The sequence below is a fragment of the Pseudoalteromonas sp. SR41-8 genome, from assembly GCF_014163915.1.
Lineage (GTDB): Bacteria > Pseudomonadota > Gammaproteobacteria > Enterobacterales > Alteromonadaceae > Pseudoalteromonas > Pseudoalteromonas rhizosphaerae.
The window spans coordinates 1-49,231 of the sequence record NZ_JACJEE010000034.1; the positions used below are offsets into that span (position 1 = coordinate 1).

Consider the following 49,231-nt stretch of genomic DNA (forward strand, 5'->3'; position numbering starts at 1 on the left):
GCAAATCCTCTTTTTATATTTTACGTAAAATCGAAGTAACCGATTGAATCAAAATAGGAACTCGGCTATGGTTAATGCATCAATAAAAATAAATTAAAAACGAGTTATTCTACAGCCTCGTTATGCGTCAGCGTTACCCATAAGGATTCCAGCTATGACTTTAGACTTTTTTTCTGATCTAGTAGATGAGCTTCAAAGGCTACTTAAAGATGCCGACCTTGCCGTTCCAACATTTGAACAGTTACGCTTACAAGATAAGCGAAGTGAAGAAATAAAAAGTAAAATTAAAGATTACGACTTACATAATTTATTACTCCATTGCTTTACAGTGTACTCAAGAAGAATCCCTGTCATTAAATGGAATGTTCATACTTCAAGTGAGCTAGAGGGGCGGAGTGAAATAAATGAGATCATTAATAAACTCGAAAATGGTGTGGACGTCAATCGCTTATTAAGTAATAAAGTAAGGAAATTAAATCAAGTAAAAAATGCAGACTTGCTAAAATCTGAGTGGGGAATTTATCATTTACACTTCCGTGAAGAGCGAAGTGAAGAATTGTTATTTATCTATTTAAGTGAGGGCAATGCATACCTACTTGATATATTGAAACACGAGAAAGCAGATGGTTCCGTTGTAACGTGGACTAACACCGACTTAATTCAAACAATTCATGATAACTGGCCTCATGTGATTAAGCCTTTTATTTACAAGACTAACTCAACTGCACCAATTTTATCTACAGAGCAAAGAAGAGCTTTGCGTAAAAATGCTGGAAATACTAATGTAGTCCTACATGATGGAACAGAATATATGCCTATAGGTTTTGGGTTCTCATCGAGCAAGCATCCGACTTCGGCCGTTATTCAATCAGACCATTTACTATTTAAAGTTAGGAACCTTCAAGCTACTGTTAAAGAAAACTACCAGAGTATTAAACAAGCTTTGGTCGAACATACAACTGAACCTGTTATAAAACTGAAAATTGATGATAATTTTCAACCATTTGTAGTTGAGTCTAAAAAGCATATTTTACTAAAGTTAGAGCCTAGCGAAGAAAACGCATAACAAGCGCTTTAAGCGGGCGTTATATTTCACTCAAAGTATGGATGCTATGAATAAGTTTATGAGCACAAATAGGTATTTAAAACTTTCGTTTTTATATTTATTAGTTTCCTTTTTAATTTGGCTAGCCCTAGATGTTATTTATATCCTTGGCTGTCAAAATCCAGATAGTTGGACTTTGAAATTTGATGTAATACTTCCAATTATTGGCTTGGTTGGTTTTTTTATTATCACTTGGAAACATCAAAGTAAAAATGGATTCATGTGGCGCTTATTTAACTCTGTTGCAGCAACAACTATCTATGGTATTTTAATTTCCATTTTGGTAATTCTTGCTGGTATACAAATTCACATTGCTCTTGGTGGTAGACTGTGAAATATAACAAGCTAATAAATAAAAAACCAAATGGGGTCAAATCTTGACTTCAGACATCAAACTCATGTGGCAACCTTATAAGCTGCTTTTAAAATGCTGGTAGCTTATAAGCTAATTAATTTCTAAGTTAAATTTAAAATAAAAGGATTTTTTATGAAAGGTATTAAACGTATTTGGTTTTGGTTTACGCTAGTTGTGTGCCCATTTTTAATTATTTTAGGTGTAGCTACCTTTGCACAGTTGTTAGGGCAGTACATGTATTCTCAGCAATTTAGTTTCTCGTCACTATCTAGTTTTCAAATTGCGCTTATAGGTGGTGGGATTTGTGCGTTTTCTGTATTTTTAAGCACATTAAAAGAAGCAAAAATACGCTTTTTTGCAAAATGAGTTAGTTAATAGGGAAAAGTGAGGTTGTTGGTGGGCTCGCAAAGGTTTGCTTGGTTTTTCTGTCTCTGATAAAACGATTGTAAAATTAACAGTAATTAAATGGACGACTCAAGGATGAACAAAGGATTATTAAAATCGTGGAATGACGATAAAGGCTTTGGCTTTATTAAATCAAGCACACTGCAACACGATACCTTTATACACATATCGTCACTCAAACATATGAGCCGAAAACCTAAAGTGGGTGACATTATCTATTTTGAGGTTGCAACTGAGCCTAACGGTAAAACCAAAGCAGTAAATTGCCGTATTGAGGGCGTATTAGCACAACCACAAATAAAGGCTTCAACAAGGCCGATTAAAATAAGCAAAACGTCACGTAAAAACTCACCGTTAATGAAACTTATAACGCTTGGTATTATTTTTAGTATTGGTTTTAGTGTGTATAAAACTGGTTTTTTAAATACCAAGCAAACACCAGTCGTGACTAATGCTAACTTAGAGTCATTTATGCCCGCTAGTTCAAACTCAATTACTAAAACACCACCAACATTTCGTTGTGATGGCCGCCAACACTGTAGCCAAATGACTTCCTATGCAGAGGCATTATTTTTTATTCAACATTGCCCGAATACCAAAATGGACGGGGATAAAGATGGCGAGCCCTGTGAACGGCAGTTTGGGAATAGGTAGTTTTTCGATAAACCAAAAATTTGGTTGAAGCCTGTTAGGTGGAATACGATTTTTGATAATACAGCTATAAATAGCTGGTGGAATAAAGGCACGATAAGGTGCTTTAAGTTAAGCTATATTGAATTAACTGTTAAACACCATGGAGGATGTTATGTTTAAAATAATAATTGGTTGTGCTGTTATATTTTCGTTTGTTTGTATGTTACTCGCCGCCGCACCTTTTACGCCTGCGATATCAGGATCATTTATTATGCTGTTGTTTGCAGGAGCTATTGGTTACAAGGGCTACCTGCAATCAAGTTTGATATTGTTGTTAATTAATACGCTGGCGGTTATTGGTAGCCCAGCTACTGACATAGACAACACCGATGCATTACTGTTTTTACCGATATTATTTTCAATATCATTTGGCGGTGTTTTATTAGGCTTAAGAAAGTTAACTTTAAAACACGTTTTGTAGACGAATGGCTTGCTGAGGTTTGAAGTAAAGCGTTTGTTATTAACCTATAAGGTGTAGCAGCGCTTTGCTCCCTTTGTGAAAAAAGCCTTTAAAGAGCTATTTGCACAAAGAAAAATGAAAGAGGAGCAAACGAGAAGAAAAATAGCCTTTCACATTGTTTGTTTTCTCTAACAGCAAAGCGTCTGTTATTTCTCCTTATGAATAAAGCTCTTATGTTTAAACCTAATATGGTATCAAATAGTTGTTTCAAACTTAGAATCAAAGCGCTTCAAAAATGGCTGCAATGCCTTGCCCACCGCCAATACACATTGTTACTAGCCCATATTTGCCATTAATTCGTTTAAGTTCATACAAGCATTTAGTTGATAAAATTGCGCCTGTTGCGCCAACAGGGTGGCCTAAGGCAATAGCACCGCCATTCGGGTTTACCTTATGCGCTGGGAAATTTAACTCGTTGGCAACGCACAGAGCTTGTACTGCAAAGGCTTCGTTAGACTCAATTACATCCATATCATCAATGGTTAAGCCTGTTTTTTCAAATACCTGCTGTACTGCAGGAATTGGGCCGATGCCCATTAACGAGGGATCAACGCCCGCTCTGGCATAACCTATTAATCGACCGAGAGGTTTTAAGCCTTGCTCATTCGCTTTTTGCTCAGACATGAGTACCAACATGGCTGCGCCATCGTTTATACCGGATGAGCTTGCTGCGGTAACGGTTCCATCTTTTTTAAAGTAGGGCTTTAATGTAACGAGCTTCTCGGTTGTGGTATCGGCTCGCACGTGTTCGTCAGTATCAAAAATATGGCTGCCACTTTTTGATTTGATTTCAATAGGGAGTATTTGCTGTTTAAAATGGCCTGCAGTAATCGCTTTTGCTGCTTTGTGATGACTTTGAGCTGCGTAAGCGTCTTGCTGCTCGCGGCTAATAGTGTATTTATCTGCAATGTTTTCAGCGGTTATTCCCATTGGGTTATTATCCCATGGGTCTTGTAATGTGGAGGTGAGTTCATCTTGCATGATGCTATTACCCATTTTTTGTCCCCAGCGATTACTTTCGAGGGTATAAGCTGAGCTACTCATGCTTTCAGCTCCGCCAGCAAGGGCTGCATCTACATCACCTAATTGAATTTGTTGTGCGGCTTGTATAATGGCTTCAAGGCCAGAGCCACATAATCGGTTGAGAGTTACTGCGTGACTACTAATAGGTAACCCCGCATCTAGCCCAATGACTCTTGAAAGGTATGCGTCTTTAGGGCCGTTATGAATTACTTTACCAACTACAGTTGAGCCAACTTGGTTGGGTGATAGCTTGGCTCTGGCTAGTGCTTCTTTCGCACATAGAGTGCCTAGCTCGGCGGGCGTGAAATGTTTAAGGCTACCACCAAAGCTGCCGATAGCGGTACGAACTGCGCTTAATATAACTACGCTATTGTTATTAAGTTTTGTCATTATTTTCTCTTCTTATTTTTAAACTTTATTCGCTTTGTTATAAATGAAGCTACTTAAGAACCAAAGGGATCTAAATTTTAGGTAATTCATCAAAACACAATTAAGCAATAAACAAAAGTAACAGCCGTATCCTGTTTGTTAATAAAGCCTATCAATTTATTTGAACATATAGATAAGTAATATGGCTTTTTCTAGATTTTGAAATAATTTATTTAGTTGGGCTCTCATTTTAACGATAACCCAATGTTTAATTTATAAATAATAAATAAGTAAGACACTCACCTTAATTTTTGCATTTTACAAAGCTAAATATTAAGTTTTAATTAGTGTGAAAAATAATCATGGTGCCGCTACAAAGTATTATCACTGTATTTCACGTTGTGTTCGCCGAGCATTTTTATGTGGTGAAGACTGCTTTACAGGAAAGTTTTATGAACATCGCAGAGGGGGGAAAGGCAAGTTACTTGCTTTAGTCGCAAAGACATTTTGTATTTATGTATGTGCTTACGCCGTAATGAATAACCAGCAAAATGTAGCAACGTTAACAACAGCGAAAAACTACTGGCCAGTACTTATACCCAGCTAAAACGTCAAATATTGCCCCAAGGCAAGGGTTTGCATGTCAGTAATTTTGGATTTGTAGAATAAAAGCTTCCCAAGATAATTGTAAATGTAATTTTGAATGAGTTTTAGGCGGTAAATTGATTTGATCTGAACTTATTTGATGCTATTTTTAGGTGTTTTTAAAATGGGGGTGTCATTTTTACTTGTTACACCGCTTCGCGGCATCAAAATTGTCGTAAAACTCAGCGTTAGTTCTCAAGGATGAAAATTTTGAAAATAATTATAGTTTGCATTTTACTCGTATTGTTCGTGTTCTATTGGATTCGTCCACTGGCTAACCCTGACATTACAGAATATTATCCTCCAATCATATATTCTGATGAGACCTATTTTTCAATTACGATCCCTGTGGAAATTGATTTAAAGGATGGTAAGCGATCATTCACAGAGTTGTTTAATGCCTACGGTTTTAGCGGCAATGGCCCATCTATAGAGCAAGTTGTGAGAGCAAATACACATTTTGCATCTGTTCAATTTGATAGCGAAGGTGATGCATTTGTTATGTATACGTCAAATGAAGAGCAGTATTTGTCGGTTTTAAATGAACTACGCTGTATGGAAGAAATTGCCTGTTTAAAAAAGTGGGTTAAAACCGCGCGATGGGTGTTGATTAAAGAGTGAGAGCAAATCGGATAGCCGGAGGTCTCTAACATCAAGCCCCAGACCGCTCATCATGCGCTTTTTATTAACAGCAAGTGCAATGGGCGGCTCATCTCCCCTCATGAATATTGATCCAAATATCTCTCAATGACACTAAACCTTGTGACGCTAAATAGTCATTGCCTAGCGCAATGTTAATGCCTTTTGTTTTTGAGTTTTGACAAGAGCTTTCGCTTCCAAGCGCCTACTTTTGGTACTGGTGATACCACACTATATGGATATGGCGAGTCGATCACTAACCTTCAACTTGATTAAACTGCGTATCTAATTAGTGCGTACTATTTTTATAAAAACACCACTGTCGCCTGTAACACATTATTACTAAACGGGGGATCTTGTGTTCTAAACCCACGGTTAGTCGATAAGCGTTGGAAGACTGCAAGTAAGTTACATCGACAGAATGAAGCTCAAAAAGACAGCTCAATAGGGCTATGACAGCTTTTTATTTAAGAAATGGTAAAAGGTTAGGCTGTATTGAGCCTGTTTGCTTGTAAGTAAACTGTGCAATATTACAGTTTAAAATGCATGAATAAATTGACCTTACACGGAAAAACGAAAGTAATGCTTTCATTGCATTATGCGGCAACTTTATTGTCTTGCTCATAATATAGAAAAGCTACTTGCTTAAAACGTCAACCAAACAAAAAGCTGCGCATTGCAATAATGCACTTTTTAGTGTGTTTGTTATTTAGGTTTTTTATCATGAGTTGTTTATTTGCATGATAAATTGAGAGCATGTTAGGGGACACAGTAAAATTACCAGATAAAAATCATGTTTAGTCTGAGATTATTAAAAGTGGGTGTCTATTTTATTGTTATGGTGGGTATTGCTAGTGGTTAATACTAGTCGTGTTAAGTTACTGACCATTTATAGCGACAGATAAATACAGTGATAACAAGGCAGGAATTTTGACATGTAGTTGTTCTCGGCAATTGCTCCTGCATTGCTCTACCTCCTGCATCCATGCAGTCGTACATAAAAAATCACTAACGCAGTCAGCACTTTATTTAGCCCGCTAGAATGGTTAAATATTTAAGTCGATTGGTATAAGGTATGGCTGAGTTATTCTCTTCACCCCCACCACTTTATGGTCGAATTAACGCGTTACGTTAATTTTCAATTTACCCCACAAAAAAAGCCAGCGATGCTGGCTTTTTTTGTGGGGTAAATTTGATAATGATAAACAGGAAAGTTATGAATTACCTGAACCTTGGGTAAGGGATTTATTATCCTAAGTTCAGATTAATTACAGCCTTTTTGAATTGGTTGTGTTGTGACATTTACGACGAAGTCATTGTAGTCTCTGTCGTTTTGATCTTCCCAATATTGCTTAGTACCACTGGCTTTATAGGCTGTTTTAAGATTGTTTGCATTACCGTTCACGGAAAGTACGTAAACGATTGAATCACTGGCTTTAACGTCGTAATAACCTGATGCTCCATGCTCATCTAACAATTTAATATATTGGTTATTAACCTTAATACCCCAATCATTATTATAACCAGAATTTTCAGAGATAAAAGAGTAACTGATCCGTGTGTAATTCTCGGCAATACACTGAGCATCATCATTTAAGATAGACGCTGGTAGAGAACTTGAACCAGTTACATTAAGCTGAGCAACGGCATTGACGGTAAAGGTTTTAGTTTCACTATAGTCATCGTTATCAATTGTTGGGATTGTAAATGAAGCAGTTGTTTCACCTGCCGCAATAGTAATGACTTGATCAGAGAAACTGTAGTCGCTACTTGTTGCTGTTCCTGCTGAAGTCGATACATAAATATCACTATCTTGTTCATAACTATTGCTTAGCTCTAGTTTATAAGATAATGCGCTACCTTCGTCTACTGAATCAACAATCGGTACAATAGTAAAGCTTGGAATATCTGACACGGTGCAAACTGGTGCATCGTAGCATGCAACTGATTCGTTAAAATTAGTTGCTAAATCATTTAAACGTACTGGAAAATCTGCAACATGGCAGGTATTACCAGTGTTTTTATTTACTTTGTACAACTCAGATTTATTAGAATGGCCTAGATCAGTTAAAATAGTTCGGCTTAATACAATATCACCTTGCTGGTTAAGTGCAGCGCCTGTGACAGTCGTTAAGTTGTGATCAGATAATTTTGTTGCCGTAAGTTCCTGCACATTCACAGTATATAAACTTGTACTGGTGACTAAGATTAATTCACCATTTTTAAATACCATGTCACCACGCCAGATACCTTGGTCATTTTCAAGGCCTGTAATATTTCCAAGTAAAGTTGTTTCGCTAGTTTCAGGATCAATCGCGTATAGCTTATCTTTATATGATCCAAGTAAGCGATTATTCTGTTGGTCATACACTAAACGATACATGTTACTTGTTCTGCCAACTTCAACATGTTCGTTTGTATCTAAATCAACATAGGCCAATTTGATGTACTTAAACTTACTGCCACTAATAGGTAGAGATTTGAGCTCTGTTGAATTAAAACCTAAGTGCTCAACATCTACTTGATATTCAATAGGGCGAGGTGCTGAGATGTAATACAAGCGATTTGTTTCCGGAATATGAGCAAGCGCTGAAGAGCTGTATTTAGCTCTAGAATGTGCTTGAGTTTGTTGTGTATATTCGTCTAGTTTAAATATAATACCGGTGTCACCGCGTCCAGCATTAATACCATAAAGTTGACCGTTACATTGGTTTGCATGCGCAACTTGCAAAGATGAAAGGATAGCAACAGACAGGGTTGTAATTTTTAGTGTTGTTTTCATTTAGAGTAGGCCTTTTAACGAGGATCCATTGTTACAGCTATAGTTAGTCTGAGGTAATTACAATTTGGTTTATAGCTGCCTATCCTTGTTCCCAAAATTGTATTGCTTAATTCCTATAAGCCGAGCGCATCCGTTATTAACCTCAAAGTATTGTACAATTATCCTAATGGTTGATTACAAAAGCAACATATCTTAACGAACGGTTGGCATTTATACACGAAATGCTGGCTAAATTGAGGTGTTTTATAATACTAAAGGCTTTATTTTGTATCTTTAACGGGGAATTTTAATTTGTGGCTATTTTTGTTCACGAGCAAGCTGGTTAGGTAATAACTGTTCAATGATTTCACGTGCAGGTAACGTATAACGCACACCATCAAACATAACCGATGTAAATTCATTAATGCTAGTAATACCTGTAAGGGTCCAACCTTCACCGCGCTTTGGGCAATAAACTGTGGTTGTAGGTTGTATTACTTTAAATTCGTCATTCATAATTAGCTCAGTTATTAACTTGTATGGTAGGTATATTAAGGGAATAATAGCGGGCTTTAAAGCCGTAATTTAATTTTATTTATGAACAATGAGTTTGCACTAAGTCGAATCACATTAAAGCCAATTAAGCATAGGGACTGTAGCGCGTTGTGGGCTATTTTGTCTGAGCCGTTAGTTGCTCAGTTTAATGACTATGCAGTGCCACTTACGCGTGATGACGTAAAACAACTGATCCAAGATGATATTACTGGCATGTATGAAGGAAATACGCTGCGCTTTGGAATGTACTTATTAAATACGTCGACCTTGATTGGCTGCATTGGTTTATATGATATTGAAGAAGATACTGCTTGGTTAGGTTTTGAGTTGTCTCCAAATTATTGGGGGAATGGGTATATGTCTGAAGCATTAGCATTCTTGCTAACAAATATAAAAGCCGTTGTTAAGCTGTTAGGCAATGAGTTGAACATTACTAATTTAAAGGCTAAAGTGGCGGTAGAAAACACCCAAAGCCAGCAATTACTTCGCCGTTTTAAATTCACTCATGTAGCGAGTGAACAATGGGTGTATCAACTGTAATTCATACTTTGTTACATAACGGTAGTTTAATTAAAAATACAGAAAGGGTATTGTTTTTAAAACAATCTTTACCTGAAAGCTATGCTGCTATAAAAAAAACTAAATCGCACTGCAATCATAATTCTATTGATTATAGCCGCCTTCATTGCATGCACTATTGTCATTTATAAATACAACGCGCATTACACGTCAAATTTTAAAGACATCACAATTTATTCGCAGGTATTGGATGAAAATAGGAAAGTGTTTATGCGTTTACCTAGCAATTTTGAGCCAAATAAACGCTACTCCTTGATCATTAGAACCGACGGTAACTTTAATTTTACGCAGTGGGATTCAGTGATGGCTGAGCTACCAGCGCAGCAGGATACAATTTTGGTATCGATCCCCAATCAATTTTGGACCTTTACTAGAAATCGTGATTTAGTCCCACCGTATGCACGCCAAGATGTGAATACCCAAGCAAGACCACCAAGTGAAAATTCACCGGAACTGTTCGGTAAAGCAGATCAATTTTTGGCTTTTATTGAAGGTGAGTTATTACCGTATTTAGAATCACATTATAAGCTAGATAATAATCGTGTTTTGTCGGGTTATTCAGCAGGAGGGAGTTTTGTTTTATACACTATGAGCACAAAACCTTGGTTGTTTAACGGTTATTTTGCATTTAGTCCGGCTGCTTGGTACGACGACATGACAGTTGTAAAAGAGTTTGCTCGATTCTTATCGCAACGAAGCCTCAATACAGACGATAACATACCGCTGTCGCTCTATATAACAGTAGGAAGCGCCGAGCATCCTTTAATGTTAAGTGCCTTTGCTGGTCTTAATAATAGCCTTAACATATGCTAATGATATTATTTGGAATAGCAGAATTAATGAAGGTTTAGAGCACTTGGAAAACCCGGTGGTTAGTGTTAAGCAGGTACTCGATTTCTATAATTCATCAATAAACTAATATGCTTAACTAAAGAATAAGACAGTAAGAAATCTGCGTAATAAACAACAAAAGAACACATCATACTATATTTGTTAATTAAGATAACTCTGCATAAAAGTTATTTTTAACTAAAAGCTATCAAGAAGAATTATGAGCTTGATAAATCAAAGTTAGTAATTCGATTAAACGTATCACAAGAGTTATGCTTATTTGGCTATGGAGGGATCTTCATTGATACAACGATTTACTAATAGGGCAGTTACAGAGTTCTTAAAGTAATCAGGTTCAGGTCAAATAAAAATGCACTTAACCACATAGAAAAGCGCTATTACTTTAAGTTAAGCTTTTAACTTAAGCAGAGGGTAAGTTAAAAGCTTAAATTTAATGCCCAAAGTGAAACACACCATGAAATAAGTTGTCGCTAAAGAATAGATATTTTGCTGGTGAGTTGGCGTAGCATTTTTTCAGGTTCTGGCGCAGGTTCATTTAACCCTGAAATAATGGTCATAAAATAACAATCTAACATCACATTTGCTTTTATATCGTCAAACTCTTGCTGTTCATCGAACAGCCGTTTTTTAAACTCACTCATTTGCTGTTCAAAAAAATCGGCTTGCCAAATCATATCGCTTATCAATATTTTACTAAATTCAATGTTATTACAATAAAATTCAAATAACGGTAGGGCATAGTGACGTAACTTAAGCCTTGGTGCATGTTGGCGATCAGTTAAACTAGCCTGATGAATGATCGTATCTATTTGTTGCTGCATTCCTGCTTTTAGTAAGTCGATTTTATTTTCGAAATGACTAAACACTGTACCAACGGCCACATTAGCCGCTTTTGCGATTTCTCGTGTAGATGTATGAGCATAACCTTGCTCTAAGAATAACAGCCAAGCCGAGGTAAGAATTTTATTATAGGTTTGCGTTTTTTTATTCATTGTATATCAATTGATTATATTTAACTTGTGATAGTAAAGATGAAGTTACTTGAAAAAGTGACTGTGCTCAATTATATTTATGAGCGCGCTCATTTAAGCAAGGAACTTATATGAACTTTATCAAACAAGTTATTGGTTACGGACTATTTATCCCATTTATTATTTTTTATTCTTACATGCTAGGACCATTACTTAAAGCAATTTTATTACCGGGGGGAATTTTAATGTTATGGATAATTTTAGGACCTAAGGAAGGTTATTTGGCTTTGACAAAAGCGTTTGCAACTAAAGGTAAAGCAAAAAAGTGTGATCGCAGCGGGTGGTTGATATTAGCAAAACAGGCTGATTAAATAATCAGCCTGTAAGTGTTCTAGTTATAATGTGTAATGAAAACCAAATGCAATGCCATCATCTTCTGATAGACCCATTTGATATTCTTGCTCTTTATCGGCACTTGAAAAATCACTAAAGTCTTTACGTGCTTCAATATAAAAAATCGTATCTTCGTCGAATAGATAGTGAAAGCCAAGTACTGTAAATTGACGTTTAAAGTTGTCATTAGGATCGGCGTTAAAATTTGGCTGGATCACGTAATCTGTTCCAGCATCATAGAGGTTATATGCAATGAAGGTACGAATGTCATTATCAAACTTATAAGATAATAATGACTCTACCCCAATCGCGTCTTTGATCAGACGGCCTAAGTTATCGGTATCATGATTTTCATTTTTGTTGATATTTGCGGCAAAATAAAGGCCATCATTGTTGAAATTACCCCAAGTAACACCTGCGCCATAAATAAAATCATTAACAGACTGAATACGTCCTGCTGCGTAATTTACGGTTAGTTCACCTCGGTTAAACCCGGCAGTAAGTTTTAAGTCGTCGCTTACAGAATAGGTAACGGCTGCCCCATAGGTTGAATTAAATTCTACTTGTTGAGCAAGATCACTGCCACTTTCCCACAATGTCTGGCAAGCAGCTTCTGAAATGGCTTCAATATCGCAGGTATAAAAATCATTATTTTTAAATTGCACTTGAGTTGCAATACTAAAATCACCAAACGTATTACGATACTGCAATAACTTATCACCGCGCCCGGTGCCATTAATTGCACCATCGTCTTTGTTGTAGGTGTAAACACCGGCTGCATTACCATCCCAAACTAGGCTATAGTTAGTACTATAAACTACGTCGTACCAAGCCCCCCATTGTTTACCTATTGTCACTTGGCCATATTTTTCATGCGCTATACCTATATAACCAAGTCGGTTATATAAAAATTCATCTTGAATAGATTCAAAGCGGTTGTTATAGATGATATCGCTACTGCCAACAGGGTTTACACCCCATTCTAATAAGGCTAAAGCTGACCACTGATCTTTTAGTTTGCGGCTAAAATCAAAGCTAATCCGTGATGCACCATTAACTATTTCAGTTTGCCCTTGTGTGTGGATTATTCTGGCGTCAATAAAACCACCGATGGTTAAATTGTTTTTTCCGTCATCATAAACTTCAACAGCGTTTACGCTCGGTGCCATCAAAGCGCTTGCGATAATGACCCCAATTAATTTTCTATTCATTTGATATTGCCTTGTGTGCTATCTATCATTGTCCTTTGGTCGCGCAGACTAACAAAGCTAAATTAATGGCTAAAGTGAAAAAATATCATTAAAAAATGATAGAGGAAATTTGAATTGTTAATTTCTGTACCTTTTTTGTCCGGCGACAAAATGCGAGCACAATAAATTGATCCAAATTAGCTTATTTTAATGCGTTGCAGCTATAGCTCACAAAGCTAATAATTCATGGAAAAATAGGCCTATTTGGTTTACACTCCAGCCAATTTTATTTCTTTGATTTTCCCCGTTGGAGGGTAGCGCTATCATCAGTACAGCTAACATCACCATGCAATTTGGTGCTAAACCGTTATTTGAGAATATTTCAGCTAAATTTGGCGAAGGTAACCGTTATGGTTTAATTGGCGCAAATGGCTGTGGTAAATCAACATTTATGAAAATCTTAAGTGGGGAATTGGAACCGTCAGCTGGTAATGTAAGTACTGATCCAAATGAACGTGTTGCTAAACTAAACCAAGACCAGTTCGCTTACGAAGAATATTCAGTTATTGATACTGTAATAATGGGCCACAAAGAGCTGTGGGCGATTAAACAAGAGCGTGATCGTATCTATAGCTTGCCTGAAATGAGTGAAGAGGATGGCATGAAGGTTGCCGATCTTGAAACTGAGTTTGCTGAAATGGATGGCTATTCTGCAGAATCTAAAGCCGGCGAGCTACTAATGGGCGTAGGTATTGCAACTGATCAGCATTACGGTCCGATGTCAGAGATTGCTCCTGGTTTTAAACTGCGAGTGCTTCTTGCGCAAGTGTTATTTTCAGATCCAGATATCATGCTACTCGATGAGCCAACTAATAACTTGGATATTTATACTATCAAGTGGCTTGAAGATGTACTGAATCAACGTGATTGCACAATGATCATCATTTCCCATGACCGTCATTTCTTAAACTCTGTATGTACGCATATGGCTGATATTGACTATGGTGAATTGCGTATTTACCCAGGTAACTATGACGAATATATGTTTGCAGCAACGCAAGCTCGTGAACGCTTATTAAGTGAAAATGCCAAGAAGAAAAATCAAATTGCCGAGCTACAACAGTTTGTTTCGCGCTTTTCAGCTAATGCATCTAAAGCAAAGCAAGCAACATCTCGTGCCAAGCGAATTGACAAGATTCAATTAGATGAAGTTAAAGCATCGTCACGTCAAACACCGTTCATTCGTTTTGAGCAAGAAAAACAGTTATTCCGTAATGCCCTTGAATTAACAAACTTAGGCCAAGGTTTTGACGATATGCTGTTCACTGGCCTTGAAGGCTTAGTTGAAGTAGGCGAGCGTATCGCTATCATCGGTGAAAATGGGGTTGGTAAAACAACACTGTTAAATACTTTAGCAGGTCGTTTGGCACCGAAGCAAGGCGAGTTTAAATGGTCTGAAAACCACAATATCGGTTATTATGCGCAAGATCATGCTGATGAATTTGCCACCGATATGAACTTATTCCAGTGGATGGAGCAATGGCAGCAAGAAGGCGATGATGAACAAGTTGTTCGCAGTTTCTTAGGCCGTATGTTGTTCTCACAAAATGATATTAAAAAGTCTGTAAAAGTAATATCTGGTGGTGAGCAAGGCCGCATGTTATTTGGTAAGATTATGATGCATAAACCAAATATCCTATTAATGGATGAGCCAACGAACCACATGGATATGGAGTCAATAGAAGCATTAAACCTTGCGCTAGAAGCATATGAAGGTACGTTGATGTTTGTATCTCACGACCGTCAATTTGTATCCTCAGTTGCAACCCGTATTTGGGAAATCAAAGACGGCAAAATAATTGATTTCAGAGGTACTTACTCTGAATATTTAGCCAGTAAAGAAGGCTAAAGCTCAATTTACATACTGATCAAAAAGCCATGCTAGTCATGGCTTTTTTGTTACTCGATATTCGCAATTTAACAATTAATACGTGTATAATGACCGCCTTTAATGCGGACATAAGTCCGCTATAGGTATTAAAACCATTACTGAGGAGTATTTATGACTGTTGGCATTATTATGGGTTCCAAGTCAGATTGGCCAACTATGGAACATGCGGCGATCATGCTAGATAAATTTGGCATCGCTTACGAAACTAAAGTTGTATCGGCTCATCGTACTCCTCAACTACTCGCTGATTACGCAAGTTCAGCAGCAGAACGTGGTATTAAAGTAATTATTGCCGGTGCCGGTGGTGCAGCGCATTTACCAGGTATGGCCGCTGCTTTCACATCGTTACCAGTATTAGGTGTGCCGGTTAAGTCTAAAACGTTAAATGGCATTGATTCATTGCTGTCGATTTGCCAAATGCCAAAAGGTGTTGCAGTAGGTACATTAGCAATTGGTGAAGCTGGTGCTGCAAATGCAGGATTATTAGCTGCACAGATTTTAGGTTGTCAGCAACCGGAGATATTTGCCAAAGTTGAAGCGTTCCGTAAAGAACAAACCGAAACTATTTTAGCTAACCCAAATCCAGCAGAGTAATATGACTATTTTAATTTTAGGAGCCGGCCAATTAGCACGTATGATGTGTTTAGCTGGTGCGCCATTGAATTTAAATGTGGTTGCGTATGATGTTGGTAGTAAAAAAATTGTTCACCCATTAACTGGGCAAATCTATACTACAACGTTAGAGCAAGCAATTGTAGACGCTCATGCGATCACCGCTGAGTTTGAGCATATTCCTGATGATGTGCTAACGCTATGCTGTGCAAGCAAGAAGTTTTATCCGGGTAAAGCCGCGATTAAAACGGGTGGCGATCGCGCCCTAGAAAAAGCATTACTAAGTAAAACCGCAGTTAAGTGCGCACCATATCAGTTGATCACTGAAAAAGCCCATTTAGAACAAGCCGTTGCTAGCTTGGGTAAGCCATTAGTTATCAAAACCTGTCAAGCCGGTTACGATGGGAAAGGCCAGTGGCGTTTAAAATCAGATGATCAAATTGAGCAGATATGGTCACAAATGGCTGATTTTATTGCCTCCGGTACTGAATCCTCGCCACACACTATTATTGCCGAACAAATGATCCCATTTGATCGTGAAGTATCAATCATTGGTGTTCGCGATAAAAGTGGTAATACCGCTATTTACCCACTTACTGAAAACCAGCATACCAATGGTGTTTTAACCTTATCTATCGCCGGTAAAGAAAAATCTGTGATTCAACAACAAGCTGAAGATGCATTTAATAAATTGGCTAATGAGCTTGATTACGTTGGTGTATTGGCGATTGAGTTTTTCGATGTGGCAGGGCAGTTATTGGTCAATGAAATTGCTCCTCGGGTTCATAATTCTGGTCATTGGACCCAACAAGGCGCGCATTGCAGTCAATTTGAAAATCATATGCGTGCAGTCTCTGGGCTGCCATTAGGTAGCACACAATTGCAGCGTGTTACGGCAATGGTGAATGTGCTCGGACAAGCCGCGATTCCTCAGCAAGTACTAAGCATTGCTGAGGTTACGAGTCATTGGTATGGTAAAACAGCAAAGCCTGGTCGTAAAATGGGCCATATTAATGTATCTGCTGCGAACCTTCATGAGTTAGGTGAACGCTTAGCACAATTGTCGGAGTATCTTCCGGAGGAAGATTATCCCGGCGTATTAGCGGCCAGCACCGCGTTGATTTTAAATTAACTAAAAAAGCCGAGTTTATCTCGGCTTTTTACTTGAGGAATGGTTTTATGATTAGCGCTAAATACAGAACCGTGGTATTCGCTTTTTTCATGGCATTATTTATGTCTGGTTTTATGTCATTGGTAATTTCAATTTTTAATGTTGGTTTAATTGATAACATAGTTTCTATTTGGCTAGCGGCGTGGGCTTTTGCATTTTGTGTCGCATTTCCTACCGTAATTCTTGTAGCGCCAGTTGTGCATAAGCTCACTACAAAGATTGTGCGCTCGTAACGAAGGGATTATTTTGTCTGTGTCTGATCGGATTAAAAAGCCTCTATACTTGCTTTTTTTTGGCCTGTGTATCACCCCTTGGATTGGTGGTGGTAGTGCCCTAATTTGTGGCGCGATGTTTGCTATTTTGCTCGGTAATCCATTTGCAGAGCTATCCCAAAAGGCGAGTAAATGGATGCTCAAAGCCGCGGTGGTTGGCTTAGGTTTTGCTGTTGATTTTAATCAGGTGATTGAAGTTGGTCGCAGTTCGCTGGTACTGACCATAGTCAGTATTACAGCGATCATTGGTCTTGGTGAAATTTTAACGCAAGTCTTTAAATTAAATCGTAACACAGGTGTATTAATATCATTCGGTACGGCCATTTGTGGAGGCAGTGCGATTGCAGCGATGGCGCCTGTAATTAAAGCTAAAGATCACGAAGTAGCGGTTGCACTTGGTGTAGTGTTTTTATTAAACGGTGTCGGTTTGCTACTATTTCCAACCATTGGTCATTACTTTAGTTTAAGCCAACACCAATTTGGTTTATGGGCAGCGTTAGCTATTCATGATACAAGCAGTGTAGTAGGGGCCTCAGCAGCTTATGGAGCTGTGGCACTAAGTATTGCTACAACAGTTAAGCTCACACGTGCGATGTGGATCATTCCCTACACTACGATTGCAGGTGTCTTTTGGCGCTCAGAAGAAAAGGCCAGCATTCCTTTATTTATTGTTGGTTTTTTAGCTGCTGCATTGATCAATACGTATTTGCCTCAATTTACGGATCTCTGGCAGCTGATCAACACCGTAGCAAAACAACTATTGGTAATGACTTTATTCTTAATTGGCAGTGGCTTATCACTGGCTGTATTAAAACAAGCAGGACTAAAGCCCTTTATAATGGCAATTATTTTATGGATAGTCGTAAGTAGTGTCATTTTGTTATTAATTTTAGATGGATATATCGTATGAAGAAGCAGTTTTCTATCGCCACATTAGCGTGCCTATTAATCAGTGGTTTTTCTAACTCAGCATTGGCCGCATCATCTTTACGTGTAGCCACGTTTAATGTGAGCATGGATGCAACAAATTATGCTGAAAATGATAAGGACGTTGATCCTAATGGCCTGGTAAATGCGTTACAAACAAATCATCCACAAATCAAAAATATTGCCGAGATCATTCAACGTATTCGCCCTGACATTTTATTATTAAATGAATTTGATTATGTCAGCAAAGCGCAAGGCATTGATTATTTTAAAACGCACTACCTTGCTAAAAGCCAAAATAAACAGCCCGCTATAGATTATCCGTACAGCTATGTTGGCCCAGTAAACACAGGTTTGAAAACGCCATTTGATCTAGATAATGACGGCCAAGCAACTGGTATTAAAGGGGATGCATTTGGTTTTGGCTTTTTTGAAGGCCATTATGGTATGGCCGTCTTATCTCGCTACCCAATTGATTTTGATAAAATTCGTACCTTACAAACCTTTAAATACAAAGATATGCCAAATGCTAAAATGCCAATTGATCCAACTACAGGTGAAAATTGGTATAACAACGAAGAATGGCAAGCTTTGAGGCTCAGCTCAAAATCGTTTTGGGATATTCCGGTTACTGTAAAAGGTAAAACGCTGCACGTTATTGCATCGCACCCAACGCCTCCTGTATTTGATGGTGCTGAAGATAGAAACGGCTTACGTAATCATGATGAAGTACGTTTGATTAAAGATTATATCGCCAGCGCAGATTACCTCTATGACGATCATGGTGTCAAAGGCGGGTTAGCTGAAAAATCACGGTTTATTATAGTCGGAGATTTAAATGCGGCTCCTGAAGGAGATAAAAAACGCCCAGATACAACGGATCAACTTTTAAAAAACTCATTAATAAATAGTCAATTTACACCAACTAGTAAGGGCGCTAAAACCACTTACAGTGAAAAATATGCTGCGGCTTACACAGCTTACTGGCAAGCTCGTGCAGATTATGTTTTGCCTTCAACTTATGGCATTGAAGTCCATGACGGTGGGGTATTTTGGCCAACTAAAAGTAGCGAGTTATACCGGTTAATTAAAGATCGTAATGCATCGTCAGATCATCGCATGGTGTGGTTAGATATTTCTATAAAGTAACTTGGTTATTAAACAGCAAAGTTTGGCTGTTTGTCTGAAATAATTGCTATTACATAGGCGCTTCTGCTTAAATTAGGGGAATTACAATAACCTTACAGAAGCCCTATGATTTTTAAATCTTCTACTCAAAAAACCTTAATTGCACTTGCCGTAACATCCAGCGTTATGTTGTCAGGTTGTCAATCAACCGCATCTACCCCTAAAGAGCAACCACAATCAACTGTTGCCAGCGTTGTTGTAACACCTGCAGATACAGGTAGCAGCGCAATCACACTTGAGCAAGCAATGGCTCATCCTGATTGGTTAGGCCGCCAAGCAGAGCGTGCGTTTTGGGCTGCTGATTCAAAAACAGTTGTCTATGCGCAAAAACAACAAGGTAATGAGCTTCGAGACTTATTTACACAAGCTGTTGATAGCCAAGCGGCAAGCCAAGTAGCGTTAAATAAGTTGCATACATTAGGGGCTGGTGATGCTGTTTATTCAGTGGATCGTACACAGCAAGCCTATGTATTTGAAGGTAATATATTTGTAAAGAACATCAATACAGGTGCAATTACACAAATTACTCACGACAGTGCTAAACAATCTAAACCACAATTTTTAACTGATGGTAATTTAGCTTATCGTCAAGGAAACACTTTTTATAAAGTAGATTTGGCAACAGGACTGCAAGCTGAGCTTGTAAATCTTCATTTGAGCGATGCACCAAAAGGAGTTACAGAGCCTGAAACTTACATCGCTAAAGAACAGCATAAACTGATTGATTACATTGCGCTGACTCATAAAAATAAAAAAGATAAACAAGCGCGCAAAGAGCAACTCAACCAGCAAAATAGTTCAATTGCCGATGCTCAGTTTTACTTAGGTAAAGGCAATGAGTTAGCCGATGTGCAGTTATCACCAAATGGTAAAGCATTAATTGCTGTTGTCACTGAGGCCAAACCTTGGCGAGATGAAGCCGACATCATGCCAAACTATATTGCTGATGATGCACGGGTAAAAGCTGAAAAAGTACGTCGTCGTGTTGCTGATGAAAAACCACAAACCTCGCAAGTTATCTACATAGATTTAACTGAGCAAACGCAAACAGCACTCGCATTTGATACCTTACCTGGTTTTGATGAAGATGTATTAGCGGCAGTTAAAAAAGAAAACTATGCCCGTGACGGCAAAACATATGAATCTAAAAAAGAACTTCGTGCTATCAACCTAATGATGGATTGGGGATGGGATCAAAGTGCTATCGTCTGGAACAAAGCCGGCACGCAAGTCGCGATTATGCTTGAAGCATGGGATAACAAAGACCGTTGGTTAGCTACTGTCGATGCTGAAAATTCCAAACTTGTTTCACAACACCGTTTACACGATGATGCATGGGTTAACTATGCTTATAACGATTTTGGCTGGTTAAATAATTCAGATACCTTGTATTATTTATCTGAAGAAACTGGCTATAGCCACCTATATAAAAAATCACTCAATGGTAAAGCAACACAACTTACCAAAGGTCAGTTTGTCGTATCGAACCTCACACTAACAGATGACGACAGTGCAATTTATTACAAAGCCAATGTTGAGCATCCTGGTCTATATGAAATCTACCGCGTTGATCCACAAACGGCAAAATCAGAGCAAGTAACCAACTTAGACGGTATGACCGACTATAAATTAAGCCCTGATCAAAGCAAATTATTGTTAACACATTCCAAAATCATGGCTCCACCAGAGTTATATGTTGCTGATGCAAAAGCGAATACAACTGCAACGCAGCTAACTCATACAGTATCGAGTGAATTTTTAGCAAAACAATTAATTGCGCCTAAAATTGTTGCGGTACCGTCAAGTCATACTGAACAACCGGTATACGCTAAAGTATATTACCCAGCAGACTATGTAGAAGGTGAGAGCGGCAAAAACCGCAAAGCGATCATTTTTAACCATGGTGCAGGTTATCTACAAAACTCACACATGGGTTGGTCAGGTTACTTCCGCGAATTTATGTTTCATTCATTACTAGCCTCTGAAGGTTATGTAGTGATGGACATGGATTATCGCGCATCAAAAGGTTATGGACGTGATTGGCGTACGGCGATTTACCGTCAAATGGGTACCCCAGAAATTGAAGATTTAGCCGATGGTGTTAAATGGATGGCTGAAAATGCCAATGTTGATACCGGTGCTGTGGGTACATATGGCGGCTCTTATGGTGGCTTTATGACCTTTATGGCGTTATTTACTCAGCCTGATTTATTTCAAGCCGGGGCTGCGCTTCGTCCAGTTACCGATTGGGCACACTATAATGGTCCATACACATCAAACATTTTAAATCACCCAGATGTTGATCCAATTGCGTATGAAAAAAGTTCGCCTATATATTATGCGCAGGGACTTAAAAACCGCTTATTGATCAACGCCCCTATGGTTGATAATAATGTGTTTTTCCAAGACTCAGTACGCTTAGTACAGCGTTTAATTGAGCTTGAAAAAGAAAACTTTGAAACGGCTATATTTCCAGTCGAACCACATGGTTTTGTACAGCCTTCTAGTTGGTTAGATGAATACCGTCGTATTCATAAACTATTTAAAGAAAGTTTATAAGCACTAAATTTTTAGACAACGCCAAGCTTATGCTTGGCGTTTTTTTATATAATTTATCAGCAATGGCGTTGCGAGTACTATTCCGCCAATTGCACCTATTAAGTGAGCATCAACAGCAACCCGAGAGGCAATTAATTTACTCACTTCAGCACTGGGGCCATGAAATTGTTCATAAGCAATTTTAAGCCAAATACCGATAAACAATAAACCGCCGCTTTTCATGCCAACTTCAATATCTTTGATTGCCCCCCACACAATTACACCATGCAGTAGTGCACTCAATCCGGTGTAAATGTGAATGTCAGGACAAAAAAAGTAAACCCCAATACCGCACCAAGCAGCCAAAAATAAGGTGTGCAATGCATATTGCGTCGGTTTTGTATGCTCAGCATGTAACGCCCATATCAGTACGATACCGGCACAATTTAATGCTAAGTGCGCCCAGTTAGCATGCACATATTGGCTCGTGATCAAACGCCATACTTGGCCTTGGTCAATGAGCTGGCGATTAAACTCTAAAACATCATTTAAATTAAACGCTGCAAATAGGGCGCTTAATGCCATTAAACACAGCGGGGGTAAAATATATCGGGGTTGAAGTGGTAAATTGACCATTTTATTCTTATTTTTACAGCAAAATTTTGCATATTGTGCCCGTTTAACTTTAAGATGCCAAACATCTCAATGCAATTAAGGTCTTTTTATGTTTTTACCTTTTAAAACCAGCGTCGTCTTTAGTTTAACTCTTCTCACTTTACCTGTTTTAGCCACTCAAACACCACGAGAAGTACGCGAGCCAGAAGCCGCTACAGGCCATCAACTTAAGCAACATGTAACTGGTCAGCAGTATATGGTTGCTGCGGCAAACCCCTATGCTGCTAAAGCAGGACAAACCATACTCGCTAAGGGCGGCAGTGCAGTCGATGCTGCCATTGCAACGCAATTAGTCTTGACCTTGGTCGAGCCGCAATCATCAGGAATTGGTGGTGGGACTTTTATGCTGCATTTTGACAAAGGTCATAATAAGCTAACCAGCTTTGATGGCCGCGAAACAGCTCCAAGTAATGCTGACGAAACATTGTTTTTAGATGAAAAAGGTAACGCGGCACCTTGGATTGAAGCAGTGGTTGGCGGCCGTTCAGTGGGTGTACCTGGTTTATTGCATGCCTTTGCTAAAGCGCATCAACAATATGGCAAACTTGCATGGGCGGAACTGTTTAAACCGGCCATAGAACTTGCTGAACAAGGATTTGTAGTATCACCGCGTTTACATGCTTTGTTAGCCAAACAAATAAACCCTGGGGTGACAACACTTCCAGTGATCCGTGATTATTTTTTTCCAGATGGTAAACCGCTTGCTGTTGGCACTGTTAAAACGAACCAACCACTTGCTGAAGTTTACAAAAAAATCGCCAGTAAAGGCATTGATGCTTTTTATAAAGGCGATAACGCTAAGCAAATGGTTGCTGCGGTCACTCATTCTATTGTGGCACCAGGTACTTTAGCATTAACCGATTTAGCTAATTATCAAAGTAAACAACGTGACGCAGTTTGCACCCCGTACCACAGTTATAAAGTATGTTCCATGGCACCACCGAGCAGTGGCGGAGTCGCGGTGTTACAAATTCTCGCTTTGCTTGAAGATAAGAACATGGGTCAATTTAAAGCTAATTCTGCACAAGCCCTGCATTATTTTAGCCAAGCATCGCGACTCGCTTTTGCGGATCGTAATGTGTATATGGGCGACCCCGATTTTGCAGATATTCCTACTAATGAGCTACTCGATAAACGCTATATCGAGCAACGGACAAAATTAATAAGTGAGCGAGACGAAAAAGCCTATGCAGGGCAACCTCGTCCATTACTGAGTTACGCACAAGATGATGCGTATGAATTGCCATCTACTACTCATGTATCTATTGTTGACAGTGAAGGGAACGCGGTATCAATGACCAGCTCAATAGAAATGGCGTTTGGTTCAACGGTTATGGTGAACGGTTATATATTAAACAACCAATTAACCGACTTTGCCTTGTCGCCGCGCAAAAACGGCAAATTATTAGCCAACCGCGTTGAAGCAGGTAAACGCCCGCGCAGCTCAATGTCACCGGTGATGGTGTTTAATAACGATGGCAGTTTACGCTTAGTGGTCGGCTCACCTGGCGGTAGCCGAATTATCGACTATGTCGCGCAAGTAGTTATTGGCGTATTAGATTGGCAACTAACTGCTCAACAAGCCATTGACTTACCAAGAATTACTAATCGTAATAATTATACAAGTGTTGAAAAAGGCACCGCTATAGAGGCGATTATTCCTGATTTACAAAAACGTGGTCATACAGTAAAAGTCGTCGATTTAAACTCTGGCTTGCATGCGGTTGAAGTCGTCAATGGCACTTTATTTGGTGCCGCAGATCCTCGCCGCGAAGGGATCGCTTTAAGTGAGCAAAGTATTGTTCTTAAAGAGCACGAAATGCCAGTGAATAAGCCTTAATTGACATCGTGATTTAATGTACAATCTACTTTTACGTGTGTGTTAAGCGCACACGTCTTATTTTCTCCTAATGGTCTGACAAGATTGAATATCATTGCTTTTTAATATTCAACAGTAATAATGACAGATCGTAACTTAAAGACTTCGTTAAGCTTGGACTTATGACTACAAATACTGACCCAAATTATCTTTATATTCATCACTCAGGCCCAGGTCTGATCGAAACGCCACTCTTAAATAAAGGCAGTGCATTTACTCAAAAAGAGCGTGAAAGTTTCAACCTTGCGGGATTACTGCCTCCTCGCTATGAAACGATTGAAGAGCAGGTTGAACGTTGTTATCAACAATATTCAAGTTTTAAAGACAACCTAAATAAACACATTTATTTACGCGCCATCCAAGATAACAACGAAACACTTTACTATCGTTTAGTGCGTGACCATCTTGAAGAAATGTTGCCTATTATTTACACCCCAACCGTGGGTGATGCCTGTGAAAAATTCTCAGATATTTATCGCAGCGCGCGCGGTTTATTTATCTCTTATGAAGACCGTTATCAAATCGATGATATTTTACGTAATGCGACCAAAGGCAAAGTAAAGGTTATCGTTGTTACTGATGGTGAACGTATTCTTGGTTTAGGCGACCAAGGTATTGGTGGCATGGGCATTCCAATTGGTAAGCTATCACTTTATACCGCCTGTGGTGGCATAAGCCCAGCCTATACGCTACCGGTTATGCTTGATGTAGGAACGAATAACGAAAAGTTATTAAACGATCCTATGTATATGGGCGCTCGCCATAAACGTATTGCACAAGATGAATACGATGAATTTTTAGATCTATTTATTAAAGCCGTTAAGCGTCGTTGGCCAAATGTGTTATTACAATTTGAAGACTTTGCACAACCTAATGCAATGCCTTTATTAAAACGCTACCGTGATGAAATTTGTAGTTTTAATGATGATATTCAAGGCACAGCGGCGGTTACAGTTGGTTCGTTACTTGCTGCATGTCGTGTGAAGAATGCACAATTATCAGAACAAAAGGTAGTGTTCGTAGGTGCAGGCTCCGCAGGCTGTGGTATTGCCGAGCAAATCATTACACAAATGGTGTCGGAAGGTATTTCTGACGAGCAAGCCCGCAGCCAAGTTTTCATGGTTGATCGTTTTGGTTTGTTAACACAAGGCATGGAAGGGCTGCGCGACTTCCAGCAAGCACTTGCCCAACCTACAGATAAATTAGCTAATTGGACATACAGCGGTGAATACGCATCATTGCTAGATGTGATGCACTGCACAGCTCCTGATATTCTCATTGGTGTATCAGGGCAACCTGGTTTATTTACTGAGCAAGTTATTCGCGCCATGCATAATGGATGCGAACAGCCCGTTATTTTCCCGTTAAGTAATCCATCTAAGCAAGTTGAAGCACTGCCGGAAGATGTGATCAATTGGACACAAGGCAAAGCGATTGTTGCAACTGGCAGCCCATTTGCACCGGTTGTTTATGACGGTGAAACATTTGTAATCCCACAATGTAATAACAGCTATATTTTCCCTGGTATTGGTTTAGGTGTCATTGCGGCGAAGGCCACCCGTATTACTGATGCAATGCTCATGGTGTCGAGTGAAATATTAGCAGAATCATCACCTCGAGCTAATACCGGTAAAGGGAGTTTATTACCTGCACTAACAGAAATTGAAACACTGAGTAAACGCATTGCTTTTGGTGTGGCTAAAAAAGCCATCGAAGAGGGGGCTGCACTTGAGATCAGCGATGATATGTTATGGGCGGCAATTGACAGAAATTACTGGTTACCAAAATACCGTAATTACAAACGTTGTAGTATCTAAGTGATCACTGCTGATTAACTAGTAAATTATCTAGAAACAGGCTTCGGCCTGTTTTTTTATGCTTGTTCATTTTAAATTAACCGCGTACGGTATCTAATAACGTTATTAAAACTATTAAGGATATGTATGCGTTATTTACCATTGTTAGCCGCGACTCTAAGTTTCAATGTATTTGCAGCCAGTACACCAGATGCCCCACACATTTACATTCAAGGCCAAGCGCAAATCTCCACTATTGCCGATAATGTAAAGTTAGGAGTTGCAATTGTTGAAGTTGATAAGGACTTGATGAGCGCTAAACAAAAAGCTGATCAAACTATGGCTAAAGCGATTAAATTAGCAAAGCAGCAGGGGATTGATGAAAAAAGTATTTATGGTTCACAAATCTCAATTAACCGAGAAAATCAATACAACCGTGAAACAGGTAAGCAAGACTTTATTGGTTACCGGGTTAGTCGCACACTTTCACTCACACTGACGGATGTAACAAAATATCCATTACTGCTGCAAAGTTTAGTGAACGCAGGCATTAATGAAATAAACCAAACTGAGTTCACATCGAGTCGTTTTGAGTCATTGCAAAAGAAAGTGCAAAAAATGGCAATTGCAGATGCTAAATCAGCGGCAAAAGAATTTGCTGCTGATTATGACGTAGAACTCAAAGGTTTGTATAGTGCTTCAAATGCCCCTATGAACGTATCAGCTCAACCTTATATGCGTGCTGAAAAAACCATGTTGTCAGACAGTAATTCTGGCAGTTTCGTCCCTGATGCCTATCATGCCGGCGAAATCACAATTTCGGCAGACAGTTACGCTATTTATCTAATTAAAAATTAACAGCCAACTCATTGGTGGCGAAATTTCGCCACCAATTTATCTCCCATTTCAGGGGAGATTCTCGCGATAGCATTAAGCATATTAATTATTTGGTCGCGATCATACTGATTACTAATATTCTCATTTACATCATCGATAATAGCATCTAAATAAGTAAATAGACTCTGCGCTGCTTTACTGTTCTGGTGGGTTCTGAACAAAATGTTTTTGAACGCTTCGAGTACATTATTCATCACATAACCATCACTTTTTGCATAGTTGCGGATTGGCGTGAAGTTATCATGCAATAATTCATCAAATGATGTTTCATGGAAATATAACAGTGGCTGTTTATCATCACTATGTTTTAAAGAGTAATTAACGTTATAAATGCTTAATCGATCAATGAGTAAAATACTGAGCATATCGATCGCCTTTACCGCAGTACCTGGATCGTTAATACCCGGGCTCATCGCTTTCACTGCAATCTCTGAGATCTGTGTCATTCCAAATCGATAATTGTCACTTACATATTCTTCGATATAAAAAATAAAGCAATTAAGTAAATCTTCAAGGAGTTGCTCGTTATCAGATAAATCATGATTACATTTTAAAAACGGATAGCCTTCAACAGTAAAAAAACCCTGCTTAACTACAACATAAATTTTTATATCATGTTGTTGGCAAAGGGCACATAGTTTATCGCTATTGACGCCTTTAAAGTAACCTTCAGTTTTACTTGAAATACTAGACCAATCGTCAAAGTTAGGAAATACATCGATAGGGTTATCTTTTTGCATGCTAATAATCGATTTCAATTCATTTTTAGTATTCTTATATAAGTCGTTTAATACGTTATCGACTTGAATAGCCCTTGAAATTGAATGGATGAAAAATACAAAAAAGCCTAACGATATCAGGCCAAAAACAAGTGAAAAAAGTATGCCCAATGAAGGAATTCCTATTTCACCATTATCCATAGTCCGGATGTTGATCAGCATAACGATTGAAAAAATAATACTGCCGAGATAAAAGCCCAAAACAAGTTGATGTGATTTACGCGTTATAAGCCCCGGTAATACTCTTGGTGATAGACTTGCGCTGGCACTATTAAGTACCACCATAACCATAGAAAAACTAAAAACAGTTAGCGAAATAATACTACCCGTTAATGTACTTAGAATCGTTCGTGCATTTTCTTCGCTATCAACCAATAGTACCTCAAGCAGCGATTTAAGCTCCATAACAAAAGACGTATACTCTGTAGTTGTTACAAGTACAGCAAACAATAAAAATATCACTGATAATAACGATGGATAGAAACCGATACTACTGACTAATTCTCGGTAATTATCGGCAATTTTTCGCGGAGTGAACATATATGAAACCCTAAGATGACTTAGTTGTTGTACCAACAACAGCTAATTTATGCAGTAAGCTTAACAACAAACTTTGTTTTACGTCTAATTATTAATAATAACGTTTCCAATATATGCATGTTTTATTAGCTGGAGGCTTAAAACTTACTTAGTATATGGACTCCTAATAGCAAGCAGCAAGATGTTGTAACTTTAATTTTACGGACCGCATTGAGCGTCTTGACTACAATATTAGCTTATTGCTTGATATGCGACGAAATCGTCTAAATAATAGACGTCATTGAGAGGGCATTGTATAAGGTCATTCTATTAATCTCAGTAGCAAGACCATACAAAGGTTAAAATAAGTGATGTTGTTTTCTGAGGTTGATTATCATTTGTTATTTAAATAACAATAGTTGTATAGTAATACGAATTATTAGGGGGACTTGGCAATACACAAGTTCTTATAAACTATTAGATAAAAATTAGGTTTATTGTGATCATATCTTTCTACGCAGCCATATTAGCTTTTATGTATATTTATTTAAGTATAAATGTTGTAAAAGTGCGAAAAGCAAATCAAATATCATTAGGTACTAACGATAACCAACAACTACTGAGAGCAACGCGAGCTCATGGTAATTTTATTGAATACGTACCTTTCGCGCTGATCCTTATTTTTTTAGCAGAGTACCAAGGTTTAAGCAGTCATTATTGCCATCTTTTAGGGACTTTATTAGTATTTGGTCGCGTATGCCACAGCATTGCGATTAATGATAATACCTTAAAACTTAGAGTTATAGGCATGCTATCAACCTTTGCAACCCTCGCGTTAAGTGCAATTGCGTTACTGCTCGGTCGTTTTTTCTAAATGTTTTGTACATGGCTTGCACTTTCTACATCATTGATAGTAAACCCTGTTAGTGCAGCTGTTGATCATAATGATCCGCGTCAAACACTGAATGTTATTTATCCTAAGCCAGAGCGTGAATACGAACTAGATAATTGGTATCCGCTAGAGTTACTCAAACTTGCACTAAAATATAGTGGCCAAGCGTATACCTTACAATCATCGATAAAAATGGTACAAAGCCGTTCTTTAAAAGAGCTAGAACACGGTGAGCTGGTTAATGTAGTATGGTCAATGACAAGTATAGAAAGAGAGCAGTTGTTTAAGCCTATTAGAATTCCAATTTATAAAGGTTTATATGGTTGGCGTTTACTACTTACTACTGAAGACAAACTTTCATTATTTACAGCCGTAAAAATGCCATCTGAACTTAAAAAGCTTTATTTTATTCAAGGACATGACTGGCCAGACACGGTAATTCTAAGCGATAACGGTTTTCAAGTTTCAACATCAACAAGTTATGACTCCTTATTTAATATGCTTGTTAAAGGACGTGGGGATGCATTTCCTCGCTCAATTTTAGAAGTTGATTGGGAATTAAAGCAGCTTGATGCAAGCGATCACATTACTACGGTGCCTAATGTCGTTTTTAATTATCCAGCAGCGATCTACTTTTTTGTTAACTCGCAGCGCGATGATTTACATAATGCAATTAAAATTGGTCTAGAAAAAGCACATCAAAATGGTGAGTTTGATAAATTATTTAATCGCCACTTCGCTGAAATTATTGCAAGCGCAAAATTACAAGAAAAAATGATTATAAAATTAGAAAATACACATCTTCCTCACTTAACTCCTATTAACAACAGTGCATTATGGTTTACTCCAGAAAAAAGCATTCAGTTCCACAAGTCATTATGAATCCAATAACTAAAATCTTTATAATTGGCCTACCTCGTACGGGCACAACCAGTGTATGCCATGCATTTTTACAACTTGGTTTTAGTTGTGCCCATACAGCCTATACCAAGCAATGTTTTAACCAAGCGCAAGTGATTGCTGACACACCAATTTTTAATGATTACGAATATTTAGATTCACTTTATCCAGGTGCTAAATTTATCTATTTAGAGCGGGAAGCAGAAAAGTGGCTGCCTTCAATTCGCCAATTATTACTGAGAATGCACACCAACTTAATGCGAGAGGATGGGGGTTTTAACCCACATATTAAGCGTTGTTATCTGCATACCTTTGGTAGTTTTTCTATTAATGAGTTACACAATGATGCCTATTTACAACAATGCTATGAGCAACACAAAAGTGCTGCACATAACTATTTTGCTAAGCGAGCAGCTGACTTTTTATCAATAGATATAGCCCATCCAAACAGTATTAATCAGCTTTGTGATTTTTTGCAATTACAAACTGAACTGACAAAGTTTGAAAAAATGAATATTGGCGGCAAGGTAACAGCTTGGAATGCAATAAAACATCCACTAAAAGTTGCATCAACAGCAAATGGTAAAATCGATAAATATCTATACCCAACATCTTGATAAGAAGTAACTACTCAAGGTAATTAAAAATTATTGCTGTAACAAGATTTTGTAGTTCAATTGCGTTAAAATCTCGCCATTAGTTTTTAGGTAAAATATTTATGTTCGAATTAAAATACCACACTCCATTTGCATGGACCGAAGCTGTGATGGCAGACTTTGACACCTTTTTACAAGATCATGCCGCTGCAGAAAAAAAAGCGTCCGGTATGGCTATGTCGATGTTGTCGCATTATCCAGATCGCCGCAAGCTTGTAAAAGCAATGACCGATTTAGCACTGGAAGAAATGATCCACTTTAAACAAGTATTAAAGCTATTGCTTGATCGTGATGTTAACTTAGGTAACGACCAAAAAGATCCGTACGTAAAAAAAATTCGCGCGATTTTTAGAAATGGCCGCGACGAGTTTTTAATGGATAGATTATTAGTAGGTGCCGTAATTGAGGCGAGGGGGCACGAGCGTTTCTCTTTAGTTGCACAAGCATTACCAATCGGCAAAGAAAAAGATTTTTATGTGGCAATAGCTAAATCAGAAGAAAAACATAAAAACTTATTTGTCGAGCTAGCTTATGAATATTTTGATAAAAATGAGGTCGATTCGCGATTAGAAGAAATTCTTATCGCTGAAGCTGAAATATGTAAAAACATCCCATTTACTGCGGCGCTGCATTAATCAGATCAGCGCTTGATAGTGCACGTTGAAGTGTATAACCGCTGAGCAGCAACAGCTGCCATATGTTCAGCCATTAATTTGGCTGATATTTGCTTGTATGTAACTCACTTTTTTGAATTTTTTTTGGTTGTAAGATCACTGGAAATTGGGCTACTACCTTAGTCCCTTTGCTGCTAGAGCTTCGCTTGATAGGCAGTTTATATTCTTTTGCAATACTATTCATCACGTAATAACCTAGGCCAAAATTTATAGAGCGGGTAAACATTGATAGGCCTTTACCGTTATCTAGTACCTGCAATATTAACTTGTTACCGATCTTATTTAAGTGAACTGTTATTTTAGTTGCACTTGCATGTTTAAATATATTCTCAACAGCATGGTATAACACCGCATAAATATCACACTGTAATTGTTTAGTAAGAACTTCATTACCAAGCGTGATATTGAATTCCGACTCAATACCATCCCTTGATAAACATTTAATATGTAGCATATCAATCGCTGTAGCCAAGTCGTTCTGCCCAAGGCTTGCATGGCTATTAGCAATAGGGCTTAAAATTTCATGTGCTTTTTTAAGTTTATCAAGGCCTTTACATACCATTATTTGATCTCCGCCACATAAATCTATGCCGTTTGCTAAGTTTATAGCAGCAACACTTAGCCCTTCACGCTGTAATTGCTTTTGATGTGACTTAAAAACACGGTGAAAACTCTGCAACCAAAAGAATACAAAGCTAGCAACACCTAAAAATAAGCTAATTAGTATTAAAGCATAAAACCACAAAGCACTATTTGAGCTATACCAAGGCCCACTTACAAAAAAATTGAAAGACTGTGGCTTACTCCACATACCTCCATTAACTTTGCTTCTATATTCTAATGTGTAATTATCAGGGTTTAGCTTATTTAATTGTATTAATGGGGTAGGGATATCATGCCATTCACTCATATTTAAGCGGTATTGATAATTAATGTGATCGCTAAGCGTGTAGCTATAATTAGTCAAAGCTATATCAAGCCAGCCAGAGTTATTCACTTTTAACGTTTCTGGATTTAAGTACGTTTTAGTGTTTGTTCTTATATAACTAATACGACTATTTGGTATAGTTTCTTGCTTTTTTCTTTCAACTCTTATTACGCCTTGGTTGCTAACCGCAACAATTTTATCACTAATACTTAATATTCCATTTGGTGTAAAAGAATGATCTCCTGTACCTTCTAAAAGATTAGTGTAAGCATCATCCATACTAAACTTGTGAATACCATGGTTAGTAGATAAATAGAGCTCTTGGCTCAATGAATGTAGCTCATTAATATATAGCGGGCTTACAATAGATTCCCACTGACCGTTAATTTTTCTAAATAAACCGCTGCCGTAAGTTGCAGCATAAAGTGTATTACCTAACAATTGAATATCTGCGATAGGTGCATATTTTTCAAGTTCAATCGAGGCATCACCCCGTTGATTAAAAGATATCAACCCCTTTTCATTAGCAATATAGAGTATACCTCCAAGGTTTTTAGTTGCCCAAGCAGTCTTATGCGATAGAAATTTATTGATATACCCTGAATCGAGTTGCGAAAGGGCTAAATCAAATATTTGAACTCCCTCATCATTTGTGGATAAGTAAATCTGTTTATTAATAACTGCTAAGTTAATTACATAACCTTTAAAGAACTGAGTAACAAGCTGTGTAGTCAAGTTAATAGCATATGCACCTAAATTAGTAGTAACGAACAGCGTGTCACCTTCTTGCTGTAATGCAGTGACAGAAAAACCAAGTTTTGAGATTTGCTGATTCAAATTGTTAAGAGCAGAATAGTGACCGTCAGAGTAAATATAAAGCCCGTTATCAGAGCCTATCCAGGTTTTACCATTTACTGTTGCGATCACATTGTAAATCGAAGCAATTGAAAGACGATCGAGTCTGACCTTAGATGAAACGACCTCAAAGCTATTAACATCTAATGCCCATAAATTTTGTTCATCATCAACAAACAAGTCTTTATATGCTTGAGGATGGGAGTTTATGCCTTTTTGTAACACTGATAGTTGTGTTATTTCAGCTTGGTTTATAGAGCCACGGTCTACATAATACAAAAAATATGGAGGTGAAAAGCGCAGATGTCTTGCACTTGTAATGTCGTCATTAAAAATTTTTATGTCATTCAAGTATGAATATAATGTCATATGATCATTTAAAAAATAAATCACTCCGTAAGGTGTAGCAACTAGCTCTCCGTCACTAACATGTGTGTCATCAATTAATCGTACACTCCTATTATTAATCACGTAGACACCGTCATTTGCCATAATGTACCCATGGTTGGCTGAGGCAGATACATCAAACATCTTATCTTTTTTACCAAGCGGCTCAGTAACTTCAAATGTTTCTAGATCAAGTAACGTTAATTGCTCTCTAGCTAACATAAATAAATATGTATTATTTACTGCCAGCTTTCTAGCTGCGATATCACTAAGTTTAACGGCTTCAAGCGTATTTAGATTAAATTGCCACACCTCTTTATCTTTATAGGCTATATACAAATAACCTGGTGATTGAAAGATAACATCACTTGTCCAACGCTTAGGTAAAATAGAGATACTCGAAAGGTTTAGGTAATGACTACCATCGAAACGATAGACACCATCATGTGAAGAAAAATAAATATTCTTGTTATTATCTTGGGTAGCGGCATTCAAATGCTGCATGTTAAATGCAAAACAATAAGTGCTACTCAACATAAAGAAGATTAAAAATAGTAACTTGTTCATAATGGTGTCCATTTTATTATTATTACCAATCAAATTGGCTTACACATTTCCTAGTGACCATTATTGTGCCGATGTTGGCCTGTGATCTCTAGAACCACAATATGGCTTTACAATTGGTAACTCTACGTTTAAATCATCAGAACGTTCAGATGTTAATGATTCCGCTTGATAATTTAACGTTTTTTTAACCCCTTTTGATATAGTACTTTTATACCAATTCTCATGAGCATTTTCAGGAGGAGTTACAACTAGAAATGTAGGCTTTCGAGGGTCAGCTTCATTTACTTTAGTGTTCCAACTATGCAAAACCTGATCACCTGCTGCGTTGCCGTACATACTTGCAAATGCAGTAGCAAGTAAATGCGCACCTGCATCACTGGTTATAATCATCGCCGTTTTAGAAAAGTCACTACCACAATCAAAGCTCATATCAACATTAAGCAATGAATTATCTGGTAGTAAAATATCTGCACTCATATATTGAATAACTGCACGATCTGCTTGAGGAGCAAGGGCTGCAACATTACAAATCGTTAATGTTGCACACAGTAAAGTTGCAATTTTAAATGTATTTTTAAGCATATTAATATCCTTTTTTACGCCATAGACAAAGATCCATCTGCAACAGTATCAACAAATACCTCACTCATGACAGTCAAAAGCTTTTGAGTCAGTATTGTTGTAACTTTTGCACATCAGAAGTTCACGTCTTGTAGGCAATTTTTTATAAAGTAATTTCTCTAAAACTTTTTCAACCAAAGTGTTAGCTACTAATCACTAATATTAGTTGGAGAAGTTCTGAGCTAGTTTTATTAACTTCATCTATTTCAACTGCCAAAATGCATAAATAAAGTTCCAGTGAATATTTTTTAAGGTACATACTAACAATTGTCCACAACACGGAGTGTTCTTATGTATGTGAATACAATAGCTACATGTAGTAAACCTTTATCATTATTTACTGCTAACTTTTCTTTTTACTTTTTCTAAAATACCGAAGTCAACATCATCGATATTATCGATAATGTTATTTAGCAAAAAATTTTGCATAGAATTAATTTAGCATGACTTCTGAAAAAATGATATTTGAAGAAATAAAGACCATTATTAGTCACTCTATGTAAATAACTATCACGAATATTGAATACGGCATTAGTTTGGAGCTATATCACTCATGATGAGCATAAAGACTTTTAAATGAAATTTTCAGACAAACTCGCATCTGCAGGTTATTCTATTGGTATTTAGTTAATGCAGAAACAATCCAATAGTGGCCGGAGTAGGGGGTTACCGTTAATATGATTTTATTACTTTTAAAAATGATATTAACTGGCTGAAACTCAAAATTTTTATTCTTTATTGTGCATTGTAACGGTTTGTTTAATAAGCTCAGATGTTAATTGTAGAGTTGTAGATTCAGATATTGATTTATTTGCAGATAGTTGGCAAATATAAAATAATCCCATGTTCAAAAAAGCAGTTCGTTCAGTAGTTGTTGTTAAAATATTTGCAGTTTGCTTAATTGAACCAGATAACTCAGCCAGCGCAAGCGCTTTTTCAGAACTAGTGCCTTGACTAGTTGAGACACTTGCGGCAGTTTTGGACAAGTTCAAAATAGCTTCTGAAATAGTTGCTTCACCTTTGCTATCGGTTGTTTTAATAGCTAATGCAGTTTGCATGCAAGCTCTAATTGTTCCATCTGGATCGTTTAAGATAACTGCAGCACTGGTATCTGGCTCCCAAACAAAGAGCGTACCAACAGTTTGTTCATTTTTATCGGCAATAGATATATAGGATTTTTTAAAGTATGTACTGCAACCACAAAGTATAGATGTAACAGCAATAATAGAAATAAGTTTCATATCGTACTCCTTTACATTAGTAACTAATATAAACATGGTTTACAAATATAATTATGTAAAGTTAAAAATGATTAGTAAGTAAATATGGTTGAAATTTAAGTAACAGCAGCAAAGTTAGCGCTTAAAAAGTCGATACCAGATAGATAGCTAGCAATTAACGCTAGGGCACTTGCCTGTGAATATACTAAACGGAATGTCACGTAAAAACGCACCTATATATAGTAGCGCTGTTACAGTTAGCAGCACTCAAGTTGAAAAGTTCTTAACTGGCCAACTGGCAATTGAGCAAGTACACGAACTAATGAACGCTGTTCAAAAACCAAATACGTTTGCTTATATAGGCAACCAAGTAAAAATATCGTACCAAGATTTTATGATCACGGCAGAGCTAGGCCAGGGTTAAATACCATCATAGCTGCCGGTAAAGTTTAAACATCGGCAGCTCATTATAGTTGTGTGTAAATGAGCAGTGCTCAAAGTCAGCTAATATAAAACAGCTTTTAAAGTGCGTTTAGAGTCAAAGTTAAACAACCAGCCATTAATAGTTAGTTATGTGTGAGTTAGGTGTTTGAAATTGGTGTAACTGATTTAACCTAAATTTGCATGCAAGTAGGGAAAATAGCGTTTATTAATTACGGTAATTAGGTTGTTACTTATAAAACTCACTCTATTTAACATAATATAAATTATGGGTTATTAAATATATTAATGCGAACCTCTGCAAATACACACCTAAAACCACCTACTAAGTCCAATACTAGACGGTATCGGACTTAGTGATGATTTATTTCAATAATACAGTTTAATTCGAGTATCTTTCTTGAGCTTCATTATCGCTTAGCATAGTATTAAAAATACAATTTAAGCTGTATCACAAGAAGTAAACAATATGGAATTTGTGCGCCCGTTAGAACCAATCCTAATAATTGATGATGTTCAAGATATACGTGACTACTTAAATCAGATCTTAACTGAGTTAGGTTTTGAAGATATTCTTGAAAGCAGAGATTTTGAATCGGCTAAAACGTTGATTGATGAAAAATCCCCGAATGTTATCTTTCTCGATATTGAACTTCCCGATACCGATGGTACAGAAATTCTTGAATACTTAAATGACAATTACCCACATACACATGTTGTCATGTGCTCTGGCCATAACAGCCTTGAAAATGTTCAAAATACTTGGGAACTAGGTGCTAAAGGTTTTATTGCAAAGCCATTTAATGCTAAAAAAGTTGATACTGTGATGAAACGCCTCGAACTTATTTAATGTAATTTATCAACCTACAAGGTTACTATGCAACAGACCGTACAAGCGATCATTGATGATTTATCTCAGGTTATTTTTGGCAAACAGCAACAAATAAAACTCGCGTTAACCTGCTTATTTAGCCAAGGTCATTTATTAATTGAAGATTTGCCAGGTATGGGTAAAACCACTTTATCGCATGCACTTGCTGCGGTATTATGTTTATCATATCAACGAGTTCAATTTACCAGTGATTTATTACCCTCAGACATACTGGGCTCAAGTATTTTTAATGCCAATGAGCATAAATTTACTTTTCATAAAGGGCCTATCTTCAGTCAAGTTGTTTTAGCGGACGAAATAAATCGCGCAGGTCCAAAAACACAAAGCGCTTTATTAGAGGCAATGGAAGAAAATCAAGTTACTATGGATGGTGATAAACATGCCCTACCAACACCATTTTTTGTTATAGCAACTCAAAACCCTTTATATCAATCAGGTACTTATCCTTTACCTGAATCTCAATTAGACCGTTTTTTTATGCGTATTAGTTTGGGTTTTCCACCTAAAGAAGCTGAACGTAAACTCATTTTAGGCCAACATAATCGTGATTATGCACACTTACCTGTACGTATCGATACACAACAATTAATTGAAATACAAAATAAAGTAAGTGCTGTTATGTTAAGTGAACCGGTTGTTGATTATATTTTGGCGCTTGTATCTGCTACCCGAAATAACAGCCAATTTGCTAATGCGTTATCTCCACGGGCCAGTATTGCAGTTGGCAAAGCCGCGAAAGCATGGGCGTTTATTGATGGTCGTGACTTTGTTACCCCTGATGATGTGCAAACTATTTTTGCTAGTGTTACCGAACATCGTTTAGGTCTGCAGCATGATGTTAGCTCACAACAGATCAAACAATTAATAAATACTGTTGATGTGCCACTTTAAGGTATGAACAATAAAACAGGAAAGCGCCCTACTTTTTGGTTTCAGTTTAAAGCTAAGATTTTCAAGCTATTACTAAGAAATAAACATAATACCGAACATCTTACCTTAACGCATAACACAATATATGTTTTGCCATCAAAATTGGGCGTGAGCTTTTTAGTGGTTACTATGCTTAATTTTATATTAGGCATTAATTATCAGAATAATCTGATTTTAGCGATGGCTTATTTAATGCTTGTAGTAATGATATTTTCGCTACTTATGGGTTATAGCAATCTTAAAGGATTAAAAATTGATTATAAAAATCATATAGCTAGCTATGCTCCCTGCTCTGCATTATTAGAGCTGCAACTAAAAACCGAAAAAAAATGTCAATCATTGCAGTTTATTTATGAAAATAAAACCCTCACAACCGTTGATGAAATAACCAGTCAAAAGCAAATAGTTAATTTAGATTTAGGATTAAAAGAACGTGGTGAATACCCCTTGCGCCGATTAAAAATAATCAGCAAGTACCCGTTTGGATTAGTATCGGTATGGAGCTATATGCAATTAGCACATACGGTATTTGTCTACCCGCAACAACTCAAACCATTGCATGAAGCTAGTTTGCAAAATAACCACAACACTGATGATGGCCTGCATAAAAACAGCCATGGTAGTGATGAATTTGATGGTTTAAATATTCATCAACCTGGTATGAATATGAAACGAATATCATGGAAACATTACGCAAAAACTCAGCAATTAATGGTAAAAGAGTTTGTAAATTATTCAGCCCAAAGTGTTGTTTTTGATTTTAATCAGTTACAAGGAAATACCGAATCCCGCCTACAACAATTAAGCTATTTAGTAACTCAGGCTTACTCACAAGGCGTTAGTTATGGCCTGCAATTAGAAGCAGGACTATACGCGATCAGTGATACCAAAGAACATTGTAAACAGTGTTTAGAAGCACTAAGCCGTTTTGCAAAGGATGAAAATGAAAGTCACTAATAATTTAACCGCGATCAATTTGTCGTTATCTATTGTTTATATTTTAGTGCTGAGTTTTATTTTTACTGAGTTACCTCCTCTATTTAATACATTATTAGCTAGTTTGTGTATTTGGAATCTAGCCGTTACCTTATTGAAAAGAAATAAACCCAATGCCATATTAGCAAATACTTTGGCCGGTTTGAGTCTATTGATCTTGTTTTATGACGTAGGTTTTAGCGATACGGTGACTTTATTTGTTGCGATGCTGATCCTCTCTAGCTTATTTAAATTACTGCAAGCCAATACAAAAAAGCATTATCAAACTATCATTTTGTTAAGTTTTTTTAGTCTCTCAACAGTATATCTATTTTCTCAGAGCTTATTTGTTACGCTAGTAATTAGCATGCTATATATTTTAAATTTTGCGCTTTTAGCGCTGATTGAATCTAAACATAGTTTAAAAATTGCAGCTAAAGACAGCTGCAAACTTTTGTTGCTAGCACTACCTTTAGCGATATTTTTATTATTATTGTTACCGAAACTTCCCGCATTTTGGCAATTACCGGGGCCAAAACTCGCTAAAACCGGTTTGTCAGAAAGTGTTGATCCATTTGATATAGCCAAACTGTCTAATTCAGATGAGTTAGTATTTCGAGCTAAATTTGATCAGCAAAAGCCATCTGCCCCCTATTACTGGCGAGCGATTATACATGATGAGTTTGATGGGAAACGCTGGTTAATATCGGATATTTTAAAAAGCCAACAAGTAATTGACCAAATCACCTCAGCTGAACGTGGTGAACCATTATATAGTTATCAAATTTTTGCAGAGCCTGGCGCTAAGCCTTGGCTTTATGGTTTACAGTTTACCGACTCGGCCCATCAAGATGTAAAAACAACCAGCAATGGATTACTACTGCGGAAACGTTTTTTAGCTAATAGTATTAGCTATACAGCCCAGAGTTATGCTTTTAGCTTGGCTGAACTCTCTCGCTCTGCACACTATCAAAACGTGCAGCTTAGTTTAGCTAAAGAGACTAATTTACAGTCGCAGTCTTTAGCTAAACGTCTATATGAACAACATAATAACAATGATCAGGCTTTTTATTCAGCACTGTATGACTACTTTGCCAATAATAACTTTAGCTATACCTTAACGCCGGATCCAATTACCGGTAACAACACCCTTGACCAGTTTTTATTTGCTAATAAACGTGGTTTTTGTGGCCATTATGCCAGCACAGCTGCATTTATGTTTAGAAGTGTTGGTATTCCTGCCCGCGTTGTTTCGGGGTACTTAGGTGGTGAGTATAATCAACAAAATAGTTATATGAGCGTCTATCAATATGATGCCCATGCATGGGTTGAAGTATTTATAAAAAATAAAGGTTGGCAAATTTTTGATGCAACTGCGGTTGTTTCACCTGAACGATTAAACGGATCTTTATCACAGCACTTGCAGCTGAATAGCGAATTTACAAGCAACTTGAGTTTTGGCTTATTACGATTGAGTAATATTGCTGGTATTAACTGGTTAAGGCTTAAGCTTGAAAATCTTGATTATCAATGGACAAATTGGGTGTTAGGTTTTGACCAGCAAAAGCAATCTTCCCTGCTAAAAGAATTATTCGGTAATAAACAGCTTTGGCAAATTTCACTGATGGTGATAGCAACCGTATGTTTAGCCTTTATTTGTTACTTTGTGTATTTGTCTTGGCCTAAAAAGCCAGAATCGCCAGCGCATTCACTCGCAAAAGACTACCTTACTGTTGTGCGTTGGTGTAATAAGCAAGGTATTTCTGCACCGTCAAATCAAACGCCGCTGCAATTTTTAGCATATGCAGCTCAACAGCTGCCTAACAAGCGGACATATATCATGCAATTTGCGCAATTATACTCCGATGTGCGTTATCGCCAGCTAATATTTAGCGCTTATCGTAAAAAACACAGTAAAAATCTGGTAAAATTAATTAAAACAACAACTAAGAGAACTCTATGAATGCAGTCGTGATTGGCGTTATTTTAATGCTTGGCCTTACTTTAGCCCGCGTTAATGTAATTGTTGCTATGACTTTAAGTGCTTTAGTCGCCGGTTTAACCGCCGGACTTAGCTTAAACGATACCCTAAACGCATTTAACGCAGGCCTCTCTGGCGGAGCTGAGATCGCTCTAAGCTATGCAATGCTAGGCGCATTCGCTGTTGCGATTTCAAAATCAGGCTTAACGCGCATTTTAGCTGCAAAACTACTCGCTAAAGTAAATAACAATAGTAGTAATAGCGAAACAAATTTAAGCTATTTTATTTTACTGATAATTTTAGTGTGTGCAATTTCATCGCAGAACCTAGTCCCAGTTCATATAGCTTTTATACCAATTTTAATCCCCCCGCTACTGGTTATATTTAATAAACTAAGGTTAGACAGACGTGCTATTGCCTGTATTTTAACGTTTGGTCTAGCAACCTCATATATGGTTTTACCCTATGGCTTTGGTGGAATTTATTTATACTCGATTTTACATAAAAACTTAGTGGAAAATGGCTTAGAAATCATTAATACCCAAGTACCTATGGCGATGATCATTCCTGCCTGTGGCATGTTAGTTGGGTTAATTGTAGCGGTGTTTATCAGTTATAGAAAACATCGGGATTATCAGCATGATGAACATCAAGAGCACGCAACTAATGTGGTTGTAGAACAACCTAAAAAAGTATTGTTAGTCGGTATTACAGCGGTATTAGCCTCTTTAGCAGCACAAAATGTCAGTGGTTCAATGATTTTAGGTGGCTTAGTTGGGGTGATGATTTTTAGTTTGTTTGGCGTAGTTAAGTGGGAGCAAAATAGCGACGTATTTAGTAAAGGCGTAGCAATGATGGCAATGATTGGATTTATAATGATCTCAGCTCAAGGGTTTGCCTCTGTAATGAAAGCGACAGGCGATGTGACTAGCTTAGTACAAAGCGCCGCATTGATTATTGATGGCAACAAACCTTTGGCAGCTGCACTAATTTTATTAGTTGGTTTAATGATCACCATGGGGATTGGCAGCTCATTTTCCACAGTGCCAATAATAGCAACCTTGTTTGTGCCACTGTGCTTAGAGCTTAACTTTTCAATGATGGCAACCGCAGCTTTAGTGGGAACCGCAGGTGCTTTAGGCGATGCTGGCTCCCCTGCTTCCGATTCAACCTTAGGACCAACTTCCGGCTTAAACGCTGACGGTCAGCATGATCATATCTGGGATTCAGTTGTGCCTACTTTTATCCACTTTAATATTCCATTGCTAATATTTGGCTGGATAGCCGCTATGGTGCTTTAATACCTTAAATGTGAGTAACCAAGTAGAGAATAGATTAAGCCCCCTACTTGGTTACTAAATTATTGTTTTAACGCAGATGCTAAAGATATATAACAGTGCAAAATAGTATGATGTGTTCTTTTTATAAAGCAAAGAAAGCACCATAAAAGTGCTTTCTTAACTTAACAACTCGGTTTAAAAACCATAAATCATCTTATCGCATACAACCGGCGTAGGTCTGTGATTGTCATCGACCGCAACGAATGTAAAACTCCCAGTAATTGCCGAGTGTTTATCATCCCTGTGCATTGTTTCTAAGAATATTTCAACGTCTACTCTTAAACTTGTATTGCCTACATGCACAACTTTTGAGATCAATTCAGCGAAGGTTCCAGCTGGAATAGCTTCTTTAAAATCAACTCTATCTGATGAAATGGTTACCAATGGTTTACGGCAAAAGCGCGTTGCAGCAATAAATGCAACTTCGTCCATCCATGCCAATGCATCACCACCAAACAAGGTATTGTGGTGATTAGTGCGCCCAGGAAATACTGTTTTTGTGACCGAAGTCGTTGAGTCTTTAATACGCTGAGCAATTATTTCTTCACGGTTTACTTGAGTTGTCATGTTCTCTACTTTTGGTTTGCTAATTTATCTAACATCATAAGTGCAGGATCAAGGCGTTCGCCTTTCCAATTAAAACGCCAATCCAGATGAGGGCCAGTTACACGGCCAGTCGCACCAATTTCAGCTATTTTATCACCGCGTTTAATGGTATCCCCTACTTTTACATCAAGCTTACTTAAGTGTATGTAGGTAGACGTGACACTGTGGCCATGATCTAAAATTAAAGTTCCGCCAGAGTAATAAAGGTCGTTATCAGCAAAAACAACGGTACCACTGACAGGCGCATAAACAGGGCTGCCTGTTTTGTTGGCTATATCTAAACCAAAATGTGGCCGACGAGGCTCACCATTAAAATAGCGTTGGCTACCATACACACCCGAAATACGCCCTTGTGCAGGTTTGTAAACTGGATCTAAAAAATACCTAAGCTCAGAGTCAACTTTTCGGGCATTTCTTACTGCCACAGCTTCGCGGCTGATACGTTCACTTACCGCTTTTGGCGGTGACACATATTTACTTGCCACTCCAGTAATTTTATCAATTTTATAATCACGTTTAGTGATCTCAATCGCTTGCTGATGTTTGACACCGTCTGCATCAACCCAGGCTAATTGATGGGTTAATTCAGCATCACGGCCAAAGCCAAATACAAACTCACCTTGTGCGGTGGTTTTTAATGCTTGGCCATTAAAAATAACTGACTTAACCCCATCAATTTGACCCGTCACTAACCCGCCTTGGGTTAAGTGACCTTTTAGCTCCACTGCATCAGCAAAAAAGCTCACAGTAGCAAATAACGAAACGGCTAATAATTTACGCATAACAAATGGACCCTTTGGCCACACCTTCGTATGCTGTGACTTTTACGTCATTGTCAGGATGCTGCGCTTTAACTTGCTCAGCAAGGTAACCTGCAATACATTCAACCGTAGTATCAATGGGTAAAATATCACACCGTTCTTTACTTATTGCCATTTCAAAATAGCCTTGTGCGGCGGTATAGGCAAAACAGAGGTCATTTTCTTTGGCGCTGATGTGCTGTAGCTGCGGCGCTTGAATTTGATCTTCTGCTGTCGCTAAATAAATATCTTGCCATTTATCAGCCCATTGCTTTTGTAAGCGTGGCATTGCCATTCCATCAAGGGCAATACCAATTTGCGAACGGTGACCATGAATAATACGCTGGCAATTACCGTCGTGCTTTTTAAGGCCATGACTATAGTGATAATAAAAGCTCTTACTATGCTCTGGCTTTAACTCAATTTCGATTTTATCGATATTGCTTGGTAACTGCGGCATGATTGTAGCAATTAAAAATTCAATAACTGACTGCTCATTAATAACATCAGCATCAATTAAACAAAACGCTTGGTTTGGCGCGCTCATTGCTAAGTGGTGATCATCACCAAAAGTACAATCAAGTGTTGTGTAGTCACCATGGTTTTCAACTTGGCCGTTAATTTGGTTGCCAATGGCCAGCTTGTGATCAATACATTGGTCGATAATGCCTTTGATTTGCTTTTTAACTAAGCCAAAATCAAGCACCATAGACTCTTCATTTAACTTGCCATGCAAGGTTAAATCAACAATCCAGCTCTCGCCAACTGCGCCTCGTTTATTACACAAGTAAGAAAAATCAATTACGGTAAGTGCGTTAACAAAAAGGATCATAAACTTCCTTTATACTGGTTAAAAAATCACGGTAATTATAATGATTTTTGCTAGTAATTGCGCGATTTAATCGTGTAATTAGCATGTTCTTCACCTAAGCGGTGGTATTTCGTGCAAATAAATTATTTTTTTTAACTGCTCCGAGTTGTTTAGCGTACAAGTGTACGCTAAAGTACGTGGCAATTTCTAAGCGATGAAAAGTGTTATGGAACCTAAAAATAGTTATACAAAAGAAGATTTGATCCTATGTGGTCAAGGTGAAATGTTTGGAGAAGGCAATTGTCGTCTACCAAGTGACAACATGTTAATGATGGATCGTATCATCTCAATCACTGATGACGGTGGAGAGCATGGTAAAGGTGAAATCGTTGCTGAGCTTGATGTTAACCCTGATCTTTGGTTTTTTGCTTGTCACTTTAAAGGTGATCCAGTCATGCCAGGTTGTCTTGGTTTAGATGCAATGTGGCAACTGGTTGGCTTTTTCCTTGGTTGGTCTGGTGGTCCTGGTCTTGGCCGTGCGCTAGGTGTAGGTGAAGTTAAATTTACTGGGCAAATTTTACCAACAGCAAAAAAAGTGACCTACCGTTTGACCATGAAGCGCGTTATTAAACGTAAATTATTCATGGGGATGGCTGATGGTACTGTTGAAGTAGATGGCCGCGTTATCTACGAAGCAAAAGATTTAAAAGTTGGTTTATTCCAAGATACTAGCGCGTTTTAATTTTTTATTAAAACCCAGCTACAAAAACGCCGCTGTTTCATAAACAGCGGCGTTTTTGCTTTAATTCAATACTTAAAAATTAGGTTTTATACATATTGCGATTTTCTATCGCTTCGCGCCAACCGCCTAACCACTCTGATTTTGGGTCTACTTGTTGATAAGGGCATAGGTCTTTTGAACGGCCCGCGAGGCCTGCTTTAAAGCCTTGAGAATGAGCTCTTTCTAACCGATCTCTTTTCTGTCTCTTCATAGGTAAATCCTCACCTTTTATATTTATATATTTGTAGTGTTCGTGACATCTACATTTAATGAATAGTTAATAAAACTGTTAAATTCAAATCACAAAAGCAATTAAATAAATTGACTTTAACTAAGCTGCTGATGCAAAAATGAATTAACATATAAAAAAGTAAAGTGGTCGTACCATCTTCTGTGCGACCCATATATGTACAAAAAATTACGACTATCTAATCACTAACACGCAGTTTCCTGCTCTAATTGTGACTGCGGTTTATGGATGAAGTTCCTATAAAAAATGTAATTATGACAAATTTATTTCAACTCATTAATAGTAAAGAAGTTTAATTTTTGAACTTATTTCAGACCACTTTACTGCGGCTTATTCGCACTTAATTAGCCCACATTTCACGTACACTTTTTTAAATTGTTTAATAATTAATCCTTGCATATATAAATACGATCGGTCTAATATGTGTTTATGCTAAAAAACAGTCAAAATCCACCACGACGTGGTCGCCCACCAAAAGTTGCCCGCAGTAATGCCGACACCAAAGCATTACTTATTGCTACGGGGGTAGAAACACTTACCGAGTTTGGCTTCAGTGCCACAGGACTTGATACTATTTTAAAAAAAGTAGGTGTTCCAAAAGGTTCTTTTTACCACTACTTTAATAATAAAGATGCCTACGGCTTAGCTGTTATAGACGCTTATAACGATTACTTTGTTGCTAAACTTATTCGCTATCTAGGGGCAAGCGATATCCCTCCTTTAGAGCGACTAATCAATTTCACCCAAAGTGCAGCAAGGGGTATGCAAAAGTACGATTTTAGTCGCGGTTGTCTAGTCGGTAATTTAAATCAGGAACTAAACCACCTCAGCGCTGACTTTAAAAATAAACTATTAACCAGTTACGAGATTTGGCAACAACATGTGCAAGTTTGCCTGGCACAAGCTCAGCAGGAGCGTGTTATTGCAGCCAACGTGAATACCACACAAATGAGTGAATTTTTTTGGATTGGCTGGGAAGGTGCTGTAATGCGTGCCAAGCTAACTAAAAATACTCAGCCACTTATTTTATATACTGAAATGTTTTTACGTGCATTGCTTAGGTAACGGCTTAAGTAATTGCTCTTTTTGCATAACAATTAAAAGACGATCGGTCTAAATGGAGTCCAGATGAATAATCAATTTAAAGCCATTGTTATAAATAATACTGACGATAAGTATACCGCGTCAGTACAAACACTAAATAATAGCGAATTACCCAATCTCCCTGTCAAACTAGATGTGCTTTACAGCACCCTAAATTATAAAGATGGTTTAGCTATCACAGGAAAAGGCCCCGTGGTGCGCTCATTTCCTATGGTGCCGGGTATTGATTTAGTGGGTAAAGTAACAGCCAGTGATTCTAGCGAGTTCGCTATTGATCAGTTGGTATTATTAAATGGCTTTGGTGTTGGCGAAAAATACTGGGGGGGGCTGGCTCAACAAGCCGCTGTTAATGGCGATTGGTTGATCCCACTCCCAACGTCGTTAACACCTAAACAGGCCATGCAAATTGGTACTGCCGGTTACACCGCGATGCTCAGTATTATTGCGCTTGAAAAGCAAGGCATCACTCCCGACTCTGGTGATATTTTAGTAACGGGTGCAAACGGTGGTGTAGGTAGTTTTGCCGTCTATTTACTTAATCTACTAGGTTTTACCGTAGTTGCAGCAACAGGTCGTGTAGATCAAAGCGAACATTTAAAACAACTTGGCGCCTCTGAAGTGATCGACCGAAATGAGCTATCAAATCCAGGTAAGCCATTAGCAAAAGAACGTTTTGCTGCAGCCATTGACTCAGTTGGCAGTCACACCCTTGCTAATATTTGTGCTTCTTTAAAGTATGGCGGTGTAGTTACTGCTTGCGGTTTAGCACAAGGCATGGATTTTCCTGCATCCGTTGCGCCGTTTATTTTGCGTGGTATTTCATTAATCGGCATAGACAGTGTAATGCGTCCTAAGGTCGACCGCATCCAAGCATGGCAACGTCTAGGTGAGCTTGTTGAGCAGAGCTACTTAGATAAAATATCGACTGAAATTAATTTAGAGCAGGTTATTAACGCGGCTGATGAGCTGATGGCCGGAAATATCCGAGGCCGTGTAGTAGTAAATTGCCAACAGTAAAAATAAGTTATACCAATCGTGTTAAGTTACTAAGTATTTATAGCGACATAGAAATGCAGTAATAACAAGACAGGAATTTTGACATGCCGTTGTTCTACTTGAAAAATTACTGACGTAGTTTTTAGCCCGCTAGAATGGTTAAATATTTAACTCAATTGGTATTATTAAAGCTTCTTGTAAAAGAAGCTTTAATTTCTTCGTCATTACACGCCTAAAGCAGCAAGCTTTTCGTTTAATTCGTCTTTTGAAATTAAACTCATTTCATACTGTTTTTTAACTTTACGAATAGTGTCGAAATTATCAAGTTTTAATCGTGCTTTAGCTAATTTCTGTTCTTTTTCTGCTACAGAGATCACATCAAGTTTAACGGCTTTTTCAAGCTTCTCTTTTTCTTGATCGTATTCTTTTTGAAAAATTGCTTTTTCTTGAATGATGATTTGATCTTTTAGCTTTTTCTCAATTTCAATAGCTTCATCTTCAAGCTCAATTTTTTTCTCAAGTAACGGTTCAACACGGTTTAATGCTTCTTGCAAAGCACTTTCGATATTTTGTCCTTGGTTTTCTAGTAAATTTTCGACGTATTTTTTACCAATATCTTGATAACCAATATTTAGCTGCCCTTCTATTGAAGTGATCTCAGAGCGGATCGCCGATAACTTTGAGTTCTCTTTCATTGAGGTGCTCATATCAGAGCTTAGTTTAGACGTTGATTCGCTGATATTTGAACCAATAGTGGTAGCTTGTGTTTTAATTTTATTAAAAAGACCCATGTATATTATTCCTTAAATCTATCATCCAATGTTGTGGCGTCATGCCGATGCTTATTAAAGCGCGCTAATATTACCGATAAAGTAAACAAATGTAAATTACACAAGCAAACTGACTTGATATTCTTGTATCAAATTATCGTGATAAAAATTATAATTCTGGGATTAGATTTTAGAAAAGAGTGTAAAACATGAGTAATGAAGATTTATTCGGCAATAACCCGCTACAAGGCGTTAAACTTGAGCAAGTTGTATCAGAGTTAGTTGATCAATATGGGTGGGAGCTTTTACATGCTTATCTACTGCTAAATTGTTTTAAAAACAACCCTGACATCAAATCTGCAGTTAAATTTTTGCGTAAAACCCAGTGGGCACAAGATAAAGTTGAAAACTTTTATCTTTATAGATTAAAAAATCTACCTAAACCCGATGATGTTCAATATGAACTACCACCACGTGACCGCGTTATTCCTGAAGATCATAAACCGGGTGAACCATGTGAGTTAAGTTTTAGCGACGCAAAACGTATTCAAGCGAAAAAAGAAGCCAAAGATCGTGCACGGACGCGTAAACAACGCTCAAATGCCAGTAATCCTTGGGGTAACTAGGTGCTAGGTGCTAGGTGCTAGGTGCTAGG

At 37.7% G+C, this 49,231-nt stretch carries 47 protein-coding genes and 2 pseudogenes; 34 read left to right on the forward strand and 15 right to left on the reverse strand.

Annotated features, from left to right (window positions below):
• Positions 1-154: 154 nt before the first annotated feature.
• From H5162_RS17740 to H5162_RS17760, 5 genes are all read left to right on the forward strand, one after another.
• On the forward strand, positions 155-1,066 hold the full coding sequence (locus H5162_RS17740) for a hypothetical protein (protein WP_182779170.1): 912 nt from the start codon (positions 155-157) through the stop codon (positions 1,064-1,066).
• A gap of 46 nt (positions 1,067-1,112) precedes the next feature.
• Positions 1,113-1,439, forward strand: coding sequence for a hypothetical protein (locus tag H5162_RS17745; protein ID WP_182779172.1), 327 nt, complete (start codon positions 1,113-1,115; stop codon positions 1,437-1,439).
• Between the two features lie 153 nt (positions 1,440-1,592).
• On the forward strand, positions 1,593-1,826 hold the full coding sequence (locus H5162_RS17750; protein ID WP_182779174.1) for a hypothetical protein: 234 nt from the start codon (positions 1,593-1,595) through the stop codon (positions 1,824-1,826).
• Positions 1,827-1,940: 114 nt separating this feature from the next.
• Positions 1,941-2,519, forward strand: coding sequence for a cold shock domain-containing protein (locus H5162_RS17755; RefSeq protein ID WP_182779176.1), 579 nt, complete (start codon positions 1,941-1,943; stop codon positions 2,517-2,519).
• Between the two features lie 151 nt (positions 2,520-2,670).
• Positions 2,671-2,979, forward strand: coding sequence for a DUF6419 family natural product biosynthesis protein (locus H5162_RS17760; RefSeq protein ID WP_182779178.1), 309 nt, complete (start codon positions 2,671-2,673; stop codon positions 2,977-2,979).
• Positions 2,980-3,237: 258 nt separating this feature from the next.
• Here the strand turns inward: H5162_RS17760 and H5162_RS17765 are convergent, their stop codons facing one another.
• The gene (locus H5162_RS17765) at positions 3,238-4,431 is read right to left on the reverse strand and encodes an acetyl-CoA C-acyltransferase family protein (RefSeq protein ID WP_182779180.1); all 1,194 of its coding nucleotides are present in this window, start codon (positions 4,429-4,431) and stop codon (positions 3,238-3,240) included.
• Positions 4,432-4,753: 322 nt separating this feature from the next.
• Between H5162_RS17765 and H5162_RS17770 the strand changes: the two are divergent.
• A pseudogene (locus H5162_RS17770) lies at positions 4,754-4,966 on the forward strand (hypothetical protein); the annotation flags it as partial.
• 338 nt (positions 4,967-5,304) lie between these two features.
• Complete coding sequence (locus tag H5162_RS17775) at positions 5,305-5,676, forward strand: hypothetical protein (protein ID WP_182779182.1); 372 nt, start codon at positions 5,305-5,307, stop codon at positions 5,674-5,676.
• A gap of 1,282 nt (positions 5,677-6,958) precedes the next feature.
• Here the strand turns inward: H5162_RS17775 and H5162_RS17780 are convergent.
• Positions 6,959-8,476: a Calx-beta domain-containing protein gene (locus H5162_RS17780; protein ID WP_145233333.1), complete on the reverse strand. Its 1,518-nt coding sequence runs from the start codon at positions 8,474-8,476 to the stop codon at positions 6,959-6,961.
• Positions 8,477-8,773: 297 nt separating this feature from the next.
• Positions 8,774-8,971, reverse strand: coding sequence for a hypothetical protein (locus tag H5162_RS17785; RefSeq protein ID WP_145233335.1), 198 nt, complete (start codon positions 8,969-8,971; stop codon positions 8,774-8,776).
• A gap of 81 nt (positions 8,972-9,052) precedes the next feature.
• Between H5162_RS17785 and H5162_RS17790 the strand changes: the two genes are divergently transcribed.
• The gene (locus H5162_RS17790; RefSeq protein WP_182779184.1) at positions 9,053-9,550 is read left to right on the forward strand and encodes a GNAT family N-acetyltransferase; all 498 of its coding nucleotides are present in this window, start codon (positions 9,053-9,055) and stop codon (positions 9,548-9,550) included.
• 114 nt (positions 9,551-9,664) lie between these two features.
• Positions 9,665-10,508 (forward strand): annotated as a pseudogene (locus H5162_RS17795) (alpha/beta hydrolase).
• A 403-nt stretch (positions 10,509-10,911) separates the two neighbouring features.
• Here the strand turns inward: H5162_RS17795 and H5162_RS17800 are convergent.
• A complete protein-coding gene (locus H5162_RS17800; RefSeq protein ID WP_145233339.1) occupies positions 10,912-11,433 on the reverse strand; it encodes a TetR/AcrR family transcriptional regulator in 522 nt (173 codons plus the stop codon).
• Positions 11,434-11,543: 110 nt separating this feature from the next.
• Between H5162_RS17800 and H5162_RS17805 the strand changes: the two genes are divergently transcribed.
• Entirely contained in the window at positions 11,544-11,783 is a 240-nt protein-coding gene (locus tag H5162_RS17805; protein ID WP_145233341.1) for a hypothetical protein, read from the forward strand.
• 24 nt (positions 11,784-11,807) lie between these two features.
• Here the strand turns inward: H5162_RS17805 and H5162_RS17810 are convergent, their stop codons facing one another.
• A complete protein-coding gene (locus tag H5162_RS17810) occupies positions 11,808-13,016 on the reverse strand; it encodes a porin (RefSeq protein ID WP_182732078.1) in 1,209 nt (402 codons plus the stop codon).
• A 301-nt stretch (positions 13,017-13,317) separates the two neighbouring features.
• Between H5162_RS17810 and H5162_RS17815 the strand changes: the two genes are divergently transcribed.
• The 7 genes from H5162_RS17815 to H5162_RS17845 all read left to right on the forward strand — a co-directional run bounded on the left by H5162_RS17815 (position 13,318) and on the right by H5162_RS17845 (position 21,675).
• Positions 13,318-14,904, forward strand: a complete 1,587-nt coding sequence (locus H5162_RS17815; RefSeq protein WP_145233417.1) for an ABC-F family ATPase — start codon at positions 13,318-13,320, stop codon at positions 14,902-14,904.
• Positions 14,905-15,057: 153 nt separating this feature from the next.
• Positions 15,058-15,540, forward strand: coding sequence for a 5-(carboxyamino)imidazole ribonucleotide mutase (gene purE / locus H5162_RS17820; RefSeq protein WP_145233343.1), 483 nt, complete (start codon positions 15,058-15,060; stop codon positions 15,538-15,540).
• 1 nt (position 15,541) lies between these two features.
• On the forward strand, positions 15,542-16,690 hold the full coding sequence (locus tag H5162_RS17825) for a 5-(carboxyamino)imidazole ribonucleotide synthase (RefSeq protein WP_182779186.1): 1,149 nt from the start codon (positions 15,542-15,544) through the stop codon (positions 16,688-16,690).
• A gap of 47 nt (positions 16,691-16,737) precedes the next feature.
• Positions 16,738-16,962, forward strand: a complete 225-nt coding sequence (locus H5162_RS17830; protein WP_145233348.1) for a DUF2798 domain-containing protein — start codon at positions 16,738-16,740, stop codon at positions 16,960-16,962.
• A gap of 13 nt (positions 16,963-16,975) precedes the next feature.
• A complete protein-coding gene (locus H5162_RS17835; protein WP_182718854.1) occupies positions 16,976-17,911 on the forward strand; it encodes a YeiH family protein in 936 nt (311 codons plus the stop codon).
• A complete protein-coding gene (locus H5162_RS17840; RefSeq protein WP_182779188.1) occupies positions 17,908-19,077 on the forward strand; it encodes an endonuclease/exonuclease/phosphatase family protein in 1,170 nt (389 codons plus the stop codon). The genes H5162_RS17835 and H5162_RS17840 overlap by 4 nt, the downstream gene beginning before the upstream one ends.
• A 105-nt stretch (positions 19,078-19,182) precedes the next feature.
• Positions 19,183-21,675 carry a prolyl oligopeptidase family serine peptidase gene (locus tag H5162_RS17845; protein ID WP_182779190.1) on the forward strand — a complete coding sequence of 831 codons (2,493 nt, stop codon included), beginning with the start codon at positions 19,183-19,185 and terminating at the stop codon, positions 21,673-21,675.
• Positions 21,676-21,702: 27 nt separating this feature from the next.
• On the opposite strand, the gene rrtA is transcribed toward H5162_RS17845, so the two are convergent.
• A complete protein-coding gene (rrtA, locus tag H5162_RS17850) occupies positions 21,703-22,290 on the reverse strand; it encodes a rhombosortase (RefSeq protein ID WP_149981163.1) in 588 nt (195 codons plus the stop codon).
• Between the two features lie 88 nt (positions 22,291-22,378).
• On the opposite strand from rrtA, the gene ggt reads away from it, so the two are divergent.
• The 3 genes from ggt to H5162_RS17865 all read left to right on the forward strand — a co-directional run bounded on the left by ggt (position 22,379) and on the right by H5162_RS17865 (position 26,862).
• Positions 22,379-24,169: a gamma-glutamyltransferase gene (ggt, locus tag H5162_RS17855; RefSeq protein WP_145233357.1), complete on the forward strand. Its 1,791-nt coding sequence runs from the start codon at positions 22,379-22,381 to the stop codon at positions 24,167-24,169.
• Positions 24,170-24,330: 161 nt separating this feature from the next.
• Positions 24,331-26,025 carry an NAD-dependent malic enzyme gene (locus tag H5162_RS17860; RefSeq protein ID WP_182779193.1) on the forward strand — a complete coding sequence of 565 codons (1,695 nt, stop codon included), beginning with the start codon at positions 24,331-24,333 and terminating at the stop codon, positions 26,023-26,025.
• A 126-nt stretch (positions 26,026-26,151) separates the two neighbouring features.
• Positions 26,152-26,862 carry an SIMPL domain-containing protein gene (locus H5162_RS17865; protein WP_182732073.1) on the forward strand — a complete coding sequence of 237 codons (711 nt, stop codon included), beginning with the start codon at positions 26,152-26,154 and terminating at the stop codon, positions 26,860-26,862.
• 8 nt (positions 26,863-26,870) lie between these two features.
• On the opposite strand, the gene H5162_RS17870 is transcribed toward H5162_RS17865, so the two are convergent.
• Positions 26,871-28,220, reverse strand: a complete 1,350-nt coding sequence (locus tag H5162_RS17870; protein ID WP_145233363.1) for a DUF2254 domain-containing protein — start codon at positions 28,218-28,220, stop codon at positions 26,871-26,873.
• Positions 28,221-28,698: 478 nt separating this feature from the next.
• Here H5162_RS17870 and H5162_RS17875 point away from each other — a divergent pair, with 478 nt between their 5' ends.
• From H5162_RS17875 to H5162_RS17890, 4 genes are all read left to right on the forward strand, one after another.
• Positions 28,699-29,073: an MAPEG family protein gene (locus tag H5162_RS17875; protein ID WP_145233364.1), complete on the forward strand. Its 375-nt coding sequence runs from the start codon at positions 28,699-28,701 to the stop codon at positions 29,071-29,073.
• Positions 29,074-29,973 carry a transporter substrate-binding domain-containing protein gene (locus tag H5162_RS17880; RefSeq protein WP_145233366.1) on the forward strand — a complete coding sequence of 300 codons (900 nt, stop codon included), beginning with the start codon at positions 29,074-29,076 and terminating at the stop codon, positions 29,971-29,973.
• A gap of 5 nt (positions 29,974-29,978) precedes the next feature.
• Positions 29,979-30,608: a sulfotransferase gene (locus tag H5162_RS17885; RefSeq protein WP_182779207.1), complete on the forward strand. Its 630-nt coding sequence runs from the start codon at positions 29,979-29,981 to the stop codon at positions 30,606-30,608.
• Between the two features lie 101 nt (positions 30,609-30,709).
• Complete coding sequence (locus tag H5162_RS17890; RefSeq protein ID WP_145233370.1) at positions 30,710-31,282, forward strand: tRNA-(ms[2]io[6]A)-hydroxylase; 573 nt, start codon at positions 30,710-30,712, stop codon at positions 31,280-31,282.
• A 73-nt stretch (positions 31,283-31,355) separates the two neighbouring features.
• Here H5162_RS17890 and H5162_RS17895 read toward each other — a convergent pair whose 3' ends face one another.
• The 3 genes from H5162_RS17895 to H5162_RS17905 all read right to left on the reverse strand — a co-directional run bounded on the left by H5162_RS17895 (position 31,356) and on the right by H5162_RS17905 (position 35,920).
• Positions 31,356-34,058 carry an ATP-binding protein gene (locus H5162_RS17895; RefSeq protein WP_182779195.1) on the reverse strand — a complete coding sequence of 901 codons (2,703 nt, stop codon included), beginning with the start codon at positions 34,056-34,058 and terminating at the stop codon, positions 31,356-31,358.
• A gap of 60 nt (positions 34,059-34,118) precedes the next feature.
• Positions 34,119-34,640, reverse strand: a complete 522-nt coding sequence (locus tag H5162_RS17900) for a hypothetical protein (protein WP_182732069.1) — start codon at positions 34,638-34,640, stop codon at positions 34,119-34,121.
• Positions 34,641-35,407: 767 nt separating this feature from the next.
• The gene (locus H5162_RS17905) at positions 35,408-35,920 is read right to left on the reverse strand and encodes a hypothetical protein (RefSeq protein WP_182732068.1); all 513 of its coding nucleotides are present in this window, start codon (positions 35,918-35,920) and stop codon (positions 35,408-35,410) included.
• A 175-nt stretch (positions 35,921-36,095) separates the two neighbouring features.
• On the opposite strand from H5162_RS17905, the gene H5162_RS17910 reads away from it, so the two are divergent.
• The 6 genes from H5162_RS17910 to H5162_RS17935 all read left to right on the forward strand — a co-directional run bounded on the left by H5162_RS17910 (position 36,096) and on the right by H5162_RS17935 (position 42,419).
• A complete protein-coding gene (locus H5162_RS17910; RefSeq protein ID WP_259397336.1) occupies positions 36,096-36,323 on the forward strand; it encodes a hypothetical protein in 228 nt (75 codons plus the stop codon).
• 486 nt (positions 36,324-36,809) lie between these two features.
• The gene (locus tag H5162_RS17915) at positions 36,810-37,190 is read left to right on the forward strand and encodes a response regulator (RefSeq protein WP_145233960.1); all 381 of its coding nucleotides are present in this window, start codon (positions 36,810-36,812) and stop codon (positions 37,188-37,190) included.
• Between the two features lie 27 nt (positions 37,191-37,217).
• On the forward strand, positions 37,218-38,123 hold the full coding sequence (locus H5162_RS17920; RefSeq protein ID WP_182779197.1) for a MoxR family ATPase: 906 nt from the start codon (positions 37,218-37,220) through the stop codon (positions 38,121-38,123).
• 168 nt (positions 38,124-38,291) lie between these two features.
• Positions 38,292-39,119, forward strand: a complete 828-nt coding sequence (locus H5162_RS17925) for a DUF58 domain-containing protein (RefSeq protein ID WP_182779199.1) — start codon at positions 38,292-38,294, stop codon at positions 39,117-39,119.
• Positions 39,106-41,100, forward strand: coding sequence for a DUF3488 and transglutaminase-like domain-containing protein (locus H5162_RS17930; protein ID WP_182779201.1), 1,995 nt, complete (start codon positions 39,106-39,108; stop codon positions 41,098-41,100). The genes H5162_RS17925 and H5162_RS17930 overlap by 14 nt, the downstream gene beginning before the upstream one ends.
• Positions 41,097-42,419: a Na+/H+ antiporter family protein gene (locus H5162_RS17935; RefSeq protein ID WP_145233952.1), complete on the forward strand. Its 1,323-nt coding sequence runs from the start codon at positions 41,097-41,099 to the stop codon at positions 42,417-42,419. Before H5162_RS17930 ends, H5162_RS17935 begins: the two co-directional genes overlap by 4 nt.
• A 174-nt stretch (positions 42,420-42,593) precedes the next feature.
• On the opposite strand, the gene H5162_RS17940 is transcribed toward H5162_RS17935, so the two are convergent.
• The 3 genes from H5162_RS17940 to H5162_RS17950 are packed head-to-tail and all read right to left on the reverse strand — an operon-like array spanning position 42,594 to position 44,696.
• Positions 42,594-43,025 carry an acyl-CoA thioesterase gene (locus tag H5162_RS17940; RefSeq protein ID WP_064666260.1) on the reverse strand — a complete coding sequence of 144 codons (432 nt, stop codon included), beginning with the start codon at positions 43,023-43,025 and terminating at the stop codon, positions 42,594-42,596.
• Positions 43,026-43,030: 5 nt separating this feature from the next.
• On the reverse strand, positions 43,031-43,846 hold the full coding sequence (locus H5162_RS17945) for a M23 family metallopeptidase (RefSeq protein WP_182759275.1): 816 nt from the start codon (positions 43,844-43,846) through the stop codon (positions 43,031-43,033).
• Positions 43,839-44,696: a 6-carboxytetrahydropterin synthase gene (locus tag H5162_RS17950; protein ID WP_149981106.1), complete on the reverse strand. Its 858-nt coding sequence runs from the start codon at positions 44,694-44,696 to the stop codon at positions 43,839-43,841. The genes H5162_RS17945 and H5162_RS17950 overlap by 8 nt, the downstream gene beginning before the upstream one ends.
• A gap of 205 nt (positions 44,697-44,901) precedes the next feature.
• Between H5162_RS17950 and fabA the strand changes: the two genes are divergently transcribed.
• On the forward strand, positions 44,902-45,417 hold the full coding sequence (gene fabA / locus H5162_RS17955; RefSeq protein ID WP_182779203.1) for a bifunctional 3-hydroxydecanoyl-ACP dehydratase/trans-2-decenoyl-ACP isomerase: 516 nt from the start codon (positions 44,902-44,904) through the stop codon (positions 45,415-45,417).
• Positions 45,418-45,496: 79 nt separating this feature from the next.
• Here the strand turns inward: fabA and rmf are convergent, their stop codons facing one another.
• Positions 45,497-45,667, reverse strand: coding sequence for a ribosome modulation factor (gene rmf / locus H5162_RS17960; protein WP_016707188.1), 171 nt, complete (start codon positions 45,665-45,667; stop codon positions 45,497-45,499).
• Positions 45,668-46,135: 468 nt separating this feature from the next.
• Here rmf and H5162_RS17965 point away from each other — a divergent pair, with 468 nt between their 5' ends.
• Together H5162_RS17965 and H5162_RS17970 are read left to right on the forward strand one after the other, a co-directional pair.
• Entirely contained in the window at positions 46,136-46,771 is a 636-nt protein-coding gene (locus H5162_RS17965) for a TetR/AcrR family transcriptional regulator (protein ID WP_145233944.1), read from the forward strand.
• A gap of 63 nt (positions 46,772-46,834) precedes the next feature.
• Entirely contained in the window at positions 46,835-47,827 is a 993-nt protein-coding gene (locus H5162_RS17970; RefSeq protein WP_182718836.1) for an MDR family oxidoreductase, read from the forward strand.
• Between the two features lie 203 nt (positions 47,828-48,030).
• Here the strand turns inward: H5162_RS17970 and H5162_RS17975 are convergent, their stop codons facing one another.
• Positions 48,031-48,597, reverse strand: a complete 567-nt coding sequence (locus H5162_RS17975) for a hypothetical protein (protein WP_149981103.1) — start codon at positions 48,595-48,597, stop codon at positions 48,031-48,033.
• A gap of 188 nt (positions 48,598-48,785) precedes the next feature.
• Here H5162_RS17975 and H5162_RS17980 point away from each other — a divergent pair, with 188 nt between their 5' ends.
• The gene (locus H5162_RS17980; protein ID WP_145233938.1) at positions 48,786-49,202 is read left to right on the forward strand and encodes a VF530 family DNA-binding protein; all 417 of its coding nucleotides are present in this window, start codon (positions 48,786-48,788) and stop codon (positions 49,200-49,202) included.
• Positions 49,203-49,231: the final 29 nt, after the last annotated feature.

Coding starts and splice junctions, on each gene's coding strand:
- H5162_RS17740 (WP_182779170.1), top strand. CDS start 155: ATGACTTTAGACTTTTTTTCTGATCTAGTAGATGAGCTTCAAAGGCTA.
- H5162_RS17745 (WP_182779172.1), top strand. CDS start 1,113: ATGAATAAGTTTATGAGCACAAATAGGTATTTAAAACTTTCGTTTTTA.
- H5162_RS17750 (WP_182779174.1), top strand. CDS start 1,593: ATGAAAGGTATTAAACGTATTTGGTTTTGGTTTACGCTAGTTGTGTGC.
- H5162_RS17755 (WP_182779176.1), top strand. CDS start 1,941: ATGAACAAAGGATTATTAAAATCGTGGAATGACGATAAAGGCTTTGGC.
- H5162_RS17760 (WP_182779178.1), top strand. CDS start 2,671: ATGTTTAAAATAATAATTGGTTGTGCTGTTATATTTTCGTTTGTTTGT.
- H5162_RS17765 (WP_182779180.1), bottom strand. CDS start 4,431: ATGACAAAACTTAATAACAATAGCGTAGTTATATTAAGCGCAGTTCGT.
- H5162_RS17780 (WP_145233333.1), bottom strand. CDS start 8,476: ATGAAAACAACACTAAAAATTACAACCCTGTCTGTTGCTATCCTTTCA.
- H5162_RS17785 (WP_145233335.1), bottom strand. CDS start 8,971: ATGAATGACGAATTTAAAGTAATACAACCTACAACCACAGTTTATTGC.
- H5162_RS17790 (WP_182779184.1), top strand. CDS start 9,053: ATGAACAATGAGTTTGCACTAAGTCGAATCACATTAAAGCCAATTAAG.
- H5162_RS17800 (WP_145233339.1), bottom strand. CDS start 11,433: ATGAATAAAAAAACGCAAACCTATAATAAAATTCTTACCTCGGCTTGG.
- H5162_RS17805 (WP_145233341.1), top strand. CDS start 11,544: ATGAACTTTATCAAACAAGTTATTGGTTACGGACTATTTATCCCATTT.
- H5162_RS17810 (WP_182732078.1), bottom strand. CDS start 13,016: ATGAATAGAAAATTAATTGGGGTCATTATCGCAAGCGCTTTGATGGCA.
- purE (WP_145233343.1), top strand. CDS start 15,058: ATGACTGTTGGCATTATTATGGGTTCCAAGTCAGATTGGCCAACTATG.
- H5162_RS17825 (WP_182779186.1), top strand. CDS start 15,542: ATGACTATTTTAATTTTAGGAGCCGGCCAATTAGCACGTATGATGTGT.
- H5162_RS17830 (WP_145233348.1), top strand. CDS start 16,738: ATGATTAGCGCTAAATACAGAACCGTGGTATTCGCTTTTTTCATGGCA.
- H5162_RS17840 (WP_182779188.1), top strand. CDS start 17,908: ATGAAGAAGCAGTTTTCTATCGCCACATTAGCGTGCCTATTAATCAGT.
- H5162_RS17845 (WP_182779190.1), top strand. CDS start 19,183: ATGATTTTTAAATCTTCTACTCAAAAAACCTTAATTGCACTTGCCGTA.
- rrtA (WP_149981163.1), bottom strand. CDS start 22,290: ATGGTCAATTTACCACTTCAACCCCGATATATTTTACCCCCGCTGTGT.
- ggt (WP_145233357.1), top strand. CDS start 22,379: ATGTTTTTACCTTTTAAAACCAGCGTCGTCTTTAGTTTAACTCTTCTC.
- H5162_RS17860 (WP_182779193.1), top strand. CDS start 24,331: ATGACTACAAATACTGACCCAAATTATCTTTATATTCATCACTCAGGC.
- H5162_RS17865 (WP_182732073.1), top strand. CDS start 26,152: ATGCGTTATTTACCATTGTTAGCCGCGACTCTAAGTTTCAATGTATTT.
- H5162_RS17870 (WP_145233363.1), bottom strand. CDS start 28,220: ATGTTCACTCCGCGAAAAATTGCCGATAATTACCGAGAATTAGTCAGT.
- H5162_RS17880 (WP_145233366.1), top strand. CDS start 29,074: ATGTTTTGTACATGGCTTGCACTTTCTACATCATTGATAGTAAACCCT.
- H5162_RS17890 (WP_145233370.1), top strand. CDS start 30,710: ATGTTCGAATTAAAATACCACACTCCATTTGCATGGACCGAAGCTGTG.
- H5162_RS17895 (WP_182779195.1), bottom strand. CDS start 34,058: ATGAACAAGTTACTATTTTTAATCTTCTTTATGTTGAGTAGCACTTAT.
- H5162_RS17900 (WP_182732069.1), bottom strand. CDS start 34,640: ATGCTTAAAAATACATTTAAAATTGCAACTTTACTGTGTGCAACATTA.
- H5162_RS17905 (WP_182732068.1), bottom strand. CDS start 35,920: ATGAAACTTATTTCTATTATTGCTGTTACATCTATACTTTGTGGTTGC.
- H5162_RS17915 (WP_145233960.1), top strand. CDS start 36,810: ATGGAATTTGTGCGCCCGTTAGAACCAATCCTAATAATTGATGATGTT.
- H5162_RS17920 (WP_182779197.1), top strand. CDS start 37,218: ATGCAACAGACCGTACAAGCGATCATTGATGATTTATCTCAGGTTATT.
- H5162_RS17925 (WP_182779199.1), top strand. CDS start 38,292: ATGCTTAATTTTATATTAGGCATTAATTATCAGAATAATCTGATTTTA.
- H5162_RS17930 (WP_182779201.1), top strand. CDS start 39,106: ATGAAAGTCACTAATAATTTAACCGCGATCAATTTGTCGTTATCTATT.
- H5162_RS17935 (WP_145233952.1), top strand. CDS start 41,097: ATGAATGCAGTCGTGATTGGCGTTATTTTAATGCTTGGCCTTACTTTA.
- H5162_RS17940 (WP_064666260.1), bottom strand. CDS start 43,025: ATGACAACTCAAGTAAACCGTGAAGAAATAATTGCTCAGCGTATTAAA.
- H5162_RS17945 (WP_182759275.1), bottom strand. CDS start 43,846: ATGCGTAAATTATTAGCCGTTTCGTTATTTGCTACTGTGAGCTTTTTT.
- H5162_RS17950 (WP_149981106.1), bottom strand. CDS start 44,696: ATGATCCTTTTTGTTAACGCACTTACCGTAATTGATTTTTCTTACTTG.
- fabA (WP_182779203.1), top strand. CDS start 44,902: ATGGAACCTAAAAATAGTTATACAAAAGAAGATTTGATCCTATGTGGT.
- rmf (WP_016707188.1), bottom strand. CDS start 45,667: ATGAAGAGACAGAAAAGAGATCGGTTAGAAAGAGCTCATTCTCAAGGC.
- H5162_RS17965 (WP_145233944.1), top strand. CDS start 46,136: ATGCTAAAAAACAGTCAAAATCCACCACGACGTGGTCGCCCACCAAAA.
- H5162_RS17970 (WP_182718836.1), top strand. CDS start 46,835: ATGAATAATCAATTTAAAGCCATTGTTATAAATAATACTGACGATAAG.
- H5162_RS17975 (WP_149981103.1), bottom strand. CDS start 48,597: ATGGGTCTTTTTAATAAAATTAAAACACAAGCTACCACTATTGGTTCA.
- H5162_RS17980 (WP_145233938.1), top strand. CDS start 48,786: ATGAGTAATGAAGATTTATTCGGCAATAACCCGCTACAAGGCGTTAAA.